The 55,014-nt window shown below is 71.4% G+C and carries 52 protein-coding genes (1 of these 52 only partly in view); 35 read left to right on the top strand and 17 right to left on the bottom strand.

Going from position 1 to position 55,014, the window contains the following annotated elements; translation table 11 throughout:
* Positions 1-83: 83 nt before the first annotated feature.
* The 11 genes from ACY0MJ_RS15150 (at position 84) to ACY0MJ_RS15200 (ending at position 16,203) form a co-directional block, all read left to right on the top strand.
* Positions 84-959: an ABC transporter substrate-binding protein gene (locus ACY0MJ_RS15150; RefSeq protein ID WP_462639324.1), complete on the top strand. Its 876-nt coding sequence runs from the start codon at positions 84-86 to the stop codon at positions 957-959.
* Complete coding sequence (locus tag ACY0MJ_RS15155) at positions 956-1,945, top strand: FecCD family ABC transporter permease (protein WP_462639325.1); 990 nt, start codon at positions 956-958, stop codon at positions 1,943-1,945. Before ACY0MJ_RS15150 ends, ACY0MJ_RS15155 begins: the two co-directional genes overlap by 4 nt.
* The gene (locus ACY0MJ_RS15160; RefSeq protein ID WP_462639326.1) at positions 1,942-2,721 is read left to right on the top strand and encodes an ABC transporter ATP-binding protein; all 780 of its coding nucleotides are present in this window, start codon (positions 1,942-1,944) and stop codon (positions 2,719-2,721) included. The genes ACY0MJ_RS15155 and ACY0MJ_RS15160 overlap by 4 nt, the downstream gene beginning before the upstream one ends.
* Positions 2,718-4,172 (top strand): cobyric acid synthase, encoded by a 1,455-nt coding sequence (locus ACY0MJ_RS15165; RefSeq protein ID WP_462639327.1) that lies wholly within the window; start codon positions 2,718-2,720, stop codon positions 4,170-4,172. Before ACY0MJ_RS15160 ends, ACY0MJ_RS15165 begins: the two co-directional genes overlap by 4 nt.
* Before the next feature lie 106 nt (positions 4,173-4,278).
* Positions 4,279-4,716, top strand: a complete 438-nt coding sequence (locus ACY0MJ_RS15170; protein ID WP_462639328.1) for a universal stress protein — start codon at positions 4,279-4,281, stop codon at positions 4,714-4,716.
* A 16-nt stretch (positions 4,717-4,732) separates the two neighbouring features.
* Positions 4,733-6,226, top strand: a complete 1,494-nt coding sequence (locus ACY0MJ_RS15175; protein ID WP_462639329.1) for an alkaline phosphatase family protein — start codon at positions 4,733-4,735, stop codon at positions 6,224-6,226.
* Positions 6,227-6,438: 212 nt separating this feature from the next.
* Positions 6,439-7,920, top strand: a complete 1,482-nt coding sequence (locus ACY0MJ_RS15180; RefSeq protein WP_462639330.1) for an efflux RND transporter periplasmic adaptor subunit — start codon at positions 6,439-6,441, stop codon at positions 7,918-7,920.
* Positions 7,917-11,075 carry an efflux RND transporter permease subunit gene (locus tag ACY0MJ_RS15185; RefSeq protein WP_462639331.1) on the top strand — a complete coding sequence of 1,053 codons (3,159 nt, stop codon included), beginning with the start codon at positions 7,917-7,919 and terminating at the stop codon, positions 11,073-11,075. The genes ACY0MJ_RS15180 and ACY0MJ_RS15185 overlap by 4 nt, the downstream gene beginning before the upstream one ends.
* Positions 11,072-14,323: an efflux RND transporter permease subunit gene (locus ACY0MJ_RS15190; protein WP_462639332.1), complete on the top strand. Its 3,252-nt coding sequence runs from the start codon at positions 11,072-11,074 to the stop codon at positions 14,321-14,323. Before ACY0MJ_RS15185 ends, ACY0MJ_RS15190 begins: the two co-directional genes overlap by 4 nt.
* A 5-nt stretch (positions 14,324-14,328) precedes the next feature.
* Positions 14,329-15,741, top strand: coding sequence for an efflux transporter outer membrane subunit (locus ACY0MJ_RS15195; RefSeq protein ID WP_462639333.1), 1,413 nt, complete (start codon positions 14,329-14,331; stop codon positions 15,739-15,741).
* A gap of 57 nt (positions 15,742-15,798) precedes the next feature.
* Positions 15,799-16,203 (top strand): hypothetical protein, encoded by a 405-nt coding sequence (locus tag ACY0MJ_RS15200; protein WP_462639334.1) that lies wholly within the window; start codon positions 15,799-15,801, stop codon positions 16,201-16,203.
* Positions 16,204-16,307: 104 nt separating this feature from the next.
* Here ACY0MJ_RS15200 and ACY0MJ_RS15205 read toward each other — a convergent pair whose 3' ends face one another.
* Genes ACY0MJ_RS15205 through ACY0MJ_RS15215 form a run of 3 tightly spaced genes read right to left on the bottom strand, consistent with a single transcriptional unit; the run spans position 16,308 to position 18,413 of the window.
* The gene (locus ACY0MJ_RS15205; protein ID WP_462639335.1) at positions 16,308-17,192 is read right to left on the bottom strand and encodes an MBL fold metallo-hydrolase; all 885 of its coding nucleotides are present in this window, start codon (positions 17,190-17,192) and stop codon (positions 16,308-16,310) included.
* Complete coding sequence (locus tag ACY0MJ_RS15210; RefSeq protein WP_462639336.1) at positions 17,189-17,464, bottom strand: hypothetical protein; 276 nt, start codon at positions 17,462-17,464, stop codon at positions 17,189-17,191. The genes ACY0MJ_RS15205 and ACY0MJ_RS15210 overlap by 4 nt, the downstream gene beginning before the upstream one ends.
* A 52-nt stretch (positions 17,465-17,516) precedes the next feature.
* Positions 17,517-18,413, bottom strand: a complete 897-nt coding sequence (locus ACY0MJ_RS15215) for a LysR family transcriptional regulator (RefSeq protein WP_462639337.1) — start codon at positions 18,411-18,413, stop codon at positions 17,517-17,519.
* An 85-nt stretch (positions 18,414-18,498) separates the two neighbouring features.
* Here ACY0MJ_RS15215 and ACY0MJ_RS15220 point away from each other — a divergent pair, with 85 nt between their 5' ends.
* Entirely contained in the window at positions 18,499-19,488 is a 990-nt protein-coding gene (locus tag ACY0MJ_RS15220; protein ID WP_462639338.1) for a quinone oxidoreductase family protein, read from the top strand.
* A gap of 27 nt (positions 19,489-19,515) precedes the next feature.
* Here the strand turns inward: ACY0MJ_RS15220 and nth are convergent, their stop codons facing one another.
* Both nth and ACY0MJ_RS15230 read right to left on the bottom strand, forming a co-directional pair.
* Entirely contained in the window at positions 19,516-20,163 is a 648-nt protein-coding gene (gene nth / locus ACY0MJ_RS15225; protein ID WP_462639339.1) for an endonuclease III, read from the bottom strand.
* Complete coding sequence (locus ACY0MJ_RS15230; RefSeq protein WP_462639340.1) at positions 20,160-21,023, bottom strand: LysR family transcriptional regulator; 864 nt, start codon at positions 21,021-21,023, stop codon at positions 20,160-20,162. The genes nth and ACY0MJ_RS15230 overlap by 4 nt, the downstream gene beginning before the upstream one ends.
* 83 nt (positions 21,024-21,106) lie before the next feature.
* Between ACY0MJ_RS15230 and ACY0MJ_RS15235 the strand changes: the two genes are divergently transcribed.
* The gene (locus ACY0MJ_RS15235; RefSeq protein WP_462639341.1) at positions 21,107-22,720 is read left to right on the top strand and encodes a gamma-glutamyltransferase family protein; all 1,614 of its coding nucleotides are present in this window, start codon (positions 21,107-21,109) and stop codon (positions 22,718-22,720) included.
* Positions 22,721-22,798: 78 nt separating this feature from the next.
* On the opposite strand, the gene ACY0MJ_RS15240 is transcribed toward ACY0MJ_RS15235, so the two are convergent.
* Both ACY0MJ_RS15240 and ACY0MJ_RS15245 read right to left on the bottom strand, forming a co-directional pair.
* Entirely contained in the window at positions 22,799-23,377 is a 579-nt protein-coding gene (locus ACY0MJ_RS15240; protein ID WP_462639342.1) for a c-type cytochrome, read from the bottom strand.
* A 1-nt stretch (position 23,378) separates the two neighbouring features.
* Positions 23,379-25,091, bottom strand: coding sequence for an outer membrane protein assembly factor BamB family protein (locus ACY0MJ_RS15245; protein WP_462639343.1), 1,713 nt, complete (start codon positions 25,089-25,091; stop codon positions 23,379-23,381).
* 112 nt (positions 25,092-25,203) lie between these two features.
* Between ACY0MJ_RS15245 and ACY0MJ_RS15250 the strand changes: the two genes are divergently transcribed.
* Positions 25,204-25,860 carry an ankyrin repeat domain-containing protein gene (locus tag ACY0MJ_RS15250; protein ID WP_462639344.1) on the top strand — a complete coding sequence of 219 codons (657 nt, stop codon included), beginning with the start codon at positions 25,204-25,206 and terminating at the stop codon, positions 25,858-25,860.
* A gap of 160 nt (positions 25,861-26,020) precedes the next feature.
* Positions 26,021-26,269, top strand: coding sequence for a hypothetical protein (locus tag ACY0MJ_RS15255; RefSeq protein WP_462639345.1), 249 nt, complete (start codon positions 26,021-26,023; stop codon positions 26,267-26,269).
* Positions 26,270-26,275: 6 nt separating this feature from the next.
* On the opposite strand, the gene ACY0MJ_RS15260 is transcribed toward ACY0MJ_RS15255, so the two are convergent.
* Both ACY0MJ_RS15260 and ACY0MJ_RS15265 read right to left on the bottom strand, forming a co-directional pair.
* Positions 26,276-26,710, bottom strand: coding sequence for a hypothetical protein (locus ACY0MJ_RS15260; protein ID WP_462639346.1), 435 nt, complete (start codon positions 26,708-26,710; stop codon positions 26,276-26,278).
* A gap of 18 nt (positions 26,711-26,728) precedes the next feature.
* Positions 26,729-27,481 (bottom strand): dienelactone hydrolase family protein, encoded by a 753-nt coding sequence (locus tag ACY0MJ_RS15265; protein ID WP_462639347.1) that lies wholly within the window; start codon positions 27,479-27,481, stop codon positions 26,729-26,731.
* 151 nt (positions 27,482-27,632) lie between these two features.
* Here ACY0MJ_RS15265 and ACY0MJ_RS15270 point away from each other — a divergent pair, with 151 nt between their 5' ends.
* On the top strand, positions 27,633-28,133 hold the full coding sequence (locus tag ACY0MJ_RS15270; protein WP_462639348.1) for a hypothetical protein: 501 nt from the start codon (positions 27,633-27,635) through the stop codon (positions 28,131-28,133).
* Here ACY0MJ_RS15270 and ACY0MJ_RS15275 read toward each other — a convergent pair.
* Both ACY0MJ_RS15275 and ACY0MJ_RS15280 read right to left on the bottom strand, forming a co-directional pair.
* Positions 28,130-30,073 carry a TRAP transporter permease gene (locus ACY0MJ_RS15275; protein ID WP_462639349.1) on the bottom strand — a complete coding sequence of 648 codons (1,944 nt, stop codon included), beginning with the start codon at positions 30,071-30,073 and terminating at the stop codon, positions 28,130-28,132. The genes ACY0MJ_RS15270 and ACY0MJ_RS15275 overlap by 4 nt on opposite strands.
* 18 nt (positions 30,074-30,091) lie before the next feature.
* On the bottom strand, positions 30,092-31,042 hold the full coding sequence (locus ACY0MJ_RS15280) for a TAXI family TRAP transporter solute-binding subunit (protein WP_462639350.1): 951 nt from the start codon (positions 31,040-31,042) through the stop codon (positions 30,092-30,094).
* Positions 31,043-31,258: 216 nt separating this feature from the next.
* Between ACY0MJ_RS15280 and ACY0MJ_RS15285 the strand changes: the two genes are divergently transcribed.
* The 5 genes from ACY0MJ_RS15285 (at position 31,259) to ACY0MJ_RS15305 (ending at position 36,014) form a co-directional block, all read left to right on the top strand.
* The gene (locus ACY0MJ_RS15285) at positions 31,259-31,777 is read left to right on the top strand and encodes a hypothetical protein (RefSeq protein WP_462639351.1); all 519 of its coding nucleotides are present in this window, start codon (positions 31,259-31,261) and stop codon (positions 31,775-31,777) included.
* Between the two features lie 38 nt (positions 31,778-31,815).
* The gene (locus tag ACY0MJ_RS15290) at positions 31,816-33,006 is read left to right on the top strand and encodes an aminotransferase-like domain-containing protein (protein ID WP_462639518.1); all 1,191 of its coding nucleotides are present in this window, start codon (positions 31,816-31,818) and stop codon (positions 33,004-33,006) included.
* 142 nt (positions 33,007-33,148) lie between these two features.
* Positions 33,149-34,162 (top strand): TRAP transporter substrate-binding protein, encoded by a 1,014-nt coding sequence (locus ACY0MJ_RS15295; protein WP_462639352.1) that lies wholly within the window; start codon positions 33,149-33,151, stop codon positions 34,160-34,162.
* 41 nt (positions 34,163-34,203) lie between these two features.
* Positions 34,204-34,740 (top strand): TRAP transporter small permease, encoded by a 537-nt coding sequence (locus ACY0MJ_RS15300; protein ID WP_462639353.1) that lies wholly within the window; start codon positions 34,204-34,206, stop codon positions 34,738-34,740.
* Complete coding sequence (locus ACY0MJ_RS15305) at positions 34,737-36,014, top strand: TRAP transporter large permease (RefSeq protein WP_462639354.1); 1,278 nt, start codon at positions 34,737-34,739, stop codon at positions 36,012-36,014. The genes ACY0MJ_RS15300 and ACY0MJ_RS15305 overlap by 4 nt, the downstream gene beginning before the upstream one ends.
* On the opposite strand, the gene ACY0MJ_RS15310 is transcribed toward ACY0MJ_RS15305, so the two are convergent.
* Complete coding sequence (locus tag ACY0MJ_RS15310; protein WP_462639355.1) at positions 36,011-36,874, bottom strand: alpha/beta fold hydrolase; 864 nt, start codon at positions 36,872-36,874, stop codon at positions 36,011-36,013. The genes ACY0MJ_RS15305 and ACY0MJ_RS15310 overlap by 4 nt on opposite strands.
* Positions 36,875-36,973: 99 nt before the next feature.
* On the opposite strand from ACY0MJ_RS15310, the gene ACY0MJ_RS15315 reads away from it, so the two are divergent.
* The 4 genes from ACY0MJ_RS15315 to ACY0MJ_RS15330 all read left to right on the top strand — a co-directional run bounded on the left by ACY0MJ_RS15315 (position 36,974) and on the right by ACY0MJ_RS15330 (position 40,879).
* Positions 36,974-38,800 carry a caspase family protein gene (locus ACY0MJ_RS15315; protein ID WP_462639356.1) on the top strand — a complete coding sequence of 609 codons (1,827 nt, stop codon included), beginning with the start codon at positions 36,974-36,976 and terminating at the stop codon, positions 38,798-38,800.
* A gap of 82 nt (positions 38,801-38,882) precedes the next feature.
* Positions 38,883-39,707 (top strand): caspase family protein, encoded by an 825-nt coding sequence (locus ACY0MJ_RS15320; RefSeq protein ID WP_462639357.1) that lies wholly within the window; start codon positions 38,883-38,885, stop codon positions 39,705-39,707.
* A 137-nt stretch (positions 39,708-39,844) separates the two neighbouring features.
* The gene (locus ACY0MJ_RS15325) at positions 39,845-40,222 is read left to right on the top strand and encodes a COG4315 family predicted lipoprotein (RefSeq protein WP_462639358.1); all 378 of its coding nucleotides are present in this window, start codon (positions 39,845-39,847) and stop codon (positions 40,220-40,222) included.
* 9 nt (positions 40,223-40,231) lie between these two features.
* Positions 40,232-40,879 (top strand): cupredoxin domain-containing protein, encoded by a 648-nt coding sequence (locus tag ACY0MJ_RS15330; protein WP_462639359.1) that lies wholly within the window; start codon positions 40,232-40,234, stop codon positions 40,877-40,879.
* Positions 40,880-40,978: 99 nt separating this feature from the next.
* On the opposite strand, the gene ACY0MJ_RS15335 is transcribed toward ACY0MJ_RS15330, so the two are convergent.
* The gene (locus tag ACY0MJ_RS15335; RefSeq protein WP_462639360.1) at positions 40,979-42,241 is read right to left on the bottom strand and encodes a phospholipase D-like domain-containing protein; all 1,263 of its coding nucleotides are present in this window, start codon (positions 42,239-42,241) and stop codon (positions 40,979-40,981) included.
* A 109-nt stretch (positions 42,242-42,350) separates the two neighbouring features.
* On the opposite strand from ACY0MJ_RS15335, the gene ACY0MJ_RS15340 reads away from it, so the two are divergent.
* Positions 42,351-43,409 carry an Ldh family oxidoreductase gene (locus ACY0MJ_RS15340; RefSeq protein WP_462639361.1) on the top strand — a complete coding sequence of 353 codons (1,059 nt, stop codon included), beginning with the start codon at positions 42,351-42,353 and terminating at the stop codon, positions 43,407-43,409.
* Between the two features lie 3 nt (positions 43,410-43,412).
* Here the strand turns inward: ACY0MJ_RS15340 and ACY0MJ_RS15345 are convergent, their stop codons facing one another.
* The 4 genes from ACY0MJ_RS15345 to ACY0MJ_RS15360 form a co-directional block, all read right to left on the bottom strand.
* Positions 43,413-44,882, bottom strand: coding sequence for a tripartite tricarboxylate transporter permease (locus ACY0MJ_RS15345; RefSeq protein WP_462639519.1), 1,470 nt, complete (start codon positions 44,880-44,882; stop codon positions 43,413-43,415).
* A 29-nt stretch (positions 44,883-44,911) separates the two neighbouring features.
* Positions 44,912-45,385 carry a tripartite tricarboxylate transporter TctB family protein gene (locus ACY0MJ_RS15350; protein ID WP_462639362.1) on the bottom strand — a complete coding sequence of 158 codons (474 nt, stop codon included), beginning with the start codon at positions 45,383-45,385 and terminating at the stop codon, positions 44,912-44,914.
* Positions 45,382-46,362, bottom strand: coding sequence for a tripartite tricarboxylate transporter substrate binding protein (locus ACY0MJ_RS15355; RefSeq protein WP_462639363.1), 981 nt, complete (start codon positions 46,360-46,362; stop codon positions 45,382-45,384). Before ACY0MJ_RS15355 ends, ACY0MJ_RS15350 begins: the two co-directional genes overlap by 4 nt.
* A gap of 191 nt (positions 46,363-46,553) precedes the next feature.
* On the bottom strand, positions 46,554-47,663 hold the full coding sequence (locus ACY0MJ_RS15360; protein WP_462639364.1) for a chitosanase: 1,110 nt from the start codon (positions 47,661-47,663) through the stop codon (positions 46,554-46,556).
* A 92-nt stretch (positions 47,664-47,755) separates the two neighbouring features.
* Between ACY0MJ_RS15360 and ACY0MJ_RS15365 the strand changes: the two genes are divergently transcribed.
* The 9 genes from ACY0MJ_RS15365 to ACY0MJ_RS15405 all read left to right on the top strand — a co-directional run.
* A complete protein-coding gene (locus ACY0MJ_RS15365) occupies positions 47,756-49,237 on the top strand; it encodes an amidase family protein (RefSeq protein ID WP_462639365.1) in 1,482 nt (493 codons plus the stop codon).
* A gap of 69 nt (positions 49,238-49,306) precedes the next feature.
* Positions 49,307-49,492 (top strand): hypothetical protein, encoded by a 186-nt coding sequence (locus ACY0MJ_RS15370; protein WP_462639366.1) that lies wholly within the window; start codon positions 49,307-49,309, stop codon positions 49,490-49,492.
* A gap of 32 nt (positions 49,493-49,524) precedes the next feature.
* Positions 49,525-49,878 carry a translation initiation factor Sui1 gene (locus ACY0MJ_RS15375; protein WP_462639367.1) on the top strand — a complete coding sequence of 118 codons (354 nt, stop codon included), beginning with the start codon at positions 49,525-49,527 and terminating at the stop codon, positions 49,876-49,878.
* An 87-nt stretch (positions 49,879-49,965) separates the two neighbouring features.
* The gene (locus ACY0MJ_RS15380) at positions 49,966-51,996 is read left to right on the top strand and encodes a penicillin-binding protein 1A (RefSeq protein ID WP_462639368.1); all 2,031 of its coding nucleotides are present in this window, start codon (positions 49,966-49,968) and stop codon (positions 51,994-51,996) included.
* A gap of 129 nt (positions 51,997-52,125) precedes the next feature.
* Positions 52,126-52,575 (top strand): type IV pilin protein, encoded by a 450-nt coding sequence (locus ACY0MJ_RS15385; RefSeq protein ID WP_462639369.1) that lies wholly within the window; start codon positions 52,126-52,128, stop codon positions 52,573-52,575.
* Positions 52,569-53,060 carry a GspH/FimT family pseudopilin gene (locus tag ACY0MJ_RS15390; RefSeq protein WP_462639370.1) on the top strand — a complete coding sequence of 164 codons (492 nt, stop codon included), beginning with the start codon at positions 52,569-52,571 and terminating at the stop codon, positions 53,058-53,060. The genes ACY0MJ_RS15385 and ACY0MJ_RS15390 overlap by 7 nt, the downstream gene beginning before the upstream one ends.
* The gene (gene pilV, locus ACY0MJ_RS15395; RefSeq protein ID WP_462639371.1) at positions 53,060-53,515 is read left to right on the top strand and encodes a type IV pilus modification protein PilV; all 456 of its coding nucleotides are present in this window, start codon (positions 53,060-53,062) and stop codon (positions 53,513-53,515) included. The genes ACY0MJ_RS15390 and pilV overlap by 1 nt, the downstream gene beginning before the upstream one ends.
* Entirely contained in the window at positions 53,512-54,726 is a 1,215-nt protein-coding gene (locus ACY0MJ_RS15400) for a PilW family protein (RefSeq protein WP_462639372.1), read from the top strand. Before pilV ends, ACY0MJ_RS15400 begins: the two co-directional genes overlap by 4 nt.
* On the top strand, positions 54,723-55,014 hold the 5' portion of the coding sequence (locus ACY0MJ_RS15405) for a hypothetical protein (protein WP_462639373.1). The gene runs 281 nt beyond the window's last position; 292 of the gene's 573 nt are visible here — the first part of the coding sequence; it begins with the start codon at positions 54,723-54,725; its stop codon lies off the right edge, out of view. The genes ACY0MJ_RS15400 and ACY0MJ_RS15405 overlap by 4 nt, the downstream gene beginning before the upstream one ends.

Raw genomic sequence — 55,014 nt, forward strand, 5'->3', positions numbered from 1 at the left:
CCCTTTCCCCCCCCCCACCCTCCCACTAAAGGGGGGGGGGGACACCCTTTCTCGCCCCCCTTCGTTTGGGGGGGGGGGCCGGGGTGAGGGTGCTCGCTCGCCACTTCCTTCTCCTCTTCGCGATCCTCGCGTTCCCCGCCCACGCCATCCAGCTCACCGACGACCTCGGCCACCGCGTCGCCTTCGACCACCCGCCCCAGCGCATCGTCTCGCTGCTCCCCTCCCTGACCGAATTCACCTGCGTCCTCGGCGCCTGCGACCGCCTGGTCGGCGTCGACGACTTCTCCAACTTCCCCGCCTCGGTGCGCCAGCTGCCCCACGTCGGCGGCCTGGAAGACGCCCGTGTCGAGAGCATCGTCGGCTTGCAGCCAGACTTGGTCCTCGCGCCGACCTCCTCGCGTGCCCTCCCGCGCCTGCAGGCCTTGGGCCTCAAGGTGCTCGCGCTGGAGCCGCGCACCTTCGCCGACGTGCGCCGCGTGCTGGCGCTGCTGGGTCCCGTGCTCGCCGCCCGCGACGCGGAGCAGGTGTGGCGCGACATCGAACAGGGCGTGGACGCCGCAGCGAAAGAGCTGCCTGCTTCGCTGCGCGGATCGCGCGTCTACTTCGAGGTCAGCACCGCGCCCTACGCGGCCGGCACCTCGTCCTTCATCGGCGAGCTGCTCGCCCGCATCGGCGCGCGCAACATCGTGCCCGCGTCGCTCGGTCCCTTCCCCAAGCTCAACCCGGAGTTCGTCGTCCGCGCCGATCCCGACGTCATCATGCTGGCCGAGGAGGAGCGCGGCGCCAACATCGCCAGCCGTCCCGGCTGGCATCGCCTGCGCGCCGTGCGCCAGGGCCGCATCTGCGCCTTCACGCGCGACGAGGGCGACGTGCTGGTGCGCGCCGGCCCGCGCATGGCCGAGGGCGCGCGGCTGATGGTGCGCTGCCTGCAGGGCAGGCTGCGGAGCGGCGCCTCGTGAGCAGCGCCCACCGCGCCCCCGCCGCCGTCGCCGCCTGGCTGCTCGCCGCCAGCGCCGGCCTGCTGGCGCTGGGCATCGCCGTGGGCAGCATGGGCTGGGAGCCGCTGCTCGACGAAACCGGCGCGGGCCTCACCATCCTGTGGGAGATCCGGCTGCCGCGCACCCTGGGCGCCTGGGCCGCCGGCGCCTTGCTGGGGCTGGCGGGGGCGGTCGCGCAGGGGCTGTTCCGCAATCCGCTCGCCGATCCCTACCTGCTCGGAAGCGCCACCGGCGCCGCATTCGGCGTCGCCCTGCTGCTCGCGGCCCTCGGCGCCGCGCCGGCCGTCGCGGTCGGCTGGCTCGCGCACGTCGGCATCACCGGCGCGGCCTTCGTGGGTGCGCTGGTCGCCGTGGTGCTCACGCTGGCGCTGGCCCGCGGCGTGCAGCACACGGCGCGGCTGCTGCTGGCCGGCGTGATCGTCGGCATGGTGTTCGGCGCCTTCGCGGCGCTGGCGATGTTCCTGGTGCCGGAGCTGCTGCGCACCATGCAGGCCTTCCTGCTCGGCACGACGGGCTTCCTCGGCTGGCCGGGAACGCTGGTGCTGGGCCTCGTGCTCGCGGGCACCGCGGCCGCCGGCATCGCCTGCAGCCGCGCGCTCGACGCGCTCGCGCTCGGCGAGACGACGGCCGCGAGCCTGGGCGTCGCGCTCGGCCCCGTGCGCGTGCTGCTGGTCGCGGTGATGGCGCTGGCCACCGGCAGCGCCGTCGCGCAGGTGGGGCTGGTCGCCTTCATCGGCCTGATGGCGCCGCACCTGGTGCGGGCCCTGTGCAAGCCGACCTACCGCTGGCTGCTGCCGCTGTCCGGCCTCGCGGGCGGCGTGCTGCTTCTCGGCGCCGACGTGCTGGCGCGCTGGCTGCTCGCGCCGCGCGAGTTGCCGGTCGGCGTGCTCACGGCGGTGCTGGGCGGCGGCTACCTGCTGGCGCTGATGCAGAGGAGGCCGCGATGAACGCCCCGGCGCTGGCCTGCCAGGACTTGCGCGTGACGCTCGGCGATCGCCTCGTGCTGCACGGCATCCACCTCGCGCTGCCGGCGGGCCGCTGGACCGCGGTGGCCGGCCCGAACGGCGCCGGCAAGACGACGCTGCTGAAGGCGCTGGCGCACCTGCTGCCTTCGGCCGGCAGCGTGCACCTGCTCGGCAAGCCGGCGGCGCAATGGTCCGCGCGCGAACGCGCCCGCGCCGTCGCCTGGCTGGGGCAGGCCGAGAGCGGGGCCGAGGACCTGCTCGCGGAAGACGTCGTGATGCTGGGCCGCCTGCCGCACCAGGATTGGCTGGGCGGGACGCGCGCCGGCGACCTCGCCGCGGTGGAAGCCGCGATGCGCGAGACGCAGAGCTGGGACTGGCGCGGCCGCCCGCTGGGCAGCCTCTCGGGCGGCGAGCGCCAGCGCGTGCTGCTGGCGCGCGCGCTCGCCGTGCAGGCGCCCATCCTGCTGATGGATGAACCGCTGTCGCACCTCGACCCGCCGCACCAGGCCGACTGGCTGGCCATCGTGCGCCGCCACGTCGCGCGCGGCGGCACGGCGGTGAGCGTGCTGCACGAGATCGGCATGGCCTTGCAGGCGGACGACCTGCTGCTGCTGCAGCAGGGCCGCGTCGCGCACCACGGCCCCACGAGCGATCCCGCCACGCATCGCGCCGTCGAGGCCGTGTTCGACCACCGCCTGCAGGTGCACGCGGTGGCCGGCCGCTGGGTCGCGCTGCCGCGCGAGGAGGCGCTGCCATGAGCGCGCGCTGCGTCATGGTGCTCGGCACGCACAGCGGCGCCGGCAAGAGCTGGCTCGCGACGGCCCTGTGCCGCTGGTACGCGCGCCAGGGCCTCAAGGTCGCGCCCTTCAAGGCGCAGAACATGAGCAACAACGCGCGCGTCGTCGCCGCGCCCGACGGCGGGCTGGGCGAGATCGGCAGCGCCCAGTACTTCCAGGCGCTCGCGGCCCGCGCCGTGCCGGACGTGCGCATGAATCCCCTTCTGCTCAAGCCCGAGAGCGACACGTCGAGCCAGGTGGTGGTGCTCGGGCAGGTGGACGCGGCGCTGGCGGCGACACCCTGGCGCGAGCGCAGCGCGCTGCTGTGGCCGCGGGTGCGCGATGCGCTCGATGCGCTGCGGGCGGAGCACGACGTGGTGGTGATCGAGGGCGCGGGCTCGCCGGCCGAGATCAACCTGCGCGACAGCGACGTCGTCAACCTGCGCGTCGCCGCCCACGCGCAGGCGCGCTGCCTGCTGGTCGCCGACATCGACCGCGGCGGCGCCTTCGCGCACCTGGTCGGCACCTGGTCGCTGCTGCAGCCGCAGGAGCGGGCCCTGCTGCACGGCTTCGTGCTGAACAAGTTCCGCGGCGACCCGGCGCTCCTCGCCCCCGCACCCGAGGAGCTGGAGCGCCTGACCGGCGTCCCCACGCTCGCGACGCTGCCCATGGTGTGGCAGCACGGCCTGCCGGAGGAAGACGGCGTGTTCGACGAGCGCGCGTCCGCGCCCGGCGACGTGCGCCTGACCATCGCCGTCGTCGCGTGGCCGCGCATCAGCAACCTCGACGAGTTCCAGCCGCTCGCCAACGTCCCCGGCGTGCGCCTGCGCTGGGTGCGCACGCCCGCGCAGCTCGCCGGCGCCGACTGGCTGGTGCTGCCGGGTTCCAAGAACACGCCGGCCGACCTCGCATGGCTGCGCGCGCAAGGGCTGGCGCCGGCGATCGCGCGCTTCGCCGCGCAGGGCGGCCGCGTGCTGGGCATCTGCGGCGGCCTGCAGGTGCTCGGGGAGGCGCTCGTCGATCCGCTGGACATCGCCGGCAATGCGCCCGGGCTGGGCCTGCTGCCGGTCGTCACGCAGTTCGCCGAGCGCAAGACGGTGCGGCGCAGCACCGTGCGCTTCGAGCCGCTCGCGCCGCCGTGGGATGCGCTGTCCGGCCTCGCGGTGGAAGGCTACGAGATCCACACCGGCCACAGCGTGCAGCACGCCGGCATGGCGCCGGGGCGCGTCGCGCTGCCCGGCGGCCTGGGCTGGCAGGACGCGCAGGGTGGCGTGCTCGGGATCTACCTGCACGGACTGTTCGAACAGCCGGCGGTGCTGCAGGCGCTGTTCGGCGCCAGCGCGCCCACGCTGGACGACGTGTTCGACCGCCTGGCCGACGTGATCGAACGCGGATTCGCACCGGGTGCGCTTCCGGGGCTTCTGCAGTGCTGACCAAAGGACTACCCCCTAGGGGTAAGGCCGTAGTCCAGCGTCCTCCTGCCGGACTATGCTCCGGCCAGCCGTGGCACCCGCCGCGGCACGTCCTTGGGGGCCTACGATGTACAAGAAGATCCTGCTGGCCTACGACGGGTCCGACGCCGGCCAGAAAGCGCTGCTGGACTGCCGCGACGTCGCGGAATGGGGCCAGGCCGAACTGCACCTCGTGGCGGTCATGCCGTCCGCGATGAGTTTCGTCGGCCTGGAAGGCGGCGTCTACGACGTCGAACTGGAAGAGCGCGAGAAGAAGAAATACCGCGGCGTGCTCGACGACGGCCTGCGCCGCCTCGGCGAAGCCGGCCACTCGGCGCGCGGCGAAGTGGTGACGGGCGAAGCCATCGACGAGATCACCAAGTACGCGCGCAAGATCGAGGCCGACCTCATCGTCGTCGGCCACAAGCACCTGGACAGCTGGGCGGCGCGCTGGTGGCGCGGCTCCATCTCCAGCGCACTCATCGAGCACGCGCCCTGCAACGTGCTGGTGGTCATCACGCACTAGCGTCCCGGCCGCGCGCATGGACTCCGTGGCCGCGTTCGCGCGCCGCTGCGCGCTGTTCGTCCTCGCGCTGGCGCTGGCCTCGTGCGCGGGCGGGCCTTTCCGGCCGGCGCCGCCGCGGCTGCTGGTGCTCGTCGTCATCGACGGCCTGCCGCAGCGGCAGCTGTCCGGCGCGCGTGATGCCTTGCTGCCGGACGGCTTCGCGCGCTTCCTCGCGCACGGCGCCTCCTTCGAGCAGGCGCACTACGGCTATGCGTACACCGTCACCGCGGCCGGGCACGCGACGCTGCTGACGGGCGCCACGCCGCATCGCACGGGCATCATCGGCAATACCTGGCGCGACATCGCCACGGGCCAGCCGACCTACTGCACGGCCGATCCGGACGCGAAGTACATCGGCCATCCCACCGGTCCCCTGGACGGCACGAGCCCGCGCAAGCTGATGGCCGAGACGGTGGGCGACGTGCTGCGGCGCCTGCGGCCGGCGGCCAAGGTGCTCGCCGTCTCCGGCAAGGACCGCGGCGCGATCCTGCCGGCGGGCCACCGCGGCACGGCCTACATGTTCATGCACGACAGCGGCGAATTCGTCTCCAGCACGTACTACATGCCGCGGCATCCGGCCTGGGTGGAGGCCTTCAACGACGCGCACGCGCGGGGCGCGGCGCCGCCGCCGGAAGCGGCCGACGCGCGCACGCTGGACTTCGCGCGGGCCGCCATCGCCGGCGAGCAGCTGGGCGCCGACGAGGTGCCCGACATCCTGTCGGTCAGCCTCTCGGGCCACGACTACGTCAACCACCGTTCCAGCGCCGAATCGCCGCAGTCGCGCGAGCACCTGCTGCAGCTCGATCGCCTGCTGCAGGACTTCTTCGCCGACCTGGACCGCACGGTGGGGCGCGAGCGCTACCTCGTCGTGCTGACGTCGGATCACGGCTTCATGCCGGCGCCGGAGACGAGCCGCGCCCGCGGCATCGCCGCCGGCCGGCTCTCCAGCAGCCGGCTGCTGCAGGCCGCCGACGCCGCGCTGGAGCAGCGCTTCCACGCGGGCAAGCTGACCCTGGGCCTGTCGGCGTCGGCCGTGCTGCTGGACCGCCGGGCGATCGCCGCGCACGGCCTCGCGTTCGACGACGTCGCGGAGACGGCGCGCGCGGCCGTGCTGGCGCAACCCGAGGTGGCCGCCGCGTACACGCGGCGCGAGCTGGCCAGCGGCAGCCGCACGGGGTCGGCCCTGTTCGGCGCGATGCGTGCCACCTGGCATCCGGCGGTCTCGGGGGACGTGCAGTACGCGCTGCAGCCGTACTGGATGTTCGGCAACGCGGGCGCGACCCATGGCTCGCCCTATCCCTACGACACCCACGTGCCGCTGCTGCTGTGGGGGCCGCGCTGGGTGGCGCCGGGCCGGTACGACGGGCGCGTCGACATGGTCGACCTCGCGCCCACGCTGGCGCGCGTGCTGGGCGTTCCGGCGCCCGCAGCCAGCGAGGGCAGGGCGCTGCCGGCGCTCGCCAAGCCCTGACCGCCGGTCGCGCGTACGCCACTTCACACAATTGCAACAGAGGGCTCACGCCCCTGTTACGCTCGACCTTCAGGCTACAGGCTGGGACGGAACGCAGCAGAAAATCGCCTACAGACGAACGCGCCGGGCACTGTCGGCTGGATGAGCCAGCAAGGGGCACCCTCGGCGGCTGCTGAACTTGACCGTCCTCGCACACGACAAGAAGGACATCGATGCCCACACCGCCGCCGCCGTCCGCGCCGAACGACCCGCCCGAGTATTTCGAGCAGCCGGCCGGACCGACGTCTCCCGCCCCTCCGCCCCGCCGCAAGCTCAGTCGCCGCGCCTCGCTGATCGGCACCGTGATCGCCCTGCTGGTCGCGGCCGGCCTGGCCTGGCTGGCCTGGGACCTGACGCGCCCGGAACCCGCGACGACGCAGCGCGCCGGCGCCGGCCGTCCCGGCGGGGGCCCGGGCGGCGGGCGCGGCGCCACGACGGTGGGCTTCGCCGTCGCGGAGTCGGCCGACATCCCCGTGAAGCTGGAGGCGCTGGGCACCGTGGTGCCGCAGGCGACGGTGCGCGTGCGGCCGCAGGTCAGCGGCGTGCTGACGCAGGTGCTCTTCAAGGAGGGCCAGCAGGTCAAGCGCGGCCAGCTGCTGGCCACCATCGACCCGCGCTCCTTCGAGATGGCCTTGCAGCAGGCGACCGGGCAGCGCATGCGCGACGAGGCGCAGCTCGCCGCCGCGCGCGTGACGCTGGCGCGCTTCGAGACCCTGCTGAAGCAGGACTCCATCGCCCGGCAGGAAGTGGACACCCAGCGCGCGACCGTGCGCCAGCTGGAGGCGGCCGTCGTCTCGGACAAGGCGCAGGAGGGCACGGCCCGCCTGAACCTGTCGTACACGCGCATCGTGGCGCCGATCGAGGGCCGCGTGGGCCTGCGCAACGTCGACGTGGGCAACCAGGTCAGCACCGGCGACACCAACGGCATCGCCGTGATCACCAAGCTGACGCCCATCGACGTGGAGTTCGCGGTGCCGCAGGACCACGCGTCCTGGCTGCAGCACAACGCCGGCGCCTTCATGGAGGTGAAGGCCTGGGACCGCACCCGCACGACCCTGCTCGACACGGGCGTGTTCGCCTCGCTCGACAACCAGATCGACACGCAGACCGGCACCGTGCGCGCCAAGGCGCGCTTCAACAACGCGCGCCAGCAGCTGTTCCCCAGCCAGTTCGTCAACGTGGAACTGCAGATCCGCACGATCCAGAACGCCGTGGTCGTGCCGGTGGCGGCGGTGCGGCAGAGCGGCAGCGGCGAATACGTGTTCGTGCTGCAGGACGACCGCACGGTGAAGCTGCGTCCCGTCGTGCGCGGGCAGCCGCTGGGTGACCGTGTGCAGGTGGTGAGCGGGCTGCAGATCGGCGAAAAAGTGATCACCGAGGGCGCCGACCGCCTGCGGGACGGCGCGCGCGTGATCCTGCCGGGCGACGCGCCGCGCGGCGGCGGGCCCGGCGGCGGCGCGGGCCGGCGCCGGGGCGCGGCCTCGGCGGCGCTGCCGGCGGCCTCCGACGCCTTCACCGGCGCGTCGGCCGCCAAGGCCACGCCGCCCTTTGCCGGCGCCTCGGCGATGATGGGCGCCTCCGGCGAAGCGCAGAAGCTCACGCCCGAGGAGCGCGCGAAGCGGCGGCAGCAGCGGCGCCAGCAAGCCACCGAATGAGCCCGTCGCGTCCCTTCATCCTGCGGCCGGTCGCGACCTCGCTGCTGATGCTGGCGATCGTCCTCGCCGGCCTGGTGGGGCTGAAGTTCCTGCCGCTGTCGGCGCTGCCGCAGGTCGACTACCCCACCATCCAGGTGCAGACGCTGTACCCGGGCGCGAGCCCGGAGGTGATGGCGCAGACCGTCACGGCGCCGCTGGAGCGGCAGTTCGGGCAGATGCCCGGGCTGACGCGCATGAGTTCGACCAGCGCCGCCGGCGTTTCCATCGTCACGCTGCAGTTCGGCCTGGGGCTGGGCCTGGACGTGGCGGAGCAGCAGGTGCAGGCGGCGATCAACGCCGGCGGCTCGCTGCTGCCCGCCGACCTGCCGGCGCCGCCGGTCTACGCCAAGGTGAACCCGGCCGACGCGCCGGTGCTCACGCTGGCGATCACCTCGAACACGCTGCCGCTCACGGAGGTGCGCAACATCGCCGACACGCGCCTGGCGCTGAAGATCAGCCAGGTGAGCGGCGTCGGGCTGGTCACGCTCTCCGGCGGCCAGCGGCCCGCCGTGCGCATCCAGGCCGACAACCGCGCGCTGGCGGCCATCGGCCTCACGCTGGACAACATCCGCTCCACGATCAGCCAGGCCAACGCCAACGCGGCGAAGGGCAGCATCGACGGGCCCACGCGCGCCTACACGATCAACTCCAACGACCAGCTGCTCACGGCCGACGACTACAGCAACCTGATCGTCACCTTCAAGAATGGCGCGCCGGTGCGGCTGAAGGACGTCGCGCAGGTGGTCGAGAGCGCCGAGAACGTCAAGCTGGGCGCCTGGGCCGGCCTGCAGCCGGCCATCATCCTGAACGTGCAGCGCCAGCCGGGCGCGAACGTGATCGCCACCGTGGACGCCATCAAGGCGCGGCTGCCCGAGCTCACCGCCGGACTGCCCGCGTCGATCCAGGTGGACGTGCTGGCCGACCGCACCACCGGCATCCGCGCCTCCGTGGAGCACGTGGAGATCGAGCTGGTGCTCTCGGTGCTGCTGGTGGTGCTGGTGATCTTCGCCTTCCTGCACAGCCCGCGCGCCACGCTGATCGCGAGCCTGGCGGTGCCGATCTCGCTGGTCGGCACCTGCGGCTTCATGTACCTGCTGGGCTACAGCCTCAACAACCTGTCGCTGATGGCGCTGACCATCGCCACCGGCTTCGTGGTCGACGACGCGATCGTGATGATCGAGAACATCGCGCGCCACATCGAGAACGGCGAGGCGCCCATGGTCGCGGCCCTGAAGGGCGCCACCGAGATCGGCTTCACCATCATCTCGCTGACGGTGTCGCTGGTCGCGGTGCTGATCCCGCTGCTGTTCATGGGCGACGTGATCGGGCGGCTGTTCCGCGAGTTCGCGGTGACGCTGGCGATCACCATCCTGATCTCCGCCGTCGTCTCGCTGACGCTGGTGCCCATGATGTCGGCGCGCTGGCTGCAGGCGCACCACGCGCCCGAAGGCGGCTGGGGCGGGAAGATCCAGCGCGGCTTCGACCGCGTGATCGAGCGCTACGACCACGCGCTCACCTGGGTGCTGGCGCGGCAGAAGCTGACGCTGCTGGTGGCGCTGGGCACCTTCCTGTTCACGGTGCTGCTGTACATCGCCATCCCCAAGGGCCTGTTCCCCACGCAGGACACCGGGCAGCTGCAGGTGCGCGTGGAGGCGGCGCAGTCGATCTCCTATCCGGCGATGGCCACGCTGCAGCAGGACGTGGCCAGGGAGCTGCTGGAGGACCCGGACGTGCAGTCCATCGCCAGCTTCGTCGGCGTCGACGCGGCCAACAACACCATGCTGCACACCGGCCGCATGCTGGTGAACCTGAAGCCCTCGCGCGACGGGGTCGAGGAGGTGATGCGGCGGCTGCGCGACCGCGGCCAGCGCGTGCCCGGCGTGCGCCTGTTCCTGCAGCCGGTGCAGGACCTGACCATCGAATCCGAGAGCGGCCCCACGCAGTACCGGCTGTCGCTGGAAGGCGCGGACACGGCCACCGTCCACGACTGGGCGGCCCGCGTCGTCGACCGCCTGCGCCAGGAGCGCCGGCTCGCCAACGTCACCACCGATGCCAGCGCCACGGGCGCCGCGATGTTCGTCGACATCGACCGCGACACGGCGGCCCGCCTGGGCATCAGCGCGTCCACCATCAACGAGGCGCTGTACAGCGCCTTCGGCCAGCGCATCGTCTCCACGATCTTCACCGAGACCAACCAGTACCGCGTGGTGCTGGAGGCGAAGGCGGGCGCCGAGGCGACCGATCCCGGCGCGCTGGCGGGCATCCAGCTGAAAAGCAGCTCGGGTGAGCCGACGCCGCTGACGGCCGTGGCGCACATCTCGGAGCGGCGCGCGCCGCTGCAGGTCACGCACGTGGCGCAGTACCCCGCGGCCACCATCGGCTTCGACACGGCGCCCGGCGTCGCGCTGGGCAGCGCCGTGGACGTGATCCGCACGGCGCTCGACGACCTGGACCTGCCTGCGACCGTCAGCGTCAGCTTCCTCGGTGCGGCCGGCGCCTACGAGTCGTCGCTCTCCAACCAGCTGTGGCTGATCCTGGCGGCGGTGGTGTGCGTGTACATCGTGCTGGGCGTGCTGTACGAGAGCTACGTGCACCCGCTGACGATCCTCTCGACGCTGCCTTCGGCCGGCATCGGCGCGCTGCTGGCGTTGATGCTCACCGGCAATTCGCTGGGCGTGATCGGCATCATCGGCATCATCCTGCTGATCGGCATCGTCAAGAAGAACGCGATCATGATGATCGACTTCGCGCTCGACGCCGAGCGCGAGCAGGGCAAGCCGCCGCGCGAGGCGATCCACCAGGCGGCGCTGCTGCGCTTCCGGCCCATCATCATGACGACGCTGGCGGCGCTGTTCGCGGCGGTGCCGCTGATGCTGGGGTGGGGCGAGGGCGCGGAACTGCGCCGGCCGCTGGGGCTGGCGATCTTCGGGGGCTTGATCGTGAGCCAGCTGTTGACGCTGTTCACGACGCCGGTGATCTACCTGTGGTTCGACCGGTTGGGGGCGCGGTGGCGGCGGCGGCCCTCACCCCAGCCCTCTCCCGCAAGCGGGAGAGGGAGCCTGGAACCCCCTCTCCCGCTTGCGGGAGAGGGCGGGGGTGAGGGCAGGGGCGCATGAACCTCTCCTCCCCCTTCGTCCGCCGCCCCGTCGGCACGGTGCTGCTGACGGCGTGGATCGCGCTCGCCGGCATCGCTGCCTTCTTCAAGCTGCCGGTCGCCTCCCTGCCGCAGGTGGACTATCCGGTGATCTCGGTGTCGGCCAGCGTGCCCGGCGCCAGCCCGGACACCATGGCCAGCAGCGTCGCGACGCCGCTGGAGCGGCGGCTGGCGACGATCGCGGGGGTGAACGAGATCACCTCGCGCAGCAGCACCGGCAGCACGCGCGTCACGCTGCAGTTCGACCTGAACCGCAACATCGACGCCGCCGCGCGCGAGGTGCAGGCGGCGATCAACGCATCGCGCAGCGACCTGCCGGCCACGCTGCGCAGCAACCCGACCTACCGCAAGGCCAATCCCTCGGCGGCGCCGGTGCTGATCCTGGCCCTGACCTCGCCCACGCGCGAGCCGGGCCAGATCTACGACGCGGTATCCAACATCGTGCAGCAGAAGATCGCCCAGGTGCCCGGCGTCGGCGACGTGGAGCTGGGCGGCGGCTCGCAGCCGGCGATCCGCATCGAGCTCAATCCCTTCGCGCTCAACCGCTACGGCATCGCCATGGAGGACGTGCGCGCCGCGCTGCAGGCGAGCACCGCCAACCGGCCCAAGGGCGACATCGAGCTGAACGGCCAACGCCTGCAGATCTACAGCGGCACCGGCATGGCCAACAACGGCAAGTCGGCCTCCGACTACCGCGACCTGGTGATCGCCTGGCGCAACGGCGCGGCCGTGCGCCTGGGCGAGGTGGCCGACGTGCGCGACGGCGTCGAGAACGTCAACACCATGGGCCTGTTCAACGGCCGGCCGGCCGTGATCGTGCTCGTCACGCTGCAGGCGGGCGCCAACGTGATCGCCACGGTGGACGCGGTGCGCGACCTGCTGCCCTCGCTGCAGGAGGCGCTGCCCAAGGACATCTCGCTGGAGGTCGCGTCCGACCGCACGCACTCCATCCGCGCATCGCTGCACGAGGTGGAGCTGACGCTCGTCATCGCGATCCTGCTGGTGGTGCTGGTGGTGAGCTTGTTCCTGCGCAGCGCCCGCGCCACCTTCATCCCGGCGGTGGCGACCATCGTGTCGCTGCTGGGTACCTTCGGCGTCATGTACATGCTGGGCTTCTCGCTCAACAACCTGTCGCTGATGGCGCTGACGGTCGCCACGGGCTTCGTGGTGGACGATGCGATCGTGGTGCTGGAGAACACGGCGCGGCACATCGAGGCGGGCATGGACCGCTTCCAGGCGGCGCTGCGCGGCGCCCGCGAGGTCGGCTTCACCGTGCTGTCGATCAGCCTGTCGCTGGTGGCGGTGTTCATCCCGCTGCTGTTCATGGGCGGGCAGGTCGGGCGGCTGTTCCGCGAGTTCGCCGTCACGCTGTCGGCGGCCGTGATGATCTCGCTGCTCATCTCGCTGACCACCACGCCCATGATGTGCGCCTGGCTGCTGCGCCGCGACGCCCACCAGCGCCCGCCCGGACGCATCGCGCGCTGGGCCGAGCGCGGCTTCGGCTGGCTGCAGGGCGCCTACGCGGTGAGCCTGGACTGGGCGCTCGCCGCCCGCTGGCTGGTGCTGCTGATCCTCGCGCTGGTGATCGTGCTGAACGGCTTCCTGTTCCTGCGCATCCCCAAGGGCTTCTTCCCGCGCCAGGACACGGGGCAGATCTCGGGCGGCATCCGCGCCGACCAGAGCATCTCGTTCCAGCAAATGCAGGACAAGCTGCGCCAGCTGGTGGACATCGTGCGCGCCGACCCGGCGGTCGACACGGTGGTCGCCTTCACCGGCGGCAGCCGGGCCGGCGGCGGCTTCATGTTCATGAACCTCAAGCGCGGCGGCGGCGCCGACCGCGGCCAGGCGGTGATCGCGCGGCTGCGGCCGAAGCTCGCGCAGGTGACGGGCGTGAGCCTGTTCCTCAACCCGGTGCAGGACCTGCGCATGGGCGGGCGGCAGTCCAACAGCACCTACCAGTACACGCTCAAGAGCGACAACGTCGCCGACCTGAAGCTCTGGGCCACGCGCCTGGCCGAGGCCATGAAGAACCAGCCGGCGCTGGAGGACGTGGACACCGACCAGCAGGAGAACGGCGTCGAGGTCTTCGTCGAGGTCGACAAGGAGACCGCCGCGCGCATGGGGATCAGCTCGCGCGACATCGACAACGCGCTGTACAACGCCTTCGGCCAGCGCCAGGTGGCCACCATCTACGAGGACCTGAACCAGTACAAGGTGGTGATGCAGATGGCGCCGCGCTACATCCGCAACCCGGAGGCGCTGCGCGACGTCTACGTGCCCGCGCGCAACACGGGCGCGCCGACGCAGCTCGCGCAGACGCTCACGCCCTCCACGGGCACGACCGGCACGGCGACCACGTCCACCGGCGGCACGCCGGCCAATCCCTCGCTGCGCGACGCCTCCACCGGCCAGGCGCTCAATTCCAGCGCCACGCCCATGGTGCCGCTGTCGGCCATCGCGCATTTCGCCGAGCGCCCGAGCGCCACCTCGGTCAACCACCAGGACGCCGAGCTGGCCACCACCATCTCGTACAACCTCGCGGAGGGCGTGACGCTGGCCGAGGCCGAGGACGCCGTGCGCGCGGCGGAGGCCGAGATCCGCATGCCGATCAACGTGCGCGGCAGCTTCCAGGGCACGGCGCGGGCGGCGCAGCAGTCCAGCCAGGAGCAGCCGATGCTGATCCTGGCGGCCATCGTCGTCATCTACATCGTGCTGGGCGTGCTGTACGAGAGCCTGGTGCACCCGATCACGGTGCTCTCCACGCTGCCCTCGGCGGGCATCGGCGCCGTGCTGGCGCTGCTGCTGTTCGACATGGAGTTCTCCATCATGGCGCTGATCGGGCTGTTCCTGCTGATCGGCATCGTCAAGAAGAACGCCATCCTGATCATCGACTTCGCGCTCGACGCGGAGCGCTCGCGCGGGCTCGCGCCCTTCGACGCCGTGCGCGAGGCCTGCCTGCTGCGCTTCCGCCCCATCCTCATGACCACGCTGGCCGCCATGCTCGGCGCGCTGCCGCTGGCGATCGGCTTCGGCGAGGGCGCCGAGCTGCGCCGGCCGCTGGGCATCGCGATCATCGGCGGCCTGGTGGCCAGCCAGGTGATCACGCTGCTGACGACGCCCGTGGTCTACCTGCTGCTTGACAAGCTGCGGCGCCGCAGCCCGATCGAGCGCCAGCTGGGGCGCCACGGCGCCGAGACGCAGATCGCATGAAAAGAATGATGCAACGCCCCGCCCGAACCGCCGCCGCCCTGGCCGTGAGCCTGCTGCTCGCGGCCTGCGCCAACCTGGCGCCGAAGTACGAAGTACCCGCCGTGGACACGCCCGTCGCCTTCAAGGAAGGCCGCGGCGCCTGGGTGCTCGCCGCGCCCGCGGACACGCTGGAGCGCGGCCCCTGGTGGGAGCTGTTCGACGACCCCGTGCTCGACGGCCTGGTCGCGCAGGTGGAATCCGCCAACCAGGAGGTCGCGGCCGCCGTGGCCGCCTATGCGCAGGCCCGGGCGCTCACGCGCGAGCAGCGTGCCTCGCTGTTCCCGCGCGTGGACATGGACAGCTCGCGCCGGGTCACCGGCGGCGGCGGCGACACGCCCACGCGCCGCACCTACCAGTTCAACATCGGCGCCAGCTGGGAGCCCGACGTGTTCGGGCGGCTGCGCCTGGGCGTGGAGAACGCGCGCGCCGGCGAGCAGATCGCGCAGGCCGACATCGCGGCGGCGCGGCTGGCGGTGCAGGGCGAACTGGTGGCCGACTACTTCGGCCTGCGCGAGACGGACGTGCTGCGCGCGCTGCAGGCGCAGACGCTGGCCGGCTACCGCCGCAGCCTGCAGATCACGCGCAACCGCTACGAGGCGGGCGTGGTGGCGCGCACCGACGTGCTGCAGGCGGAGAGCCAGCTCGCCAACAGCGAGGCCGACCTGCTGAGCCTGGAGCGCCAGCGCGCCACCTTCGAGCACGCGATCGCGGTGCTCGTGGGCAAGGCGCCGGCCCACTTCAGCCTGCCGCCCGACCCGAAGTGGACGGTGCAGGTGCCCAACATCCCGCCGGAGGTGCCGTCGACGCTGCTGCAGCGGCGGCCCGACATCGCCGCGGCCGAGCGCCGCGTGGCCCAGGCCAATGCGCGCATCGGGATCGAGCGCGCCGGCTTCTTCCCGAGCTTCAACCTCACGGGCTCCATCGGCCTCAGCGCCGCCAGCATGGGCGACCTGTTCAGCGCGTCGAGCCTCGTGTGGGCGCTGGGCAGCTCGGTGGCGCAGATGATCTTCGACGCGGGCGCCACCAGCGCCCGCGTGGACCAGGCCCGCGCCGCGCTCGACGAGGCGGCGGCGCGCTACCGCCAGACCGTGCTCACGGCCTTCCAGGACGTGGAGGACCAGCTGGTCTCGCTGCGCGTGCTGCACGAGCAGCAGTCGCTGCGCCAGCAGGCGAGCCGGGCGGCCGACCTGGTGGAGCAGCAGGTGCTCAATCGCTACGAGGCGGGGCAGGTGGGCTACACCGAGGTGATCACGGCGCAGCAGAACGCCGCGTCCGCGCGGCGCGCCCTGGTGCAGGCGCAGATCGACCGCCAGCTCGCGGCCGTGGCGCTGATCCAGGCCCTGGGCGGCGGCTGGGGCGGGCTGGAAGCCGGACTGTGAGCGGGGCCATTTGACGGGAGTCAACCCGCGCGCTGCGCGCGGGAGTACCGTGCGGGCATGGGCAATGGCCGTTTTGCCGCGGTGCTCGCGGTCCTGATCTCGGTGGGCGTGGCCGCCTGGCCGAGCGTGACGCAGAAGAGCGTCGTGCACGGCGTGACCGTGGCGGTCACGCCCGGCAACCTCGACGAGGACAGCAGCGTCTGGGACTTCGCCGTGGCGATCGACGCGCCCGGCAAGCGCGTGGACGATTCGCCGCTGGACACCATGGTGCTGGTGGGCGACGGCCAGCGCGTGAAGCCGCTCACCTGGGAAGGCGACCAGGCCGCCGGCCGTCACCGCGCCGGCGTGCTGAAGTTCATCGCGATCCGCCCGCGGCCGAAGGAACTGCAGCTGCAGATGACGCGGCCGGGGGAAGCGAAGCCGAGGATCTTCCAGTTCGTGTTCGGCGACTGGTCGGCCTAGGGCGATTGCTGGGGTTCGCTGCGCTCACCGCCAGCCTACGGTCGTTGCATGCGATGGTGTTCGTAGGCTGGCGGTGAGCGCAGCGAACCCCAGCATTCCTCAGGCTATTTCACGGGCAACGCATTCAAGGGAATCCGCAGGTAGCACACCCCGTTGTCGTCCGCCGGCGGCAGCCGGCCCGCGCGCACGTTCACCTGGATCGAGGGCAGCAGCAGCGTCGGCACGTCCAGCGTCGCGTCGCGGGCCGTGCGCATGGCCACGAACGCTTCCTCGGTCACGCCGTCGTGCACGTGCAGGTTCTTCTCGCGCTGCTCGGCGACCGTCGTTTCCCACCGCGCCTCGCGTCCCTTGGGCGGGTAGTCATGGCAGACGAAGATGCGCGTGGCCGGCGGCATGGCGAGCAGGCGGCGGATCGAGCGGTACAGCGCATGCGCGTCGCCGCCGGGGAAGTCCGCCCGCGCCGTGCCCACGTCGGGCATGAACAGCGTGTCGCCCGCGAACACCGCGTCCTCGATCAGGTAGGCCAGGTCGGCCGGCGTGTGGCCCGGCACCAGCATGGCGCGCGCCTCGATGCCGCCGATGCGGAAGGTCTCGCCGTCGCGGAACAGGTGGTCGAACTGGCTGCCGTCCGGCAGGAAGCTGCGCTCCAGGTTGTAAACCTCGCGGAAGATCGCCTGCACGTCGCGGATGTGCTCGCCGATCGCGACCTTGCCGCCGGCCTGGTCGTTGAGGTAGCGGGCCGCCGAGAGGTGGTCGGCGTGCGCGTGCGTCTCCAGGATCCACTCCAGGTGCAGGTCCTGCTCCCGCAGGAAGGCGAGGATGCGGTCGGCGCCGTCCGTGTGCGTGCGGCCGGAGCGGAAGTCGTAATCGAGGACCGGGTCGACGACCGCCGCAGCCCCCGTGGGGGCATCCCACACCACGTACGAGACCGTGCCCGTGGCGGCATCGAAGAAGCCCCGGACGCGGCTGCGTCGCCCGGCGTCGCTCACGGCTCGGTCCCGTCCCCCAGCAGCGCCAGCATGCCGCCTTCCAGCTGCTCCATGTGCCGCGCCAGCTGCGGCGTGGATTCCTTGGAGATCTTCATGTAGCCCTTGAAGGTGCGCAGCAGCGTCGGGCGGTCGGGATGGTGCAGCAGCACCGTGGCGAGCGCCGCCTGCAGCACGTGCACCTGTGCCGCCAGCATCAGCTGGTTGTCCACCAGCCCCTGGATGCTTTGCCTGTGGACGTCGAGCGTCTCCCTGATTTCCTGGTCCTGGTCCATGCGGGCCTCGCTGTGTGTTCAGCGATTGTGACATCGCCCGCAGCCGCGATGCTCATCCGCGCAGCGCCGGCAGCGCTTCCTCCGCGAGGCGCGCGATGAGGTCCGCGACGCGCCGGACCTGCGGGGAGCGACGGACATCCGGATGGACCACGATCCAGAGGTCGCGGCACAGCGGCTTCTCCATCCCGGGAAGGCGCGTCAGCGAGCGATCTCCGTCCGCCAGGAACGCGGGGAGGGTGGTCACCGCCAGGCCGGCACGGCAAGCCTCGAACAGGACGTTCAGGTCATTGGTTCGCAGCACGAAAGGGCGGTCGGCCGCGAACCGCGCCAGGGCTTCCATCTGCGGCACCGTGTCGAGCGGATCCGCGTAGCCGGCGAACTGCCAGCTGGCGGGGGACCGATCCAGCCACTCCCGCGTGCCGTAAAGGTCGAACGCAATCGTTCCCGCGCGGCGCGCCGTCAGGCCTGCCTGGCTGGGGCGGCTCAATCGCAGGGCGATCTCCGCTTCGCGCCGGTAGAGGTCGGAACTTCGGGTCTCCGCGAGCAGTTCCAGCGACAGGCCGTGCCAGGCCTGCGCGTGTTCGCACAGCCGCGGCATCAGCCACTTGCCGGCGAGGGCCGGAGGGGCGGAAATCCTCACGACGCCGATCCCGGCGCCTGCCCCGACGGCCGCCCGGGTGAACGCGAGGGCTTCCGACTCGAGCCGCAGCGCGGCATCGAGCAGGCCCCGGCCGTCCTGCGTCAGCGACCAGCGCCGCGGCAGGCGGTCGAACAGCCGCAGCCGCAGCCCGTCTTCGAGCTGCGAAATCCGCCGCGCGACCGTCGAGTGCTCGACGCCGAGCGTCCGCGCCGCCGGCGACAGCCCTCCCTCGCGCGCGACCGCCAGGAAGAAGCGGACGTCGTCCCAGACCAGGGCGCTTGCGCCGGAAGCATCGGATGAACTGCGCACAGGGATTGGGCAGGAATGGGGAATTGCCGGGGATCGTAGCGGGTTCTAGTCTCGGCGCCTTCATCGTCTCCAACGCATCGATCCCATGTCCACCATCGAAAACGTCGTTCACGTGCGCTTGCACGCCCCCGGCAACGCGCGCAGCCTCCGCGTCGAAAGAGTGACCGTGCCGGATCCGGGTCCGGGGCAGATCCGGCTGCGCCATACCGCCATCGGCGTCAACTTCGTGGACGTCTATCACCGCTCGGGCCTCTATCCGCTGCCCGCGCTGCCCGCGACACTCGGAGTGGAAGGTGTCGGGGTCGTGGAATCGGTCGGCCCCGGCGTGGACGGCTTGCGTCCAGGCCAGCGGGTGGCCTATGCCGGCCTGCCGGTGGGCGGCTATTCCGAGGTGCGGCTGCTGCCGGCGTCCGCCGCCATCGCCCTGCCCGACGGGATCGCGGACGAACTGGCCGCCGCATCCCTGCTGCGGGGGATCACGGCCCACATGCTGTTCACGCGGGTGTGGACCCTTCGCCCCGGCCACACCGTCCTCGTGCAGGCCGCGGCAGGCGGGCTCGGCCTGGTCCTGACGCAGTGGGCGAGGGCACTGGGCGCCAGGGTGATCGGCACGGTGAGTACCGGCGAGAAAGCCGGACTCGCGAAGGCGCATGGCCTGCATGTCGCCGTCAACCGGCGCCTCGAGGATGTCGTGGAGGCGGCGCGCGCCTTCGGCGACGGCATGGGCGTGGACCTCGCGGTGGATGGCATCGGAGGCGCGGCGCTGCTGGATTGCCTCGACGCCGTCAGGCCGTTCGGAATGGTGGCGAGCGTGGGACAGGCCGCGGGCGACCTGCCTCCGCTGCCCTTGCAGGAGCTCGGTCCCGCGCGATCGATCGCGCTGGCGCGTCCCAGCGTGTTCCGCCACATGGCGGACGCGGTGCGATACAGGCAGAGCGCGGAAGCGGTGCTGGGGCGGCTTTCCGCCGGACTGCAAGTCCCGATCGGCGCGCGCTTGCCGCTGTCGCAGGCGGCGGAAGCGCACGCGCTGCTCGAGTCGGGGCAGGGCACGGGAGCCGTCGTGCTGGTCCCGTGAGCGATCCGACCGGGGGCGCGGCCCCCGTCAGCGCAGCGCCGGCGGCGGCGTCTTCGGCTGGTAGTCGCACCAGCGCGCCACCGCGCATTCCCAGCACTTCGGCAGGCGCGCGACGCAGACGTAGCGCCCGTGCAGGATGAGCCAGTGGTGGGCGTCCTGCAGGTAGCGCTTCGGCACCCGCTCCATCAGGCGCTGCTCCACCTCCAGCGGGTCGCGTCCCGGCGCCAGGCCGGTGCGGTTGGCGACGCGGAACACGTGCGTGTCGACGGCCATCGTGTCCTCGCCGAAGGCGACGTTCAGCACCACGTTGGCCGTCTTGCGGCCGACGCCGGGCAGCGCCTCCAGCGCGGCGCGGTCGCGCGGCACCTTGCCGCCATGCTGCTCGATCAGGATGCGGCAGGTCGCCAGCAGGTTCTTCGCCTTGTTGCGGTACAGGCCGATGGTCTTGATGTACTCCTCCAGCCCCTCCTGCCCGAGCGCGAGGATGGCCTGCGGCGTGTTGGCGGCGTGGAACAGCCGGCGCGTGGCCTTGTTCACGCCCGCGTCGGTCGCCTGCGCCGACAGCAGCACGGCCACCAGCAGCTCGAACACGGTGCTGTATTCCAGCTCGCTGGCCGGCATGGGATTGGCCGCCTGCAGCGTGGCGAAGAAGGGCTCGATGTCCGCGTCTTTCATGCGGGAAGTGTAAGGACCCGCGCCAGCGCCGCGACGATCGCGCCCTTCGCCGAATCCCGCCGCTGCACCAGCGCCAGCTTGCGCTCCTGCGGCTGCGGCAGCTCGATCACCCGCAGTTTCGCGTCGGCGGTCCACCGTGCGCCGCGCAGCAGCGGCACGATGCTCACGCCCAGCCCGGAGCGCACCAGCTCCACGATGCTCTCCAGCGCGTTGAGCTCCAGGAATTCCTGCGGCTTCACCCGCAGCCGGCGCAGCGACCGGTCCACCAGCCGGCCGGTGTGCTGGCTCGGGTCGAAGCGGATGAAGGGCTGCTGCCGCAGCAGGACGCGCGGATCCGTTTCCTCGCGCTTGCGCGGTGCCAGCAGCACCATGGGCTCGCCGTAGAGCGGCGTCCACGCCAGGTCCGGCCGCGCGCCCGGCTCGCGCACCGCGATCGCCGCGTCGAGCTGGCCGGCCTCCACGCGCTCCATCAGCTCGATCGACTTGCCCGAGGACACGTGCAGGTCCAGCGCCGCGTGCCTGGCCTTGAGCGCCAGCGTCGCCTGGATCAGCACCCGCACGGCCGACACCACGGCGCCCAGGTGCACGGTGCCGGCCATGGGATCGTCCGCGCCCGGGGCGAGCAGCTGGTCGTAGAGCGCCAGCAGGCGGCGCACCTGCGGCACCAGGGCGCGGCCGGCCTCGTTGAGGACGACCGTCTTGCCCTGGCGCTCGAACAGGGGGCGGCGCAGATCGCCTTCCAGCGCGCGCATCTGCTGGCCGACGGCGGCCTGGGTCAGGGCGACGCGCGCGGCGGCGGCGGCGAAGGAGCCCTCGCCGGCGACCGCGGCGAAGGTCCTCAGGACACGGATGCTGCTCATCGCGCCATCCTAAAGCAAGCCTTTAGCGAAGCTAAAGCCGATTTCGCTTTCGCTTTCGGGTGGGGCTTCCTATGATCCCGCCCATGAAGCACTTCGACTTCCGCAATCCCTATCCGACGACCCGCATCCCCGTGTTCGCGCGCAACGCGGTCTCCACCTCCCATCCCCTGGCCGCGCAGGCCGGCCTGCGCATGCTCTGGCAGGGCGGCAACGCGGTGGACGCCGCGATCGCCGCCGCCGCGGCCATGACGATCTGCGAGCCCGTGAGCAACGGCCTCGGCAGCGACGCCTTCGCGATCCTGTGGGACGGCAAGCAGCTGCAGGGCATCAACGGCTCGGGCCACGCGCCGGCGGGCTGGACGCCCGGCTACTTCCGCGAGAAGTACGGCGCCGACGCGAAGACGCCGCCCAAGCGCGGCATCGACTCGGTCACGGTGCCGGGCGCCGTCGGCACCTGGGTCGCCCTGTCGGAGCGCTACGGCAAGCTGCCCTTCGCCGACCTGCTGGCGCCCGCCATCGAGATCGCCGAACGCGGCTACCTGCTGCCCGTCGTCGTGCAGCAGAAGTGGGCCGCGGCCACGCCCGAACTCGGCTCGCTGCCCGGATTCGCGAAGAGCTTCCTGCCCTGGGGCCGGGCGCCCAACGTCGGCGAGCTGTTCCGCTTCCCCGCGGCGGCGCGCGCGCTGCGCGCCATCGCGGAAACGAAGGGGCGCGCCTTCTACGAGGGCGAGATCGCCGAGGCGCTGGCGCGCTTCAGCCGCGAGAACGGCGGCGTGCACACGGTGCAGGACTTCGCGTCCTTCCGCCCTGAGTGGGTGGAGACCGTGCGCAAGGACTACCGCGGCTACACGCTGCACGAGATCCCGCCGAACGGGCAGGGCATCGCGGCCCTGATCGCGCTGGGCATCCTGGACCGCTTCGACCTCTCGGGGATGCAGCCGGACGGCGCGGACGCGCAGCACCTGCAGATCGAGGCGATGAAGCTCGCCTTCGCCGACGTGTACCGCTACGTCGCCGAGCGCTCTGCGATGGAGGTGAGCACCGACCAGATGCTGGACGACGCCTACCTGGCCGGCCGCGCGAAGCTGATCGACATGAAGCGCGCGCAGGACTTCCAGGCCGGCAACCCGGTGAAGGGCGGCACGATCTACCTGACCGCGGCCGACGAGGACGGGATGATGATCAGCTTCATCCAGAGCAACTACATGGGCTTCGGCTCCGGTTGCGTGGAGCCCGGCTACGGCATCAGCCTGCAGAACCGCGGCCACGGCTTCAGCCTGCAGCCGGGCGCGAACCAGGTGGCCCCGGGCAAGCGGCCCTTCCACACCATCATTCCGGCCTTCCTCACGAAGGACGGCCAGCCGGTGATGAGCTTCGGCGTGATGGGCGGCAACATGCAGCCGCAGGGGCACATGCAGACGCTGGTGCGCATGATCGACTTCCACCAGGACCCGCAGGCCGCCTGCGACGCGCCGCGCTGGCGCTTCAACGCGGGCCTGGAGATCAACGCCGAACAGCAGATGCCGCAGGCCACGCTGCTGGAACTGGCGCGGCGCGGGCACCGCGTGGAAGTGATCAACGACAGCTACCAGGACTTCGGCGCCGGCCAGTTCATCTGGCGCATGGGCGACCCGAAGCAGGAGGGCTACGTGATCGCCTCCGATCCGCGGCGCGACGGCCTGGCGGCGGGCTTCTAGGGACTGCGAGGCAGGTCTGGCTTGCTCCCTCTCCCGCTTGCGGGAGAGGGCTGGGGTGAGGGCATGCCACCGCCCGCTTCACCGCAAGCCCGCGAGGTAGTGACCGAGATTCTCGATGTCGGCCTCGCTGAGCGTGCGCGCCACGCTCGTCATGTTGCCCGCGTCGTTGGTCCGCGTGCGCTCCTTGAAGGCCTTCAGCTGCGCCACGATGTACGCGTAGTTCTGTCCCGCCACGCGCGGGATCTCGTTCTGCCCCAGGAAGCCGCCCAGGTGGCACATGGTGCAGAGCGTTTCCTCCGCCTTGGCCTTGCCCAGGCGCGCCTTGGCCTCGTCCACGGCGAAGGCCGCGGGCTTCAGCGGCTGCGCGGCGAAGTAGTTCGCGAGCGCGACCATGTCCTCGCGTGACAGCGGCTGCGCCAGCGGCGTCATGACGGGATTGCTGCGCCGGCCTTCCTTGAAGTCGCGCAGCTGCACGTACAGGTAGCGCCAGGTCTGCCCGGCCAGGCTCGGGATCTCCGGCGCGACCGCGTTGCCGTCGGCGCCGTGGCAGGCGGCGCAGGCCTGCGCCCGCGCGCGGGCCGCCTCCGCATCCTGCGCCGCCAGCGGTCCGGAGGCGAGCAGCGCCAGGCATGCGAAGGCGAGCCGCGGTCCCCTCATCTCAGTCGAGCGCGAACACCACCATGGTGTTGCCGCGCTTGAAGTCCAGCTGCGTGTTGCCGCCGCAGCCCATGGCGACGTACTGCTTGCTGCCCACCATGTAGCTGACCGGCATGGCGTTGGCGCCGGCGCCGCAGTTGAACTCCCAGAGCTTGCGGCCGGTGCGCGCGTGCAGGGCGCGGATGAAGCCGTTGCCCTCGCCGTAGAACACCAGGTCGCCGCCGGTGGCGAGCGCTCCGCCGATCAGGGGCTGCTCGGTGTCGAACTTCCACGCGACCTTGCCGGTGTCGATGTCGACGGCCGCGAGCCGCCCCCACTGCTGCTCGCCCTCGATCGCCTTGAAGGCGCCGCCCAGCCACAGCTTGCCGCCCGGGTACTTGGCGTCTTCCACGTGGTAGGTCATGGGCTGGTGCAGGTTCAGCGCGTAGGCCAGGCGGTACTTCGGGTGGAAGGCCATCGGCGACCACTCGACGCCGCCGTTGGCGCCCGGCAGCATGCGCGCGCCGGTGGCCGTGGGCAGCACCCACATGTTCTCCTGCGGGATCATGGCCTCCGAATAGCGGATGAGCCGGCCCGTGGCGCGGTCGTGCACGTACACGTGGCCGGTCTTGCCGCCGTGGATCACGGCGGGGACCATCCGGCCGTTCTCGTCGCGCGCGTCTACCAGCATCGGCGGGCTGACGGCGTCGAGGTCCCACACGTCGTGCGCGATGTACTGCGAATGCCACTTGTACTGGCCGCTGTCCAGGTCCACGGCGACCATCGAGTCGGTGTAGAGGTTGTCGCCGGGGCGCTCGGCGCCGAACAGGTCGGGCGAGGGGTTGCCCACCACGAAGAAGATCGTGCGGGTCTGCAGGTCCACGGCGGGATTCATCCAGACGCCGCCGCCGAGCGTCTGGTAGAAGGACGCGTCGCGCGCCAGCGCCTGCTTCTCGGCCTCGATGTCGCGCTTCATGTGGCGGCCGGTCGCGTCGTTCTCGGCCCACACGCCCTCGTGTCCCTTCTCCGGGATCGTGTAGAAGGTCCACAGCAGCTTGCCGTCGTTCGCGTCGAAGGCCTTCACGAAGCCGCGGATGCCGTACTCGCCGCCGTTGGTGCCGATCAGGACCTTGCCGTCCACCACGGTGGGCGCCATCGTCTCGCTGTAGCCCTTTTCGGGGTCGGCGATCTGCGTCTCCCACAGCACGCTGCCGGTGCGCGCGTCGAGCGCCACCAGCTTCGCGTCGAGCGTGCCCATGAACAGCTTGCCGCCCTCGATCGCCACGCCGCGGTTGTTGGGGCCGCAGCAGAAGGTGGTGATCGGCCCCATCTTGTGCTTGTAGTGCCAGAACTGCCGGCCCGTCGCCGCGTCGAGCGCGTAGACGTGGTTGAACGAGGTCGTCATGTACATCACGCCGTCGACGACGATGGGCGCCGTCTCCATCGACTCCTTCACCTCGGTCTGGAACATGAACACGGGGCGCAGCCGCTTGACGTTGCCCGCGTTGATCTGGTTGCCCGGATAGAAGCGCTGCTGCGCGTAGCCGCCGTTGGTGTGCAGCCAATTGACCTGCTGGCGGTCGGCGGCGCTCAGCATGGCCTGGGTCACGTCCGGCGCCTTGACGATCATCGGCAAGCTGCCCGGGCGCTGGCCCGGGGTCTCCTGTGCGTGGGTGGGGACGGCGAGGGCACAAGCGAGTGCCACGGGCCAGAGGGGGAAACGGTGAACTTGCATACGACTTCTCCTCGCAGTGGAACTTCGAGTGAAGTCCGGCGCGCAAGCGTCGGGCTGGCCATGAGCCGCAGCCAGTATCATGATTTCGCCTGCCAGGCACAAGGAGGTCCCCATGGAATCCACCTTCAGGCGCATCGCGGTCGCATTGCTGTTCTGCGCGGCGGCCGGTCCGGGGCACGCCCAGCGCGGCGCCGGCGAGATCAACGTCAACGGCCAGCTGGTGCTGGCGGCGCGCGCGGGCCTGGTGCCGCGCGTGGCGCAGCTCCTGGCCCAGGGCGCGCAGGTGAACTCGCGCGACCGCAACGGCGACTCCCCCCTCAACATGGCGGCGGTGCGCGGCAATGCCGAGCTGGTCGACGTGCTGCTGCGCGCCTCCGCCGACGTGCAGCTGGCGAATCTCGCCGGCGTCACGCCGCTCATGTCGGCGGCGTACGCCGGCAAACCCGAGATCGTGCGCAGCCTGCTCGCCGCCGGCGCTCGCACCGAGCCGCTCGATCGCGTGAAGAAGAACGCGGCGATCTACGCGGCGGGCCAGGGCTGCGCCGGCTGCCTGCGCGAGCTGCTGCGCGCCGGCACGCCGGTCAACGCGCGCCTGGACCACGGGCTCACGCTGCTCATGTGGACGGCCGGCTACGGGCACGAGGACGCGGCCCGCGTGCTGCTCGACAGCGGCGCCGACCGCGGCCTGCGCGACGACCGCGGCAAGACCGCTGCCGACATCGCGCGCGAGCTCGATCACCGCGCGCTCGCGGAACTCCTGCAGCCGTAACCGCTGCGAGACTCAGCGCGGGCATCCTTCCGCGACTTCCGCCGGTAAGCAGCCGCAACAAGCGGTGTGCGCGCCGCCGGCGGCGCAACAAGCGTTTCAAGACTCCCCGCCAGCATTCCTGCACACGCCATTTCGCGCGGGAGGCCCAAAGTGGACCGGCATGAGTTTCGATGTCAGGGTCACCCACGAGGCCGGCCGGACCTGCGTGGTGGTTTCGGGAGAGGCGCGGCTGGGCCGGCTGCTGTCGCTGCTGCAGGTGCTGCAGGTGGACAGCGCGTCGTGGCCGCGCGAGCCGGTGCTGCTGGACCTGCGGCGGCTGTCCGGCGCGCTGGCGCCCGGGGAGCGCGAGCGCCTGCTGGCGGAGGCGGCGCAGCGCCTGGGCCGCCCCGTCACCGTGCTCCAGGCGTGAGGGGGATCAGCCGGTGTCGCCGGGGCTGGCGGCCACGAGCGTGTCCACCAGGCGGGTGAGGCGGTGCGAAGCCTCCGCCGGCCCCCAGCGGCGCTGCCAGCGCAGCAGGTCGACGAAGGCGTTGCCGCCCAGCGCGCGCACCGCGATCTTCACGCTTTCGTAGAGCGCGTCGTCCAGCAGTTCGCCGGGCACGCAGCGCACCGCGAGGAAGGGCACGTTGCCGTAGCCGGGCAGGGCCTTGAGGTAGCGCAGCACGTCGTACATGCGGCCTTCCTCGAAGTGGCAGCCGCACACCACCAGCGCGGGATGTTCAGCCAGGGCCGCCTTGGCCTGCGCGAACGTGCTCGCATGCACCAGCGTGTGGTTGCTGGTGAGGGCATCGCGGAAAGCCTCGAAGGATTCGGGGACGTCCGCGACCAGGATGCTGGTGCCGTGCGACATGTGAGGGGCAGTGTAATGTCATGACACTGCGGGCGCCAGCGGTTTCAGGTTGCGCCCGAACAGGGCGAACAGGCGCTCCCAGTGGCGCTCGGCCGAGGCGCGGTCGTAGATGCCGGCGCGGCGCGGGAAGACGAAGCCGTGCTGCGCGCCGGGATACCACTCCAGGCGGTAGGGCGTGCCGGCGGCGTCGAGCGCGGCCTGCAGTCGAGCCATGGCGTCCGGCGGCGCCCAGGGATCGGTCTCGGCGCAGGCGACATAGGTCTCGCAGCGGATGCGCGAGGCCATGCGGTGCGGCGAGTCGTCGCGGTCGGTCACCATGCGCGCGCCGTGGATGGAAGCGATGGCGCGGATGCGCTCGGGCAAGGCCGCCGCCGCGGCGAACACGAAGGGGCCGCTCATGCAGTAGCCGACCGCGCCCACGCGGTCCGCGTCCGCCGCCGCCTCGCCGGCGATGAACTTCAGCATGGCCTGCGTGTCGCGCACCACCATCGCATTGACGAGGCTGTCCATGAGCTCGAACATCGGCTTCATGCCCTCGGGCGTGCGCTCCTTCAGCTCGAACTCGCGCGTGCGGCGGTAGTAGAGGTTGGGGAGGACGACGTAGTAGCCCACGCTCGCGAGCCGGCGCGCCATGTCGTGCAGTTCCTCGCGCTTGCCCGGCGCGTCCATGTAGAACAGGACCACCGGGTGCGGGCCGCCTTCCTCCGGGTGCACGACGAAGCTGTTCATCGCGCCGTCCGCGGTGGGGATGTCGGGGTGTCTCTCGATCATGCTGCGCCTCCTGCGCCGTCCAGCATGGCACGGCCGCGGGGGCGGCGGCTCAGGGTAGTCCCGCACCTACTTGCCGCAGCCCGGCGGGACGACAGCGGCCGGCCTGCGGCCGACCTAAACAGGAGGGAGTGGAACGAAAGGGGAACACGCCATGCATACCGCCCTCTGTGCCTTCACCGACCGGGACCGCGCCCGTGCCGCCGTGGACGAACTGGTGCGCGCGGGCTTCGCGCGCGAGGACATCCACGTGGAAGACCGGCAGACCAGCGAGGGCCGCGAGGCCAACGACGCCTGGGACGGGCTGGAGCGCGAGGTGGCGGTGGACCGCGGCGTGCTGTCCTCGTTCGGCCATTTCTTCGCGAGCCTGCTCGGCCGCGACAACTCGTCCGGCCAGGTCGACACCTATTCGGACCACGTGCGCCGCGGCAGCTGCGTGGTGGTGGTGGACGCGCCGGACGAGGCCGGCGCCGAGCGTGCCCGCGCTCTGCTGCAGGGGATGCGCGCCGGCGACCTGGCCGTGGTGCACCGGCACGAACTGCCGCCGCTGCGCGACCTGGTGGCGCTCAGCCCGACCACCGGGCCGGACCTGCGCGACCCGGAGCTCGACCGCGCGCCGGGCCTGCGCTACGCCGACCAGGACAAGCCGCTCTAGGGCTGTCCCGACTCGGCCGGCTCCTCCGGCACGACTGTGGGCGTGACCGGCGCCGCCGCCGGCGCGGCGATCCAGCGGTTGGTGGCGTAGACGAGGCCCAGCAGCGCCAGGCCGATCGCGTCGGTGATGTAGCCGGGCTTGATCAGCAGCACGGCCGCCGCGATCAGCAGGACGCGTTCCCACATCTTCGCGTCGCGCCCCGCCAGGTAGCCCTGCAGTGCGGCGGCGAAGCACATGACCCCCAGCGTCGCCGAGACGAAGGAGGTGACGATGGTGGTCCAGTCGCCGATGAGCAGCAGCGAGGGCTCGTACACGAACATGAAGGGCACGATGTAGGTGGGCGCGGCGATGCGCACCGCCTCCCAGCCGGAACTCCACAGGTCCGTCTTGGCCAGGCCCGCCGCCGCGAACACCGCGAGCGCCACCGGCGGGGTGATGGCCGAGAGGATGGCGAAGTAGAAGGCGAACATGTGCGCCGCAGGCGTGGCCGCGCCCAGCTTCACCAGCGCCGGCACCAGCAGCGACACCATCACGATGTACGCCGGCGTGGTCGGCATGCCCATGCCCAGCACGATGCCCGCCATCGCCGTGAGGACCAGCGCCAGCACCAGCGAGCTCTGCGCCAGGTTGATCACCATGTCGGTGAAGGTGATGCCCAGGCCGGTGATGGTGACCACCGCGATCACGATGCCGGCGCAGGCGCAGGCCATCGCCACGGCCAGCGTGTTGCGGGCGCCGTCCACCAGCGCCTCGAGCACGCTGCGCCAGCCGATCCCCTTGCGCGTGGTCGCGCGCATCAGCGCCAGCGGCAGGCACGACAGCGCGCCGACCAGCGCCGCCAGCGGGGCGGAATAGCCCAGCATCAGCGCGAACAGCACGATCAGGATGGGGATGAACAGGTGCCCGCGGATGATCATCACGTCGCGCAGGCGCGGCAGCTCCGAACGCGGGACGCCGGCGAGCTTGTGGCGCTTGGCCTCGAAGTGCACCGCGAGGAACACGCCCACGTAGTACAGGATGGCGGGCACCAGCGCCCACAGCGCGACCTGCGCGTAGGGCACCGCCAGGAATTCCGCCATCACGAAGGCGGCCGCGCCCATCACCGGCGGCATGATCTGGCCGCCGGTGGAGGCGACCGACTCCACCGCCGCGGCGAAGGGCGGGCGGAAGCCCGTGCGCTTCATCAGCGGGATGGTGATCGGGCCGTCGACCATCACGTTGGCCACCGCGCTGCCCGAGACGGTGCCGAACAGGCTGGACGACACCACGGCCACCTTGCCCGGGCCGCCGGCCGTGTGGCCGGTGATGGACATGGCGAAGTCCATGAACAGCTGGCCCGTCCCGCTGCGTTCCATGAAGGCGCCGAACAGCACGAACAGCATCACGTAGCTGGCCGACACGCCGAGCGTGGAGCCGAAGATGCCTTCGGTCGACAGGTACAGCTGCTCCATCAGCACCTGGCCCTTCACCTGCGTGAAGAAGACGGCGTACACGAGGAACACGATGGCCGTGAGCGGCAGCGCCCAGCCGATCACGCGCCGCGTGGCGTCCAGCACCACGATCACCGACACCACCGCGAACACCTTGTCCCAGAGGGTCAGGTCGTCGATGTAGATGATGCGGTTGATGAAGTAGTCGTAGTTGATGAAGATGTGGAGCACGAAGCTCCAGCCCGCGACCATGATCGCGGCGTCGAGCACGCGCCAGGCCACGCCGCCGCCGCGGCGCATGGGGTAGAGCATGTACACCAGCGTCAGCGCGAACAGCAGGTGCAGCCCCCGGAAGATGAGGGCCTCGGGCGGGCCGAAGCCCGCCACGTACATGTGGAACAGCGACATGCCCACGGCCACCAGGGTGACCGCGGCGGCGAGCACCCGGGAGGTGGGTGCCGTCGCCTGGACTTCGTCGGAAACGACTGCGCCGGTCGGGGGGATGCTCACTCCGGTTCCCGGCGGGCGTCAGAGGACGCCGGCTTCCTTGTAGAACTTCGCGGCGCCCTTGTGCAGCGGGACGCCGATGTCGGCGGCCATGTCCTTGGGCGTGAGGCCGGCGATGGGCTTGACCACCGCGGCCATCGTCGACACGTTCTGCGCCATCGCCTTGGTCATCTTGTAGACCACGTCCTCGGGCAGGTCGCAGGCGGCCACGATGTGCGTGGAGTAGCCGATCACGGGGACGTCCTTGTCCTGCTTGGGATAGGTGCCGGCCTTGATGATCAGGCGCTGGTAGCCGGGGTTCTCCTTGCGCAGGGCGGCCATCGTCTTGTCGTCCACCGGCACGAGGTGCATGTCGCGGGCGCTGGCGAGGTCCATCACGGCCGAGGCCGGGGCCGTGGTGCCCAGCGTCATCACCTGCGCGTGGCCGTCCTTCATCATCGCCACGGCGTCGGTGTACGAGGCCTGGAAGTTGGCCTTGGCGAGCGACTGGTAGGACAGGCCGTTGAGCTTGAGGATTTCGCCGGTCAGCACTTCCGAGGTGTTGCCCTTGGGCTGCGTGACCAGGGTCTTGCCCTTGAGCTGGGCATAGGAGTTGATGCCGGAGTCGGCGAGCGCCGCCACCTGGAAGTACTGCGGGTACAGGTTGGCGACCTGGCAGACCTTGGTGACCTTCTTGGTATAGGGCGGGCGGCCCGCGAAGCCGTCGACCGTGCTGGCCGAGTTGGCGAAGCCGATCTGGGCCTTGCCCTCGTCCACGCCGCGCACGTTGGCGACGCCCGCGCCGGGCGTCTGCTGGATCTGCAGGCCGGGCACGGCCTGTTCCCACATGTGCTTGAGCGCACCCCCGAGCGGAATCCAGGAGCCGCCCTGCGGGCCGGTCATCATCGTCACCTGCTGGGCGGCGGCGGGGAGGGCCGAGGCCATGCCGGCGGCCAGGGCGAGGGCGATGCGCGTGGACTTCGAAAGCTTCATCATGTCTCCTGAGAGGGGGCTGACAACGAAGGCCAGAACTTGAAGGAAGCGGCGGCCGCCGTCAACCTCGCAAGCCCGCGCCTGCGTGCTTTCCCTAGGGCGGCCCAGCGGGGCCGTGGCGTCGTCCGGCGCCTACCCGGCGCCGCTCCCGCAGACGACGCCCGCCCCTCGGGCGGGGCGGCCCAATCGAAGGCAGTGCTGCAAGGAGAGAGCCACATGCATACCGCCATCTGTACTTTCGAGGACCGCGGACTCGCCGAGCAGGCGGTGGACCGCCTGGTGCAGGCCGGGTTCGACCGGAGCCAGGTGCACATGGAGCACCGCCACCCCGACGGCACGCCGATGGCGGAGGCGCGCGACCGCGACGTCGTCGGAAAGTTCTCCTTCTTCGAACGCCTGTTCGGCACCGGCCAGCACACGCCGCATGCCGACACCTATGCCAGTGCCGTGGAGCGCGGGCTGTACGTGGTGCTGGTGGAAGCCGCCGACGAGGACGCGGCCGCGCACGCGCAGGCCGTCCTGCACGGCATGGAGGCGCGCGACATCAACCTGGTGCAGCGCTCCGGCCAGCCGCCGCTGCGCGACATCGTCGCCGAGCGCCAGGCCGCCGCTCCCGAGCGCGCCATGGCCTCGCAGGGCTGGGGCGAACAGCGCCGCCTGGAAGTCGTCGACGACGACCGCCCGATCGCCTCGCCGGAGATCGACGCCGGCGAGCGGGAAGACAAGCCGCGCTAAGCTCGCGGTTTGCCGTCCCACCGATCGCTTCCATGCCCCTGAACTTCGCCCCCCGCCTCGACAAGGTCGAAACCTCCGCCATCCGCGAACTCTTCAAGCTGCTGGGCAAGCCCGGCATCATCAGCTTCGCCGGGGGCTTTCCGGACAGCGCGATGTTCGATGTCGAGGGGCTGCGCGAGGCCTCGCAGCGCGCCCTGCAGGAGGAGCCCGGCGGGGCGCTGCAGTACGGCGCCACCGAGGGCTACGAGCCGCTGCGCGCCCAGCTCGCCGCGTTCGAGCGGGCCAAGGGCGTGGCCGACCTGCAGGCGCAGGACCTGATCGTCACCACCGGCAGCCAGCAGGCGCTCGACCTGCTGGGCAAGACGATGGTGGGCGAGGGCGACAAGGTGATCGTCGAGGGCCCCACCTTCCTGGCCACCATCCAGTGCTTCCGCCTCTACGGCGCCGACGTGCAGAGCGCGCCCATCGACGCGCACGGCGTCAAGGTCGACGAGCTGGAGCGCCTGATCGTCGAGCACCGGCCGAAGTTCGTCTACCTGATCCCCACCTTCGGCAACCCGAGCGGCGCGCTGCTGACGCTGGAGCGCCGCCGGCGCATCCTGGAGCTGGCCGTGAAGCACCAGGTGCTGGTCGTCGAGGACGATCCCTACGGCGATCTCTATTTCGGCGAGCCGCCGCCGCCCAGCCTGCTGGCCCTGTCGCAGGAGGTGCCGGGCAGCCGCGCCTGGATCGCGCACTGCGGCAGCATGAGCAAGGTGCTCAGCCCCGGCCTGCGGGTCGGCTGGCTGGTGGCCCCGCAGGAGCTGCTGGCCCGGGCGACGATGTGCAAGCAATTCAGCGACGCGCACACCAGCACATTCGCCCAGGCGACGGCGGCGCAGTACCTGAAGAGCGGGCGCATGCCGCAGACGCTGCGCACCGTGCGCCAGACGTATGCCGAGCGGGCCCGCACGATGGCGGACGCGCTGAAGCAGGAGCTGGGCGACGCGATCGAGTTCACCGCGCCCCAGGGCGGCCTGTTCTTCTGGGCGCGCCTGACCGGCGCCGGCGGGCGCGTCCGGGATGCCGGCGAATTCGCCAAGCGGGCGATCGAGCAGGGCGTGGCCTTCGTGCCGGGCGCGCCCTTCTTCGCCCGCGACCCGGACCCGGCGACCCTGCGTCTGAGCTTCGCCACGGCGGACGTGGACCGCATCCGCGAGGGCGCGGCCCGGCTCGGCAAGGCCCTCTAGGGGTTCCCCGGAGGGGCATCGGGAGAACCCCTCTTGCCGGTAGAAGCCCCTAGGCCGCGACCGACGCAAAACATTTCTCCCAATGTATAAACCGGCTTCCAGCCGGGCGTGGTCCGGCGCATCGACGAGCAAAGGAGACGACATGGCCCCCATTTCCCAGCCAAGGCGTCGCGTGCTCGTGACGGCCGCATCGGCCGCCGCGGCCGCCGCGCTTCCCTTCATGGCGCGGGCGCAATCCCCCATGGTCATCAAGTTCAGCCACGTGGTGGCGGACCAGACGCCGAAGGGGCAGGCCGCGCTCAAGTTCAAGGAACTGGCGGAGAAGAAGCTGCCCGGCAAGGTCCAGGTGCAGGTCTTCCCCAACTCGCAGCTGTTCGGCGATGCCAAGGAAATGGAGGCGCTGCTGCTCGGCGACGTGCACTTCATCGCGCCCTCGCTGTCGAAGTTCAACCGCTACACCAAGAAGCTGCAGGTCTACGACCTGCCCTTCCTGTTCGACGACCTGGAGGCGGTGGACCGCTTCCAGGCTTCCTCGGTCGGCCAGGGGCTGCTCAACTCCATCACCAGCCGCGGCCTGCGCGGCGTGGCGTACTGGCACAACGGCATGAAGCAGCTGTCCACCAACCGCGACCGCCTGGTGCGGCCGGAGGACGTGAAGGGCCTCAAGTTCCGCATCCAGGCCTCGGACGTGCTGGAGGCGCAGTTCCGCGCGCTGGGCGCCAACCCGCAGAAGCTGGCCTTCTCCGAGGTGTACCAGGCGCTGCAGACCGGCGTGGTGGACGGCCAGGAGAACACCTGGTCCAACATCTGGTCGCAGAAGTTCCACGAGGTCCAGAAGACCATCGCCGAGACCAACCACGGCGTCATCGACTACATGGTCGTCACCAACGTCAAGTGGTTCGACGGCCTGCCGGCGGACGTGCGCAAGGGCGTGTCCGAGGCGATGGCGGAGGCCACGAAGTTCGGCAACAAGATCGCCAACGACATCAACGAGTCCGACCGCGAGAAGATCGCCAAGGCCGGCAAGGCGAAGATCCAGAAGCTGGGCAAGGACGACGTCGCCGCCTGGCGCAAGGCGATGGAACCGGTGTGGAAGCAGTTCGAAGGTGAGATCGGCCGCGACCTGATCCAGGCGGCCGCCAAGGCGAACACCTGAGGACGGCAGGGCCCGCGCCGCGGGCCCGCTCCGCCCCCCGCATGCGCTGGCTCGAACAACTCGAAGAATTCCTGGTCGCGTTCCTGATGGCGGTGATGACGGTCATCACCTTCGCGCAGGTCGTCGCCCGCTATCTTTTCCACTACAGCTTCGTCTGGGCGCTGGAGCTCACCGGCGTGCTGTTCGCGTGGCTGATCTTCATCGGCATGTCCTACGGCGTGCGCGTCGGCGCGCACATCGGCGTGGACGCCGCGGTGCGCCTGCTCGGGCCGCGCACCGCCCGCGTGGTCGCCGGCATCGCCGCCATCCTGTGCATAGGCTACGCCCTGGTCGTGGCCTGGGGCGGCTGGCAGTACGCGTACAAGATGTACGACGTGGGCGTGCTGATGCAGGACCTGCCGGTGCCGCAGTGGATCCCGCGGATCGTCCTGCCGCTGGGCTTCCTGCTGCTGGCGTTCCGCTTCGCGCAGGTGCTGTGGCGGGTGATCTCCGGGCAGCAGGCGCACCTGCTGGCCGACGAGACCGGCGAGGCGCTCAAGCTGCGCCAGGACCAGGTCGAACCGGGAGCGGGCGCATGACGGTCACCGCGCTGTTCGTCATGCTGTTCGTGTTCATGGCCCTCGGCGTGCCCGTGGCCGTGGCGCTGGGCCTCTCGTCGATCCTGACCATCCTGATCTTCGCGCACGATTCGCTCGCCTCGCTGGCGCTCAAGCTGTACGAGACGTCCGAGGCCTACACGCTGCTGGCGATCCCCTTCTTCATCCTGGGCGGCACCTTCATGACCACCGGCGGGGTGGCGCGCCGCATGATCCGCTTCGCCAACGCCTGCGTCGGCCACCTGCGCGGCGGCCTGGCGATGGCTTCGGTGATGGCCTGCATGCTGTTCGCCGCCGTGTCGGGCTCCTCCCCGGCGACGGTGGTCGCGGTCGGGTCCATCGTGATCGGCGGCATGGTGCGCGCGGGCTACCCGCAGGGCTTCGCCGCCGGCGTGATCTGCAACGCGGGCACGCTGGGCATCCTGATCCCGCCTTCGATCGTGATGGTGGTCTACGCGGCCGCCACCGAGACTTCGGTCGGGCGCCTGTTCATGGCGGGCGTGATCCCGGGCGTCCTGCTCGGGCTGATGCTGATGTCCGCGATCTACGTCCGCGGCGGCATGGTGAACCTGCCGCGGCTGCCCCGCGCCACGCTGGGCGAGGTGCTGCGCTCGGCGCGCGACTCCATCTGGGGCCTGCTGCTGGTGGTGATCATCCTGGGCGGCATCTACGGCGGCATCTTCACGCCGACCGAGGCCGCGGCCGTGGCGGCGGTCTACGCGTTCGTGGTCGCCGTGTTCGTCTACCGCGACCTGCGCATGCGCGACGTGCCCAAGGTGCTGGTGGACTCGGGCAAGGTCACGGTGATGCTGATGTTCATCGTGGCCAACGCGCTGCTGTTCGCGCACGTGCTGACCACCGAGCGGATCCCGCAGGCGATCGCCGAGCAGATCGTCGCGATGGGCATGCCGCCCTGGCAGTTCCTGCTGGTGGTGAACGTGCTGCTGCTCGTCGCCGGCATGTTCATGGAGCCGACCGGCATCATCCTGATCCTGGCGCCCATCCTGTTCCCCATCGCCACGCGCCTGGGCATCGACCCGGTGCACCTGGGCGTCATCATGGTGGTGAACCTGGAGATCGGCATGGTGACGCCACCCGTGGGACTGAACCTGTTCGTCACCTCGGGCATCACAGGCATGTCCATCATGCAGGTCGCGCGGGCCGCGCTGCCTTGGATGATGGTGCTGCTGGCCTTCCTGGTGATCGTGACCTACGTGCCCTGGGTGTCGCTGGTGCTGCCGAACCTGCTGTTCTAGGAGAGGATGGCGGCGAGGCTGCGCAGGAACGGCTCCGGCGCCTCGTACTGCACCCAGTGCCCCGCCTCCGGAATGAGCTCCAGCCGGCCGAAGCAAGGCGCGCGTTCCAGGCAGGGCTGCAGCCGATCCAGGCTCTCGACATACAGCGCGTCCTTCGCTCCATAGATGGCATCGACGGGGCACCGCAAGCTCGGCAGCGTCTGCAGCAGCAGGTCCGTCAACGCCAGCTTGCGCCGGTGCATGCGATCACGCGGGACATTGGCGGCCTGCAGGTCCACGGCCAGCGCGTCGATCTTCGCGGGGTCGGCGATCATCAGCGTGGCGAGGTTGCTGCGGTGCGCGGCGCGCCGTCCTTCCTCGGTCGGCTGCTCGCGCCAGGACGTGAGCGGCAGGCGCTTGCTGCGCAGGCCCAGGCCCGGCGCGCCCACCAGCACGAGGCGGCGCACGCGTTCCGGTTGCGCGGCGGCCATCAGCGCGCCGCACAGCCCGCCGAAGGAGAAGCCGACCACGTCGACCGCCTCGGCGCAGCCCAGGTCGACCAGGCCCTGCGCGACCGCCGGCGCCACGCCGTCGGCATCCTGGCCTTGCGGCGGCCGCGCGGAGTCGCCGAAGCCGGGCAGGTCGGGCACCAGCACGTGCCGGCCCGTGGCGGCCAGCGCCTCCACGTTGCGGATCCAGTGCGTCCAGCTGCCGCTGCCGCCATGCAGCAGGACCAGCGGCGCGTCGCCTTCCCGCCCCCAGGCGTGCCACACGAGTTCGCCGTCGCCGCAGGGCGTGGCGCGGCGCCTCGCTTGCGCGAGCACGCGCAGGGCAGCTTCGGGGAGGTCGGATTCCAGGGGAGGCAGCACGGTGGAGGACATGCCCGCCATTGTCGCCGCCTGGCGTGCGGGAGTTGCGCCGCGCGCGCCGGCCCACTATGTTGCGCTTGCCGGCGCGCGCAGCCCGGCAGGGGAGGGGGCATGCAGATCCTGGCGATCCACGGCGTGGGCCACGGCGACGCCAAGGCGGACTGGAAGCCGCAATGGCAGCAGGCCGTGCTGGCCGGACTCGGCGCCTGGCGGCCGGGCCTCGCGCCGACCATCGAGTTCCTCGCCTACGACGACCTGTTCGAGGCCGCGCCGCTGGGCGCGCCGGAGGTGATCGAGGCGCTGTACCGCCTCTCGGCCAGCGGCCTGTTCTACGGCATCACCGACCGCCTGCGCTCGCGCGGCGGGCTGGCGTCCGCGCTCGACGCCGTGCGCTGGACCGCCGGGATGATCGCGCAGTGGGTCGCGCTGGAAGACCTGCGCGCGCAGCTGCGCCAGCGTCTCGCGGCGGCCATCCAGCAGATGCAGCCCGACGTGATCCTGGCCCACAGCCTGGGCTCGCTCATCGCCTACGACACGCTGCGGCGCGACGAGGTCGCCGGCGGCACGCTCGATGCGGACCTGAGCTTCGTCACGCTCGGCTCGCAGATCGGCAACCCCGCCGTCCGCTCGGTGTTCGGCGGCCGCATCGAGCCGCTCGCGCAATGCCGCTTCTGGTGGCACCTGTACAACCGCGAGGACGACGTGTTCACCTGCCCGGTGGGCCTGCCCGCGTCGGCCCGCTTCCGCCAGGTCGACACCTTCTTCGACATCGCCGGCTACGCCGACCACGATGCGCGTCGCTACCTCGCGCACGAGCAGACGGCGCTGTCGGTGTGGCAGGACCTCGCGGCCAGCGCGCCGCGCGGCCGGGCGCTGCCCGCCGCCGGCGCGCGCCCCTCGAACCTCGCGGAGCAGCACGCGCGTGTCGCCGCGCGCGCGAAGCCGGCGGCGCTCCAGCGCAAGGCGGTGCTGGTGGGCGTGGCCGACTATCCCGATCCGGCCAACCGGCTGGAGGGGCCGGTGAACGACGTGTTCGCCGTCAGCGCCGCGCTGCAGGAGCTGGGCTTCCCGCCGGACGGCATCCGCGTCGCGCTCAACGAACGCGCCACCGCGCAGGGCATCCGCGAGCGCCTGCAGTGGCTGCTGGAGGACGCGCGCGACGGCGACCAGCTGTTCTTCTTCTTCGCCGGCCATGGCGCGCAGGTGCCCGCCTACGGCGCCGACTCGGAAGTGGACCGCCTCGACGAGTGCCTGGTGCCCTGGGACTTCGACTGGAGCCGCAGCGAAGGCATCACCGACGACGCGCTCGCGGCGCTGTACGGCCAGCTGCCCTACGGCTGCCAGTTCACGATGATGCTGGACTGCTGCCACGCCGGCGGCATGGCCCGCGGCAGCGCGCTGCGCGCCCGCGGCCTCGCGCCGCCCGACGACATCCGCCACCGCATGCTGCGCTGGGACGCCGCCAGCCAGATGTGGCTGCCGCGCGTGCAGCTGGCGCGCGTGACGCGCGAGGAGGAGCGCAAGCTCGCGCGCGCCGGCGACCGCAAGTCCTGGCTGGGCGAGAACGGCAGCAAGCGGCGCATGGGCCGGGGCACCAGCCTGTGGACGCCGTCGGCGCGCCAGTACCGCGCCGCGAAGCAGGCGAACGACCACCAGGGTCCCTACGTGCCGGTGATGCTGGAAGCGTGCGCCGAGGGCGAGCTGGCCTACGAGTACCGCCACGGCGTCACGGCCTTCGGCGCCTTCACGTACAGCGTGTGCAGCGTGCTGCGCGACGCGGCGCGCGCGCCCAGGAGCGCGCCGCTGGACTTCGAGCAGCTGATCCGGCGCGCGGCCGAGCGCATCGCGAGCGTCGTCGCCGAGCCGCAGAACCCGCAGCTGCACTGTGCCGACGTGCGCCGCAAGGAGGCGATCCCCGGGCTGCGTGCGGCCGGCTAGGGATCCGGCCTAAGCCTTCCGAGCGATGCGAGGCGGCGCCGGCGCGCCTAGATTGGATCGCCCACGACCGCAGGAGGCTTCCATGCCCGATCGCTCCCTCTCCCTCGGACTCAACACCGTCGATCCCGCCGGCTACGAAGGCTGGGACGGCAGGCTCAACGCCTGCGAACAGGATGCGCGCGACATGGAGGCCATCGCGCGCAGCCAGGGCTACGGCGCGAAGTGCCTGCTGTCGGCCGAGGCCACCTCGGCGGCCGTGCTGGCGGAGCTGTACGACGCGGCGCAGCAGCTGCACGCCGGCGACCGCTTCCTGCTCACGTACTCCGGCCACGGCGGCCAGGTGCCGGACGTCACCTCGGACGAGAAGGACGACATGCTGGACGAGACCTGGTGCCTCTACGACCGCATGCTGCTGGACGACGAACTGCACGTCGCCTGGTCGCGCTTCCGCAAGGGCGTGCGCATCCTGGTGCTGTCCGACAGCTGCCACAGCGGCACGGTCGCCCGCGCCATGTTCACGCGCGCGCTGCCGCAGCCGGCCCGCGCCGAGTACGCGGCCAAGTGGATCGAGTGGCCGCGGGCGCTGCAGGTCTACGAGCAGCACCGGTCGATGTACGACTCGCTGCAGTACGTGGCCGGGCCCGCGGAGCAGGCCACCGTGCCGGCCAGCGTGATCCTGGTCTCCGGCTGCCAGGACCACGAGCTGTCCTACGACGGCCCGCGCAACGGCGCCTTCACCGAGGCCTTGCTCAAGGTCTGGAACGGCGGCGCCTTCCGCGGCTCGCACCGCGACCTGCACGCGCGGATCCTGCAGGCGATGCAGGGTGGGCGCCAGCACCCGAACTATTTCCTCACCGGCGCCTCCGACCAGGACTTCGAGGCGATGCGGCCCTTCGGCGAGCCTTGAGGGCGGCGGGCGGGCAACGGCCGCCCGCTTTTTCGCGGGTTTGTGCCAAATTGTTCCCGGCGCAACTGGAATAGACGCGAGCGCGGAGCGTTAATCCAGGACAGGCCTCGTGTTGCGGGCCTGAGGAGAACAAGGCTATGAAGAAACTCGTCCTGGCCATCGCCCTGCCGCTGTCGCTGCTGGCGGGCTGCGCCTCCCTGTCCACCGGCGGCGCCCCGGCCACGATGCGCGAAGGCGTGCTGGTCAACCCCGAGGGCATGACGCTCTACACGTTCGACCGCGACGCCCGCGGCAGCGGCCGCTCCTCGTGCAACGGGCAGTGCGCGATCAACTGGCCGCCGTTCCTCGCGAGCGCGTCGGACCGCGCCCATGGCGACTACACCATCGTCGTGCGCGACGACGGCAAGCGCCAGTGGGCCTACAAGGGCTGGCCGCTCTACACCTGGCCGGAGGACCAGGAGCCGGGCGACAAGTACGGCGACAACAAGAACAAGGTCTGGCACGTCATCCGCTGAGGCACGGGCATGAAGCGTTCGCTCATCGCGCTGGCCCTGGCCGCGCTCACGCTGGCCGCGCAGGCCGGCGCGCTGAAGGTGACGGTGCTGGACAAGGAAGGCAAGCCGGTGCCCGACGCCGTCGTGGTGCTGGCGCCCGCCGCGCCCGGCGCGCCCAGGCCGCTGCCCACGAAGGTGACCATCGTGCAGGAGAAGATGCGCTTCGTGCCGGCGGTGTCGCTCGTCGCCGCGGGGGCCCAGGCCACCTTCGTCAACAACGATCCCTGGGAGCACCACGTGCGCGCCAGCGCCGCGGGCATCACCAACTTCGACGCGGCCGCCAGCGGCGGCTTCGAACTGCGCCTGGACGGCCGCAAGCCGGGCCAGCCCGCGCACGCCGTGGAGGCGCGCTTCGACAAGCCGGGCGCCGTGCTCCTGGGCTGCCACCTGCACGCGTCGATGAAGGCGCACGTGTTCGTGAGCGACACGCCCTGGGCGGCGGTGAGCGGGCCGGATGGCCACGCGAGCTTCGAGGCGGTGCCGGAAGGGCCGGTGCGCATCCGCGTGTGGCACGCGGACCAGCTGCTCGATCTGCCGCCGCAGCAGATGGTGCTGACCACCGCGCCGGCGGCGGCGACGATGCAGTTGCAGGTGGTGCCGCGGAGGCGGAGGGTGTAGGGGCTTTGCTGGGGTTCGCTGCGCTCACCGCCAGCCTACGAAGCCGCCCGTTCGTTGACGGGTCCCGTAGGCTGGCGGTGAGCGCAGCGAACCCCAGCATCACAGCACGTCGTTGAGCATGTAAGCCGCGTTGTCCTTGAGCTTGTGGAGCCAGCCCCGCTTCCTCCACTTCCCCAGCTCGATCTCGGTCGCCCGCGCCGCGTACTTCTCGAAGATCGCGTCGAACTTCGCCGCGACACCCTCGTCGAGGATGCCCAGCGTGATCTCGTCGTTGGTGTCGAAGGAGCGGTCGTCGAAGTTGGCGGAGCCGACGGCGCTCCAGCAGCCGTCGATGGTCATGATCTTCTGGTGCAGCAGCGTGTGCGGGTATTCGAACAGCCGCACGCCCAACTTGAGCATCGTCTCGAAATGCCGGTGCCCGGCGTGCTGCACCATCGGCGCGTCGGAGCCGCTCGTGGCCGGCATCAGCACCCGCACGTCCACGCCGCGCCGCACGGCGGCGCCCATGGCCTGGATCGCCTCGTCCTTGGGGATGAAGTAGGGGTTCTGGATCCAGATGCGCCGGCGCGCCAGGCACAGCGCCGTGTGGTGCAGGATCTTCACGGCCGGGGCCGAGTTCTCCGGCTTCAGGTAGGCCGCGTGGATGCACACGTCGCCGGCCGGCTCCAGCGCCGGAAAGAAGTCGTCGCCGACGAACAGCTCGCCCGTCGCGCCCGCCCAGTTCTCGCTGAAGCAGCCCTGCAGGCTGTGCACGATCGGGCCGTGCAGCCGCACGCTCACGTCGGAGTTGTGCTCGTGGTCCTCGGCGTCGCCCAGCCAGTCGTCGGTGATGCAGTGGCCGCCCACGAAGGCCTCGCGCCCGTCGACGATGCAGATCTTGCGGTGGTCGCGGTCGTTCAGCACGCCGATGGTGTAGATCGAGCGCTTGTGGAAGAACTTCACCTTGCAGCCCGCCTCGCGCATGCGCTCCACCATGTCGTCGGCGATGCGGCGCGAGCCCTGCGCGTCGAGCATCACGCGCACCGTCACGCCGGCGCGGGCGCGTTCGATGAAGGCGGCGGCCATGCGGTCGGCGAGCCGGCCCGGCTTCCAGAGGAAGGTCTCGAAGTGCACCGACTTGCGCGCGGCGGCGATGCGCTGCTCCAGCAGGTCGAAGAAGGCGCCGTTCTCCAGCACCTCCACCGCGTTGCCGCCGACGGCGGTGCCGAGCGTGAGGCCCGACAGCGAGGGCACCAGTTCGGCGATGCCCGCGTCGGTCTGCACCTGCAGCCTGGGGCTGCGGTGCCGCCGGATCGACCAGATGACCACCACGAGCAGCGCGACGATCGCGGCGGAGAGCCAGGGCCAGACGTGGTCGAACATGCGATGCGGGGAAAGCTCTGCCGTGGAGGAAGGGGCATTGTGGGTGGCGCTGCGCACGCTAGGGGTTGTCCGTAACGAGGTGTTCGCAGGCCGCCGCTAGACTGCGCCCATGCCTTCGACGCCCCGCTACGACGCCTCCCGCCTCCACGCCTTCGCCTGGCAACTGCTCGCGGCCGCGGGCATGCCCGACGAGAAGGCCGAGCCGGTGGCGGAAATCCTGGTGGAGGGCGACCTCCTCGGCCATACGACGCACGGGCTGCAGCTGCTGCCGTCCTACCTGCGCGAGGTCACCTCCGGCTCCATGAACGTCGAAGGCCAGCCGCACGTGCTGAACGAGACGCCCGCGGCGCTCACCTGGAACGGGCGCCGCCTGCCGGGCCCGTGGCTCGTGCTCGAGGCGATGAAGAAGGCGACCGCGATGGCGAAGCGCTGCGGCACCGGCACGGTGGTGATCCGCCACGGGCACCACATCGCCTGCCTCGCGGCCTTCCACGAGCGCGCGACCGCGCAGGGGCTGATGATGATCCTCGCCTCGTCGGACGCGAACTCCGCGAGCGTCGCGCCCTTCGGCGGGCTGGACCCGGTGTTCACGCCCAACCCGGTCTCCGTGGGCATTCCCACCAGCGGCGCGCCCATCGTGACGGACATCTCCACGTCCGCCACCACCAACGGCCTCACGGGGCGCCTGCGCGAAGAGGGCGGCAAGCTGCCCGCGCCCTGGCTGATCGACGGCCACGGGCGCCCGAGCGACGACCCGGCGGTGCTGGTGCAGGAACCCAAGGGCACGATCCTGCCGCTCGGCGGGCTGGACTCCGGGCACAAGGGCTACGGCCTCTCGCTGATGGTGGAGGCGCTGACCGGCGGCCTCGCCGGCTTCGGCCGCGCGGACCCGAAGCAGGGCTGGGGCGCCACCGTGTTCCTGCAGATCATCGACCCGGCGGCCTTCGGCGGCCGCGCCGATTTCGTGCGGCAGATGGACGAGGTCGCGCGCCAGTGCCGCGCCTCGCGCCCCGCGCGTGCGGGCGAGACGGTGCGCCTGCCCGGCGAGCGGGGCTACGCGCTCGCGCAGCGCCAGCGGGAGGAGGGCGTCACGCTGCACCCCGGCGTGATCGAGGCGTTGCAGCCGTGGGCGGAGAAGCTGAAGGTGGGGATGCCTGAAGCCGTGTGACGCCTACGCCGGAACCTCCGGCCGCCGCAGGCGCAGCATCCTCAGCACCGGCGGCAGGAACCACACCAGCAGCGTCACCACGGCCAGCCCCGCCGCGATCGGCCGCTCGAAGAAGGCACCGAGGTTGCCGTCGGACTTGATCATGGAGGTGATGAAGTTCTCCTCCAGCATCCCGCCCAGCACCACGCCCAGGATCGCCGGCGCGATCGGGAAGCGGTTGGCTTCCAGCAGCCAGGCGACGACGCCCGCCACCAGCATCACCGTCACCTCGAAGATCGAGTTGTTGATGGCGAAGGTGCCCACGATGCAGAACAGCAGGATCAGCGGCATCAGGATGTTGCGCGGCACCTTCAGGATGCGGCGGGCGACCTTGATGCACAGGATGCCCAGCGGCACCATGATGATGTTCGCGATGATGAACAGCAGGAACACCGCGTAGATGTTCTGCGGGTTGGTCGTGAACAGCGTCGGCCCCGGGTTCATGTTCTTCATGTAGAGCACGCCGATCACGATGGCCGTGATCGAGTCGCCGGGGATGCCGAACACCAGGGCCGGGATCCAGGCGCCGGCCAGCGCGCTGTTGTTGGCGGAGCCGGACTCCACGATGCCCTCGACGTGGCCGGTGCCGAACTTCTGCGGCTCCTTCGAGAACTTCTTGCTCATCGCGTACGAGATCCAGGCCGCGATGTCGGCGCCGGCGCCGGGCAGCGCGCCGACGGCCGTGCCCAGCGTGCTGCCGCGCAGGATCTGCACCGGGTACTTCTTCGCCAGTTCCCACTGGCCCTTCATCACGTTGCCGACCTTCTCCACCACCAGTTCGGCGGGCGGGCTGGTGTCCACCACGTAGCGGATCACCTCCGAGATCGCGAACATGCCGATCATCATGGAGATCATGCCGATGCCGCCGGTCATCTCCGCGCTGCCGAAGGTGAAGCGCGGGAAGCCCGCCGGGTTGCCGAGGCCCACGCAGGCCACCAGCAGCCCCAGCAGCAGCGTCACGACGCCCTTGAGCGGATGCTCGCTGGTGATGAACACGGCGCAGGTCAGGCCCAGCAGCACCAGCCAGAAGTATTCGAAGGAGCTGAAGCGCAGCGCGACTTCGGCCAGCAGCGGCGCCGCGAGGATCAGCACCGCGGTACCGAACAGGCCGCCGACGGCGGAGAAGACCAGGCCGGCGCCGAGCGCCTTTTCCGCCTCGCCCTTGCGGGTCATGGCATAGGCTTCGTCCGTATAGGCGGCCGAGGCGGGCGTGCCGGGGATGCGCAGCAGGCAGCCGGGGATGTCGCCGGAGAAGATCGCCATGGCCGTCGCCGTGACGATGGTGGCGATCGCCGTGATCGGCGGCATGAAGAACGTGACCGGCACCAGCAGCGCCGTGGCCATCGTGGCCGTGAGCCCCGGCACCGCGCCGACGAACAGGCCGAACAGCGAGGCCAGCACCATCGCCACGATGGTGCCCGGCTCGAACACCATGGCGAAGGCCTGCAGCAGGGCGGATTCGTTCACCAGGCAAACCCTTTCAGCACGCCCCAGGGCAGCGGCACGCGCAACAGCTTGTAGAAGGCGAAGTGCACCACCAGCGTCGCGACGATCGCGATGCCGACGGCGTGCCACGGCCGCACCCGCAGCACCAGGAACAGCGCCAGCAGGATCAGCGGCGCGACGACCAGGAAGCCGAGCAGGTCCGACGCCAGGATGTAGAAGACGATGGAGGCGAGCAGCACGGCCAGCGCGGCGATGTGGCGCGGCGAGCGCACCCAGTCGTCCCACGCCAGCCACGGCTGGCCGGCACGCGACCGCAGGCCCCTGGCCACCAGCAGCACGCCCGTGATGCACAGGCCGCCGGCGATGAGGCCGGGGAACAGCGCCGGGCCGACCGGCTGGCCGGGGATCTTGGGATAGCCCTGGATGGCGACCAGCACGGCGCCACCCAGGAGCATCAGCAGCAGCCCGAAGACCGCGTCGTTGATCTTCACTTCGCGATGCCCACGGCCTTCATCGTCGCGCCCAGGTCGGCGTCGGACTTGGCCATGAACTTGCCGAACTCCTCCGGCCCGGCGTAGATGACGCCGAAGCCGCGGCTCGCCATGAAGTCGCGGTATTCCTTGCTGTTGGCGGTCTTCCGGACCACGGCCGCGAGCTTGTCGCGCACGTCGTTCGGGATGCCCTTGGGCGCGACGATGCCGCGCCAGGCCGCCATCGTCCAGTTGCTGCCGATCGCGGCCTTGAGCGTCGGCACGTTCGGGTAGAGCGACGCGGGCGTGTCGTTCATGACGGCCAGGCTCTTGACCTTGCCGGCGTCGATCAGCGAGCGCGCTTCCGGCAGGGACACCGGCGCGATGTCGATGCCGCCCGCCAGCATGTCCTGCAGGCCGGGCGCGGCGCCGTTGCTGGGCACCCAGGCGACGGCGTGCGGATCGATCTTCTGGTCGCGCAGCAGGCCCGCGATGGCCAGGTGCCAGATGCCGCCCTGGCCGGTGCCCGAAGCCTTGAACTTGCCCGGATTGGCCTTGATGGCGGCCAGCAGGTCCTGCACCGTCTTGTACGGCGCATCGGCGCGCACCTGCACGCCGGCGGGATCGGCGTTGACCAGGCCGATCGGCGTGTACGAGGCGCCGGTCAGGTCCGTCAGGCCCTGCCAGTGCATCATGCCGATCTCCACGGTCGCCAGGCCGATCGTGTAGCCGTCGGGCGGCGCCGAAGCGATGGCCGCGTGGCCCACGACGCCGCTGCCGCCGGTGCGGTTCACCACGTTGACCGGCTGGCCCAGTTCCTTTTCCATGAGGCTCGCGAGGATGCGCGCGGTGGCATCGGTGCCTCCGCCGGCGCCCCAGGGCACGATCAGCTGGATCGGCCGGTTCGGGTAGTTCTGCGCGGCGGCGGGCAGTGCGGTGGCGGCCAGCGCCGCGGCGGCGAGGCCGGCGAGCAGCAGGCGGCGGGAAGGACGGGTCATGCGGGTGTCTCCTTGGGTCGCGTGGGAAGTTGCGCCCGGCCAATCTAGCCGCGGGCGCCGCCAACGCGTCCTAGGGAGAACCCATGAAGTCTTTCTGTCGAGGTAGCTGGGGTTCGGCTTCGCCTCACCGCCAGCCTACGAAGGTTCGCGCCCTCGTAGGCTGGCGGTGAGCGCAGCGAACCCCAGCTCCCTCAGGCCTCCATCGCGATCAGTTTCTGGATCAGTCCCACGTCCGCCACGCCCGTCTCGGGCAGCTCGCTCGTGCGCTGCAGCGCGCGCACGAAGCGCGCCGTGCCGTTGCCGAAGATGCCGTCGGCGCGGATGTCGCAGCCCTGGTCCGACAGGGCCAGCTGCACCAGCCGAACGTCCAGGCCGCGCAGCAGCGGCGACTGCACGGAGAGCTCGCGCGTGCCGGGCTCGGGGCCGTCGTAGCAGCCCGGCGGCAGCGCGGCCAGCGTCGCGACGGAGATCTCCTCCCCGCGCACCACCAGGGGCAGGGGCAGGCCCAAGGCTTCCTGTTCCATCAGGCGCTGGAAGGCGTCCATGCGGTACACGGTGGCGCGCAGCAGCGCGTTGGGATGCGTCGCCAGCCACTCGCGGCGCAGGCGCACGTAGCGGCGCAGCCATTCGTGTTCGCCCAGGTCGCCCAGCGTGCCGCCCGCGTTGGTGCGGTCGCGCAGCGAGGTCCACGAACCGTGCACCCAGCCGTCGTAGACGATGGCGGCGCCCAGCGGCGAGCGCACGCCCAGGCGCGCCGCAGCGCGCACGGCCGGGTCCCAGAACAGCTCGTCGAAGAAGGCGTCCTGCACGTCGCGCATCACCGGGTCGTCGGCGCTGGCGCGCAGCAGGTTGTGCAGCTTGATGTCGGTGTCGGCCGCGGCGTGGCGCGCCGCCAGCGCCGGCAGCCATGCGCGCAGGCGGGCGCCGAAGCGCGCGCCGACGGTGCCGCAATAGCGCTCGACGAGCAGGTGCAGGTTGCCGGAACCGAGCGAGGCCTGCGAGCGGCCGAAGGTCAGCCGGCCCGTGTCGCCGGGGAGCACGGCGACGGCGCCGTAGTGGCCGCGCACGCTGCCGGTCTCGAACAGGTTGACGATCGCCTTCGCCGCCTGCGCCTGCGTGGCCGTGAGCCACTCCGGCGCCGCCGGCGCCGCGCGCGCCATGCGCGTGTAGCGCAGGATGCACCAGCCGGGCAGGGTGGGGTCCTCGCGGCAGTCCACCACGTGCTGGCCGTTCGCCTCCAGGTCGTGCCTGCGTTCGCCGCAGTCGCTGCACGGGAGGCCCATGCTGTAGACATCGCTCATCGCCGTCTCCCAAGGGGTTGCTTCGATTCAGGATAGGCAGGGGCCCCGCGCGCGCCATCGGCCCGATGGCGTAGGGACCCTGGCTCTTCATAATGGCGCGCGTGAACAATGCAACGATCGACGGCCTGCACGCGGCCTGGCGCGAAGGCCGCCTCGGCATCGCCGAGTTCGCGCAGCACAGCCTCGCGCGCATAGCGGCCTACGACCGCCAGGGCCCGTCCCTGCAGTCGCTCATCACGGTGAACCCGCGGGCGATGGAGGAGGCGCGGCGCCTGGAAGCCGAATACCGCGCGCGCCGCGGCGACGTCGGCCCGCTGCATGGCGTGCCGCTGGTCCTCAAGGACAACTTCGACACGCACGACCTGCCCACCACCGGCGGCAACATCGCGATGCGCCACTCGCAGCCGCGCCGCGACGCCTTCGTGGTGCAGCGCCTGCGCGCGGCCGGCGCGCTGCTGCTGGCCAAGGCCAACCTGCAGGAGTTCGCGCGCGGCGGCGTGTCGGTGAGCAGCCTGGGCGGGCAGGTGCGCAACCCGTACGACCTCACGCGCAGCGCGGGCGGCAGCAGCGGCGGCACGGGCGCGGCGATCGCGGCGGAGTTCGCGGTGCTCGGCACCGGCAGCGACACCGGCCAGTCGATCCGCTCGCCCGCCTCGGCCTGCTGCCTCGTGGGCCTGCGGCCCACGCGCGGGCTGGTGAGCCGCGCCGGCATCATGCCCAACAGCCTCACGCAGGACGAAGTGGGGCCGATCACGCGCACCGTGCGCGAGGCCGCGCTGATGCTCGACGCGATGGCGGGCTTCGATCCGCAGGACCCGGTGACGGCGCTCGGTGTCGGCCACGTCCCGGCCAGCTACGCCGACGCGCTGCGGCCCGATGCCTTGCGCGGCGCCCGCATCGGCTGGCTCGAGAACATGTCCGGCCGCGAGGCCCGGCATGCCGAAGTGAACCGCGTGATGGCGCAGGCCGTGCGCACGATGGAGGCGCAGGGCGCCACCGTGCTGCGGCTCGCGATCGACGGGCTCGACGAACTCGCCGCCGATGTCGGCACCGACCGCTGGGAAGCCCGCGCCGCCTTCGACGCCTACTTCGAGGCGCTCGGCCCCGGCCAACCCGTGACGAGCTTCCGGCAGCTCGTGGCCACCCGCACGGCGGTGCCCGAGATCCAGCGCACCATGGAAGCGGAGATCGCGATCGAGAACGGCCTGGACCACCCGGACTACCTGCGGCGGCTGCGCAACCGCGAGCGCCTGCGCATCCTGCTCGCCTCGCACATGGCGCGGCACCGCCTCGATGCGCTGCTCCATCCGCTGCAGCGCGTGCTGGTCGTGCCGCTCGGCGAGCCGGAGCAGCCCGAGCGCAACGGCATGCTCTCGCACGGCACCGGCTTCCCGGCCATCGCATTCCCCGCGGGCTTCTCCGCGCCGACGGCGAGCGCGCCGCTCGGCGTGCCCGTCGGCGCGGAACTGCTGGCGACCGATTTCCAGGAAGCGAAGCTGCTCGCGCTCGCGCATGCGTTCGAGCAGGCAGCGCAGGTGCGCCGGCCGCCGCCGAGTACGCCACCCCTCGGCTGAGCAACTCCTGCACACCCGCCCCCCCCGAAAGGCCGATGCAGCAGGCCTGCGCGGTGCTAAGTTGATGGCATGGCGGACCTCCTTCCCGACGACGTGTGGCTGCAGGGCGCGGAGCTGGCGCTGCAGGCGTACACGCGCGCGTCGGATGCCTACGCCCAGAACTGGGTGTCGCCTTCGGTGGCGCTGTGGACGCTGGCGATCGCCGCCGCCGTGGTGCTGGTCGAGTGGCTGCTCGGCCGCGGCGGCCGCCACTGAAGCGCCCGCGCGCGGGTCCGTAGAATCGGGCGATGCGCAACTCTTCCGGCGGCCTGGTCTATTCCACCGAGGGCGGCCGCATGTGCCCCGGCTGTCGCCGCCCCGTGGCGCAATGCACCTGCCGCCAGGCGGCGGCCCCGGCCGGCGACGGCATCGCGCGCGTGCAGCGCGAGACCAAGGGCCGCGGCGGCAAGGCCGTGACCGTCGTGCGGGGCGTGCCCGTGGATGCGGCGGCGCTCGTGCGGCTCGGCCAGGAGCTCAAGGCCGCCTGCGGCAGCGGCGGCACCGTCAACGACGGGACCATCGAAGTGCAGGGCGACCACGTCGAGAAGGTCATGGCGCTGCTGCAGCAGAAGGGAATGCGCGTGAAGCGCGCCGGAGGCTAGTCACATCGGCTTACGCTCTCGGCTGAACCGCGCGGCCGCCACCGTGTCCCACATGGCTCAAGAACACGCCCCACTGGATCGCAACGCATGACACCGGCCCTCGCCCGGGCCCGCGCCTGGGCCGCAGACCTCGTGCGCCGCGGCGCCGCGCTCGCCCGCCGCCATCCCGTCCGCACGGCGCTGCTGCCGCCCGCCCTGCTGGTGCTGTACGTGCTGGTGCTGATCCCCTTCACCCCCAGCATCTCGGACCTGCGCAAGGCGCGCTCCGAGGTGCCTTCCACCGTGCTGTCGGCCGACGGCGTGGTGCTGGCGGAATTCAAGCGGATCAACCGCGAGTGGGTGCCCCTGGAGAAGATCTCCAAGCCGGTGGTCGATGCGCTCATCGCCACCGAGGACCACCGCTTCTACGAGCACCACGGCATCGACTTCCGGCGCACCGCCGGCGCCGTGCTCAACACGCTGCGCGGCCGCCGCGAGGGCGGCTCCACCATCACGCAGCAGCTCGCGCGCAACCTGTACCCGGACGAGATCGGCCGCGCGGTGTCGGTCACGCGCAAGGCCAAGGAGGCGATCACCGCGCTGAAGATCGAGGCGATCTACTCGAAGGACGAGATCCTCGAGACCTACCTGAACACGGTGCCCTTCCTCTACAACGCCTTCGGCATCGAGATGGCGGCGCGCACCTATTTCGACAAGTCGGCCGCCCGCCTCGACGTGCTGGAGAGCGCCACGCTGATCGGCATGCTCAAGGGCACCAGCTACTACAACCCCGTGCTCAACCCGGAGCGCGCCCGCGACCGGCGCAACACGGTGCTGGCGCAGATGGCGCGCTACGGCAAGCTCGATCCCAAGCGGGCGCAGGCGCTTGCCGCGCGGCCGCTGCGCCTGGACTTCGAGCGCCAGCCCGAGCAGCTGGGGATCGCGCCGCACGCCGTGCAGCAGGTGAAGAAGTGGCTGATCGCCTGGGCCGACCGCGCCGACTACGACATCTACGCCGACGGCCTGGTGGTGCGCACCACCATCGACAGCCGCCTGCAGAAGGCCGCCAACACCGCCGTCACGCGGCAGATGCGGCACCTGCAGGACCTGGCCGACCGCGGCCGCAAGAAGGGCCAGGAACGCATGCTGCTGCAGGCGGGCTTCCTCGCCATCGACCCCCGCAACGCCCGCGTGCTGGCCTGGGTGGGCAGCCCCGACTACGCGACCGAACAGTTCGACCACGTCAACCAGGCGCGGCGCCAGCCGGGCTCCACCTTCAAGCCCTTCGTGTACGGCGCGGCCTTCGCCGAAGGCCTGTCGCCCGAGGACAGCTTCGTCGACGAGCCGGTCGCCGTGCGCGAGCGCGGCGGCGCCGTGTGGACGCCGGGCGACGCGACGCCGCCCACGCACGAGCCGATGACGCTGCGCGAGGGACTGGTGCACTCGCGCAACAGCATCACGGCCCAGGTGATGCAGCGCGTGGGGCCGGCGCGCGTCGCCGACCTGGCGTATCGCCTCGGCGTGCGCGACAGCAAGCTGGAGGCCGTGCCCTCGCTGGCGCTGGGCACGAGCCCGGTGACGCTGCGCGAGATGGTCACGGCCTACGGCACGCTCGCCAACGAGGGCCGCTACCTCGGCGAGCCGCAGCTGATCTCCGGCGTGGAGGACCGCGACGGCCACACGCTGGTGCTGTTCACGCGCCCGGAGGGCGTGGAGGTCATGCCCCGGGCGCGGGCGCTGCAGCTGGTGAACGTGATGCGCGGCGTGGTGGACGAGGGCACCGCCACGGCGATCCGCACGCGCTGGGGCATCCAGGCGGACGTCGCCGGCAAGACGGGCACCACGCAGGACAACAGCGACGGCTGGTTCATCCTCATGCACCCGCAGCTGGTGGCCGGCGCCTGGGTCGGCTTCAACGACAACCGCGTCACCATGGCCGACAGCTGGGGCGCCGGCGCCCGCAGCGCGCTGCCCATCGTCGGCGACTTCTTCGTCCATGCGCTGCGCACGCGCGCGGCCGACCCCCGGGTGGAGTTCGCGATCCCGCGGCCGCGGCCGAAGGCGCCCGAGACCGGCCCCGATCCGGTGCAGGAGATCCTGAACGACCTGATCGGGCGCCTGTTGCGCTTCATCCAGTAGGGCGGCAGTCGCCGAACGGCTCGTCCATTAGGCAATCGCCTTATGGATGAGGACGTCCTGCGGTACAAAATGCCTGCCAATGTTCCTTTCTGTTGCATGCAGGAAGGGCGGCGTTCCTGGACGCAAACCATGAAAGCAAGACAGGCCTTGGGAGGGCGGCGTGGCTTCACGCTGCTGGAATTGCTGATTGCCGTGGCGGTGGTCGGCCTGCTCGCGGCCGTCGCCTATCCTTCCTACACTGCCTACGTGCGGCGCGGCAAGATCGCCGCTGCGCTGGGCGAGCTGAGCGCCGTGCGCGTGCGCCTGGAGCAGTACTACCAGGACAACCGCAACTACGGCTCCACGGCCACGGCCTGCGGCGTGCCCATGCCATCGGCGCCCGCCTTCCAGTTCTCGTGCAACTGGGGTCCGGGCGGCACCTCGCAATCCTTCCTCGTCACGGCGACCGGCCAGGCCAGCGGCGGCATGGCCGGCTACGCCTACACCGTGGACCAGGCGGACCAGCAGAAGACGGTGCAGTTCGACGGGGCCGCGGTCGACGCCGGCTGCTGGATGAAGAAGCAGGGGGAATCGTGCTGAGGCGCCGCGGCTTCACCCTGGTGGAGCTGCTGGTGGCGCTCGCCGTGCTCGCGATCGCCGCCACCCTGGCCGCGCCCGGCGTCAGCCAGATGATCGCCAAGCGCAAGGTGCAGGGCGCCGCGCAGAGCATCCTCGACGGCCTGAACCAGGCGCGGGCGGAGGCGGTGCGCCGCAACACGCCGGTGCGCTTCGCGCTGCGCCCCGACGGGATCGGCTGGACGCTGACCCAGGTCTCCTCGGGGGACACCTTGCGCGCGTACAGCAGCGGCGACTGGGCCGACCTGCTGCTCGCTTCCGCCGATGCCGCCACGTCGGTCACCTTCCTGCCCACCGGGCTGCTGCAGGGCGGCACGCAGCTGTCGCGGCTGACCGTCTCCAGCCCCGGCGTGGAGACGGCGAGCCGCCGCATCAACGTGTTCGGCGGCGGGATGATCCGCATGTGCGACCCGGCCGTCACCGCCGACGGCGATCCCAGGCGCTGCTGATGCGAACCGGACCGCGCCCCCGCCGGCCCCAGCAGGGCTTCTCCCTGGTCGAGGTCCTGGTCGCGATCCTCATCTTCGGGCTGGGCGTGCTGGGGCTCATGCGCCTGCAGGCGAGCGCGGTCAAGCTCTCGACCGACGCGCGCCAGCGCGCCGAGGCGACCTTCCTGGCCGACCAGCTGCTGGCCCGCATGCTGATCTCCGATCCCGCGACGGCCGCCAGCTTCAACCACAAGCCGGACGGCACGGTGCCCTGCGCGCCGACCGGCGCCCCTTCCACCAACGCGCAGGTGACCGACTGGCTGGCGCAGGTGACGGCCGCGTTCCCGCGCGTGTCGGCCGGCGAGCAGCAGGTGATCGTCGACGGCAGCGACGTGACGGTGCGCCTGTGCTGGAAGAACGGCGAGGACGACGCGCCGCACACGCTGGAAGTCCACAACCGGGTGCAATGGCCATGAACCGATCCTTCCACCGCATGCGCCAGGCCGGCTTCTCGCTGGTCGAGATGATGGTCGCGAGCGCCGTCGGCCTGATCGTCGCGCTGGCCGTGACGGCCGCCGTGGTCAGCTCCGGCCGCCAGTACGCGATCGTGAGCGCCAATGCCACCGCGCAGGGCGCGGCGCAGATCGCGCTGTCGCTGCTGGACGCCGCGGGGCGCAATGCCGGCGCCGGCTTCTACAGCAGCGGCCGGACGATCTGCCCGACCTGGAATGCCTGGAATGGCAGCACCATGATTTCCGATGGCGCGGCCTTCATGCCGGCGCGCATCGTCGACGGCGGCAGCGGCCCGGACACCCTGGTCTTCACCGGCGGCACCGGCCCGCGCGCGCTTGGCGCCGCGCCCGTGCTGGCCAACACGGCCAATGCCGCGAGCATCAACGTGAGCGACTCCAGCGGCTTCGTGAACGGCGACTACGCCGTGCTCGGCGCGCCCGGCACCGGCCAGCCCTGCATCCTGTTCCAGGTGACGCAGGCGCCCACCGTGGTGGCGTCCTGCGGCGGCAACGCCAACCGCTGCCAGCTGCTGGTGCGCGGGCCCAACGAAGGCATCAACCCGGCGCCCGCGGGTCCGGGCTCCTTCAGCACCGTGCGCACTTTCGGCTTCGAGACGGCGGGCTTCGCCTGGGGGCCGGCCGTGGTGAGCCGCGTGGGCTCGACCGGCACCGGGCTGCGGCAGGACGCCTTCACCGTGCAGTGCCAGTCGCTGGTGCGCTACAACGCCTTCACCACCCCGGCCCTGCCGGCGTGCGCGGAGAACCCGCTCGCCTTCGGCGCGGGCGTCGAGGCGATCGCCGGCGACATCGTGCTGCTGCAGGCGCAGTACGGCGTGAGCAACGCCGGCACCAGCGACGTCGTCGTCCAGTGGGTGGACGCCACGGGGCCGACCTGGGGCGGCACGCCGGCGGTGGACGACATCGCCCGCATCAAGGCCGTGCGCGTCGTGGTGGTCGCCCGCTCGCCCGAGCCGGACGGCTCGGAAGTGACGGCGCCGTGCACCAACGCGGCGGGCGTGGCCAACACGGGCCCCTGCTCGTTCGAGGACGCGGCGGCGCCGGTGATCGACCTCAGCACGGTGCCCGTGCCCGCCGGGCGGACCTGGCGCAACTTCCGCTACCGGGTGCATGCGGCGGTGATCCCGCTGCGCACCGTGATCTGGAGCGACGCATGAAGCGCGAACGCGGCATGGTGCTCATCGTCGTGCTGGTCGTGCTGGTGCTCACGCTGCTGGCCGGCATGAGCGTGATGAACGCCGTGCAGACCGGCAACCAGCTGGCCGGCAACTTCTCCTTCCGGCAGTCGGCGCTGCAGGCCTCCGACCGCGCCATCTCCGACGCGCTGGCCGAGGTCGCCAACCGCGTCTCCGGGGGGCAGGGCAATTCGGCGGTGCCCAACCGCTACCTGCCGGTGATCGAGGCCGCGGTGGACGGCCTGGGCGTGCCGAGCTCGGTGGACTGGA

The sequence above is a fragment of the Ramlibacter sp. bp-362 genome (assembly GCF_054956735.1).

Excerpts from the sequence above, each read along its gene's own strand:
- ACY0MJ_RS15160 (WP_462639326.1), top strand. The coding sequence starts at position 1,942 with ATGAACGCCCCGGCGCTGGCCTGCCAGGACTTGCGCGTGACGCTCGGC.
- ACY0MJ_RS15165 (WP_462639327.1), top strand. The coding sequence starts at position 2,718 with ATGAGCGCGCGCTGCGTCATGGTGCTCGGCACGCACAGCGGCGCCGGC.
- ACY0MJ_RS15170 (WP_462639328.1), top strand. The coding sequence starts at position 4,279 with ATGTACAAGAAGATCCTGCTGGCCTACGACGGGTCCGACGCCGGCCAG.
- ACY0MJ_RS15175 (WP_462639329.1), top strand. The coding sequence starts at position 4,733 with ATGGACTCCGTGGCCGCGTTCGCGCGCCGCTGCGCGCTGTTCGTCCTC.
- ACY0MJ_RS15180 (WP_462639330.1), top strand. The coding sequence starts at position 6,439 with ATGCCCACACCGCCGCCGCCGTCCGCGCCGAACGACCCGCCCGAGTAT.
- ACY0MJ_RS15185 (WP_462639331.1), top strand. The coding sequence starts at position 7,917 with ATGAGCCCGTCGCGTCCCTTCATCCTGCGGCCGGTCGCGACCTCGCTG.
- ACY0MJ_RS15190 (WP_462639332.1), top strand. The coding sequence starts at position 11,072 with ATGAACCTCTCCTCCCCCTTCGTCCGCCGCCCCGTCGGCACGGTGCTG.
- ACY0MJ_RS15195 (WP_462639333.1), top strand. The coding sequence starts at position 14,329 with ATGATGCAACGCCCCGCCCGAACCGCCGCCGCCCTGGCCGTGAGCCTG.
- ACY0MJ_RS15200 (WP_462639334.1), top strand. The coding sequence starts at position 15,799 with ATGGGCAATGGCCGTTTTGCCGCGGTGCTCGCGGTCCTGATCTCGGTG.
- ACY0MJ_RS15210 (WP_462639336.1), bottom strand. The coding sequence starts at position 17,464 with ATGGACCAGGACCAGGAAATCAGGGAGACGCTCGACGTCCACAGGCAA.
- ACY0MJ_RS15220 (WP_462639338.1), top strand. The coding sequence starts at position 18,499 with ATGTCCACCATCGAAAACGTCGTTCACGTGCGCTTGCACGCCCCCGGC.
- nth (WP_462639339.1), bottom strand. The coding sequence starts at position 20,163 with ATGAAAGACGCGGACATCGAGCCCTTCTTCGCCACGCTGCAGGCGGCC.
- ACY0MJ_RS15230 (WP_462639340.1), bottom strand. The coding sequence starts at position 21,023 with ATGAGCAGCATCCGTGTCCTGAGGACCTTCGCCGCGGTCGCCGGCGAG.
- ACY0MJ_RS15235 (WP_462639341.1), top strand. The coding sequence starts at position 21,107 with ATGAAGCACTTCGACTTCCGCAATCCCTATCCGACGACCCGCATCCCC.
- ACY0MJ_RS15240 (WP_462639342.1), bottom strand. The coding sequence starts at position 23,377 with ATGAGGGGACCGCGGCTCGCCTTCGCATGCCTGGCGCTGCTCGCCTCC.
- ACY0MJ_RS15245 (WP_462639343.1), bottom strand. The coding sequence starts at position 25,091 with ATGCAAGTTCACCGTTTCCCCCTCTGGCCCGTGGCACTCGCTTGTGCC.
- ACY0MJ_RS15250 (WP_462639344.1), top strand. The coding sequence starts at position 25,204 with ATGGAATCCACCTTCAGGCGCATCGCGGTCGCATTGCTGTTCTGCGCG.
- ACY0MJ_RS15255 (WP_462639345.1), top strand. The coding sequence starts at position 26,021 with ATGAGTTTCGATGTCAGGGTCACCCACGAGGCCGGCCGGACCTGCGTG.
- ACY0MJ_RS15260 (WP_462639346.1), bottom strand. The coding sequence starts at position 26,710 with ATGTCGCACGGCACCAGCATCCTGGTCGCGGACGTCCCCGAATCCTTC.
- ACY0MJ_RS15265 (WP_462639347.1), bottom strand. The coding sequence starts at position 27,481 with ATGATCGAGAGACACCCCGACATCCCCACCGCGGACGGCGCGATGAAC.
- ACY0MJ_RS15270 (WP_462639348.1), top strand. The coding sequence starts at position 27,633 with ATGCATACCGCCCTCTGTGCCTTCACCGACCGGGACCGCGCCCGTGCC.
- ACY0MJ_RS15280 (WP_462639350.1), bottom strand. The coding sequence starts at position 31,042 with ATGAAGCTTTCGAAGTCCACGCGCATCGCCCTCGCCCTGGCCGCCGGC.
- ACY0MJ_RS15285 (WP_462639351.1), top strand. The coding sequence starts at position 31,259 with ATGCATACCGCCATCTGTACTTTCGAGGACCGCGGACTCGCCGAGCAG.
- ACY0MJ_RS15295 (WP_462639352.1), top strand. The coding sequence starts at position 33,149 with ATGGCCCCCATTTCCCAGCCAAGGCGTCGCGTGCTCGTGACGGCCGCA.
- ACY0MJ_RS15300 (WP_462639353.1), top strand. The coding sequence starts at position 34,204 with ATGCGCTGGCTCGAACAACTCGAAGAATTCCTGGTCGCGTTCCTGATG.
- ACY0MJ_RS15305 (WP_462639354.1), top strand. The coding sequence starts at position 34,737 with ATGACGGTCACCGCGCTGTTCGTCATGCTGTTCGTGTTCATGGCCCTC.
- ACY0MJ_RS15310 (WP_462639355.1), bottom strand. The coding sequence starts at position 36,874 with ATGTCCTCCACCGTGCTGCCTCCCCTGGAATCCGACCTCCCCGAAGCT.
- ACY0MJ_RS15315 (WP_462639356.1), top strand. The coding sequence starts at position 36,974 with ATGCAGATCCTGGCGATCCACGGCGTGGGCCACGGCGACGCCAAGGCG.
- ACY0MJ_RS15320 (WP_462639357.1), top strand. The coding sequence starts at position 38,883 with ATGCCCGATCGCTCCCTCTCCCTCGGACTCAACACCGTCGATCCCGCC.
- ACY0MJ_RS15325 (WP_462639358.1), top strand. The coding sequence starts at position 39,845 with ATGAAGAAACTCGTCCTGGCCATCGCCCTGCCGCTGTCGCTGCTGGCG.
- ACY0MJ_RS15330 (WP_462639359.1), top strand. The coding sequence starts at position 40,232 with ATGAAGCGTTCGCTCATCGCGCTGGCCCTGGCCGCGCTCACGCTGGCC.
- ACY0MJ_RS15335 (WP_462639360.1), bottom strand. The coding sequence starts at position 42,241 with ATGTTCGACCACGTCTGGCCCTGGCTCTCCGCCGCGATCGTCGCGCTG.
- ACY0MJ_RS15340 (WP_462639361.1), top strand. The coding sequence starts at position 42,351 with ATGCCTTCGACGCCCCGCTACGACGCCTCCCGCCTCCACGCCTTCGCC.
- ACY0MJ_RS15345 (WP_462639519.1), bottom strand. The coding sequence starts at position 44,882 with ATGGTGTTCGAGCCGGGCACCATCGTGGCGATGGTGCTGGCCTCGCTG.
- ACY0MJ_RS15355 (WP_462639363.1), bottom strand. The coding sequence starts at position 46,362 with ATGACCCGTCCTTCCCGCCGCCTGCTGCTCGCCGGCCTCGCCGCCGCG.
- ACY0MJ_RS15360 (WP_462639364.1), bottom strand. The coding sequence starts at position 47,663 with ATGAGCGATGTCTACAGCATGGGCCTCCCGTGCAGCGACTGCGGCGAA.
- ACY0MJ_RS15365 (WP_462639365.1), top strand. The coding sequence starts at position 47,756 with ATGGCGCGCGTGAACAATGCAACGATCGACGGCCTGCACGCGGCCTGG.
- ACY0MJ_RS15370 (WP_462639366.1), top strand. The coding sequence starts at position 49,307 with ATGGCGGACCTCCTTCCCGACGACGTGTGGCTGCAGGGCGCGGAGCTG.
- ACY0MJ_RS15375 (WP_462639367.1), top strand. The coding sequence starts at position 49,525 with ATGCGCAACTCTTCCGGCGGCCTGGTCTATTCCACCGAGGGCGGCCGC.
- ACY0MJ_RS15380 (WP_462639368.1), top strand. The coding sequence starts at position 49,966 with ATGACACCGGCCCTCGCCCGGGCCCGCGCCTGGGCCGCAGACCTCGTG.
- ACY0MJ_RS15385 (WP_462639369.1), top strand. The coding sequence starts at position 52,126 with ATGAAAGCAAGACAGGCCTTGGGAGGGCGGCGTGGCTTCACGCTGCTG.
- pilV (WP_462639371.1), top strand. The coding sequence starts at position 53,060 with ATGCGAACCGGACCGCGCCCCCGCCGGCCCCAGCAGGGCTTCTCCCTG.
- ACY0MJ_RS15400 (WP_462639372.1), top strand. The coding sequence starts at position 53,512 with ATGAACCGATCCTTCCACCGCATGCGCCAGGCCGGCTTCTCGCTGGTC.